This is a genomic window from Haloechinothrix sp. LS1_15, from assembly GCF_033042135.1.
GTDB lineage: Bacteria > Actinomycetota > Actinomycetes > Mycobacteriales > Pseudonocardiaceae > Haloechinothrix.
Genome location: NZ_WBXM01000003.1, coordinates 401211 through 452500, shown reverse-complemented (window position 1 = coordinate 452500; position 51290 = coordinate 401211). Strand labels below are relative to the sequence as shown.

The following is a 51290-nucleotide window of genomic DNA, read 5'->3' as shown; positions in this document are numbered from 1 at the left end:
TGCTGCGTGCAAGCTTGCGTGCCGATCGCTCGATGTAGCGCATGTGCTTGGCCAACGAGCCGAACTCGCCGTACGAGGCAGGGACGTGGCCCTTACCGGCGACCAGCTGTGGCAACCACCGCGCGTAGAAGCCGCTCGCCTTGGCCGCGGCCTTGGCCTTGCGCTGCAGATCCGACTCGGGATCGGCGAGATCCCCTGCCGCGCGCAGGTGGGCGTCGACGGCTTCCCTCGCGACGAGCAAGTGCATGATCTCGGTCGAACCTTCGAAGATCCGGTTGATGCGTAGATCACGGAACATCTGCTCCACCGGGACCGCGCGCTCGCCACGCGCGGCGAGGGAGTCGGCCGTCTCGTAGCCGCGCCCGCCACGGATCTGCATGAGCTCGTCGGCGATCAGGCAGGCCATCTCGCTGGCCCAGAGCTTGGCGAGCGCGGCCTCGATCCGGATGTCGTTGCGGTTCTCGTCACTCATCTGCCCGGACAGGTCGAGCACGCTCTCCAGCGCGTAGGACGTCGCGGCGATGAACGACAACTTGCTCGACACCGCCGCATGCCCACCGATCGGCTTGCCCCACTGCACCCGCTCGGCCGACCACTCGCGCGCGACCTTCAACGACCACTTGGCCGCGCCCGCGCACATCGCCGGTATCGACAGCCTGCCCGTGTTCAACGTGCCGAGCGCGATCTTCAGCCCATCACCCTCGCGACCCACGACGTTCTCCTTCGGCACGCGCACCTTGTGAAAGCGGGTCACCCCGTTCTCGATGCCCCGCAACCCCATGAAGGCGTTGCGGTTCTCGACCGTGATGCCGGGCGAATCGGCCTCCACGACGAAGGCGGTGACACCGCCACGCCGTCCCTCGCCCTTGGGCACCCGCGCCATCACCACCAGCAACTCGGCGACGACACCGTTGGTCGTCCACAGCTTCACCCCGTCGAGCTCGTAGGCCTCGCCGTCGTCGGTGGGCTCGGCGGTCGCCGCCAGACGAGCGGGATCGGACCCCACGTCGGGCTCGGTAAGCAGGAACGCCGACACCGCGCCCTTAGCGCACCGGGGTAAGAAGCGTTGCTTCTGCTCCTCGGTACCGGCCAACTTCAGCGGTTCCGGAACACCGATGGACTGGTGCGCCGACAGCAGCACCCCCAACGTGGAGTGCACCGACCCCACCAACATCAGCGCCTTGTTGTACGCGACCTGGGACAGCCCGAGCCCGCCGTACTCCTCGGGGATCTTGATACCGAAGCAGCCGAGCTCGGCCAGCCCCTTGACGTAGTCGTCCGGGATCCGTGACTCGCGCTCGATCAACGCCCCATCCAGTGTCTCGCAGTAGGCACGCAGCCGCTGGAGGAACTGGTCGCTCTTCTCGGTCGCCTGCTGCTCCGGCTGCGGGTAGGGGTGGATCAGATCCGTGCGGAACCGCCCGAGAAAGAGCTCCTTGGCGAACGACGGTTTCGTCCACTCGCCCTCGCGTGCTTGCTCGGCGACCTCACGTGCTTCCCGTTCGGTAACGCTTGCCTGCTGGGCCACGGGAACCTCCTCGTCGATGCCGGTATCAGGCCGGTGCCGGGCCGCGCTTCCCGGTGGGACCGGCTCGGGTACAGCTCTCCGGCTGCGCGTGCGATCACACGCAACTGTGACGTAGGTTACCCATCGGTAAGGCTCCTGCAAAGGCCCATGGCCAGGATGTGCCGAATCGATGTAAACCGGTACGGGGAACTCCCGGGTACAGCCGAGACCGCATCGGCGGGGGCGCGGCCGGCTGCCAGCGGCTCACCTCAGGCGCACGCCCGCGAGGGTGCGCTTGCCGCGGCGCACCACCAGCCACCGCCCAGCGAGCGCGTCTGCCGCGCTCGGCTGCCAGGACTCGTCGGTGATCTTGACGTTGTTCACGTAGGCGCCACCCTCGGCGACGGTGCGCCGCGCGGCGCCCTTGCTGTCCACCAGTCCCGCGACCAGCAACAGGTCGACGATCGACGGCTGCGCGTCGAGAGTCACCTCCCCCGTCGGCACCTCTGCCATCACCGACTCGAGGGTGGCCTCGTCGAGGTCGGTGAAGTCCGCCTTGCCGAACAGCGCCTGGCTGGCTGCGGTCACCTTGCGCGTCTGCTCGGGGCCGTGGACCAACGTGGTCAGCTCCTCGGCGAGCCTGCGCTGCGCCGACCGCAGCTGCGGCTTGTCCGCGGTGAGCTGCTCGTAGGAGGCGATCTCGTCACGGGACAGCGACGTGAACAGCTTCAGATAGTCGATGACGTGCGAGTCGGCGACGTTGATGAAGTACTGGTACCAGGCGTACGGCGAGGTCAGCTCCGGATCGAGCCATACGTTGCCGCCGCCGGTCGACTTGCCGAACTTCTGCCCCTCGGCGTCGGTGACCAGCGGCGTGGTCAGCGCGTGCACGCCAGCGCCCTCGACCTTGCGCACGTACTCCACGCCACCGATGATGTTGCCCCACTGGTCCGAGCCCCCGACCTGGAGCGTGGTGCCGTAGCGCCGGTACAGCTGCAGGTAGTCGTAGGACTGGAGCAGGATGTAGCTGAACTCGGTGTACGACATCCCGTCGGAGTTCAGCCTCCGCCGCACCGTGTCGCGCGCGAGTAGCACGTTCATCGAGAAATGCTTGCCCACGTCGCGCAGGAAGTCCAGCGCGTTGATCTCGCTGAACCAGTTCAGGTTGTTCTCCAGGATCGCACCGGTCGGCGAGTCGTCGAACGTGACGAACCGCTCCAGCTGGGCTCCGATCTTCTCCAGCCGCTCGGCGACCACATCCGCGCTCACCAGCGATCGCTCCCCCACCTCACGGGGATCGCCGATCTGGCCGGTTGCCCCGCCTGCCAGCACCACCGGACGGTGCCCTGCCCGCTGCAACCGCGACAGCGTGAGCAGCTGCACGAGATGCCCGGCGTGCAGGCTCTCCGCGGTTGGATCGAAGCCGCAGTACATCGTGACCGGGCCGGCGTCCAGCTCGGTCCGCAGGGCGTCGAGATCGGTGGACTGCGCGATCAGACCGCGCCAGGACAGCTCGTCAATGATGTGCTCACTCACGCGACTCATCTTCCCAACCTGGTCACCACCGGCGCGCACGGGCCTGGCCACCCACCGGCGGCGCCTGACCTGATCAGCCTGCGCCGCGGGACCGACCGCCACCAGGGCGGTAAGCCGACACCGCGCGCGAGCCATCCACCCAGAACCGCCACGGCACGTCCGCCGCCACGCTCACGCCGACGCGGCCACCGCTGCGGACCTGATCGGCGGGGATCGTGTCGCCTGCGTAGAGCCGTACCGCAGTGCGCGGCGCGGTGAGGTCGGTGTTGTTGTGCTCGACAGTCAGTCCCAGTGCCGAGGCCAGCCGCGCGGGGCCGCGGCCGAGCTCGTCATCACTACGGGCCGCCCGCCTTCGGCTGCGCGCCAGGCGCTCGCCTGCCACGATCTCGCCCGCACGCAGCAGCACCGCCCCGGCCACGCCGTCGTCGAGGCACACCACGTTCAGGCAATGGTGCATGCCGTAGATCAGGTACACGTACAGGTACCCGGCAGGCCCCCACATCACGGCGTTGCGCGCGGTTCGCCCGCGGAACGCGTGCGAGGCGGGATCGTCGCCGCCCCGGTAGGCCTCGACCTCGACGACACGGGCGGCCACCGTGCCGCCGGGCGTGTCCGCCTCGATCACGCTGCCTAGCAGGACCGGGCAGGCGTCCACCGGGTCGACGGCCAGCTCGTCGCGTGCGAGCCGGGGCGAGTCACGCTGCGCGGGCGAGGTGTGCATGGCTTGACCCTCTCGTGCGGGATACGCGCGGTCACGCTAGCGGGCCGGAACCCGGCGAGCTCAGCCGGACGCCCATGTACGGGCGTCGGCCGCCCGCTGCCGCAGCCGCTCGCGCTGCTCGCGGACCCGTTCCGGCGCGGTACCGCCACGCGCGTCCCGCGAGGCGATCGAGCCGGGCACGGTGAGCACCTCCCGCACCGCCGGGGTGAGCACCGGGTCGATCGCGGCCAGCTCGGCGTCGGTGAGCGCCTCGAGGCCGACACCCCGTTCCTCCGCGGCCCGTACGCACTCACCCGAGACCTCGTGCGCACGCCGGAACGGGACGCCCTGGCGCACGAGCCACTCGGCGATGTCGGTGGCCAGCGTGAAACCCGCGGGCGCCAGTTCGGCCGTCCGGTCGGTGTGGAACGTCACCGTGTCGATCATCCCGGCCATCGCGGGCACCAGCAGTTCCATCTGCTCCACCGAGTCGAACAGCGGCTCCTTGTCCTCCTGCAGATCCCGGTTGTACGCCAGCGTCTGCGCCTTCAACGTGGCAAGCAGGCCGGTCAGGTTTCCGATCAACCTGCCTGCCTTGCCACGCGCCAGCTCGGCCACGTCCGGGTTCTTCTTCTGCGGCATGATCGAGCTGCCTGTCGCCCACGCGTCGTCGAGCGTGACGTACCCGAACTCGGCGGTGTTCCAGATGACGATCTCCTCGGCGATCCGCGAGAGGTTCACCCCGAACATCGCAACCGCGAACGCGAACTCGGCCGCGAAATCACGGCTGGAGACCCCGTCGATGGAGTTGTCGACCGCCCGGTCGAAACCCAGCTCGGCGGCCACCGCGTCCGGGTCGAGATCGAGAGAGGAACCGGCCAACGCCCCCGAGCCGTACGGCGACTCGGCGGTCCTGCGGTCCCAGTCGCGCAACCGGTCCACGTCCCGCAGCAGCGCGTGCGCGTGGGCAAGCAGGTGGTGGGCAAGCAACACCGGCTGCGCGTGCTGCAGGTGGGTACGGCCGGGAAGCACCGCGTCCGGGTATCGATCCGCCTGCCCGGCCAACGCGTCCACAACATCGAGCGCGCCTGCCGCGATCCGCCGCGCGGCGTCCCGCAGCCACATCCGCATCTGCGTCGCCACCTGGTCGTTGCGGGACCGGCCCGCGCGCAACTTGCCGCCGAGCTCGGTTCCCGCCCGCTCCAGCAGGCCCCGCTCCAGCGCGGTGTGCACGTCCTCGTCGGCCATGGTCGGCGTGAACGTTGCTGCTGCCACATCGGCCTCCAGCGTGTCCAGCGCCGCCAGCAACTGGGTCAACTCGGCATCGTCGAGCAGGCCCGCCTTGCGCAGCACCCGCGCGTGCGCCCGCGAACCCGCGATGTCGTACGGCGCCAGCCGCCAGTCGAAATGCGTCGACGCGCTCAGTGCCGCCATCGCCTCGGCGGGGCCGCTGGCGAACCGGCCACCCCACAGCTGCGTGCGCTCCCCTGTCACGTCGTCTCCTGGTCCCTCCGGGCGGCGATCTTGCTGGGCAGGCCCCACAGCTGCACGAAGCCCTTGGCCTGCGACTGGTCGAAGCTGTCTCCCTCGTCGTAGGTGGCGAGGTTGAAGTCGTACAGCGACCGAGCACTCCGGCGACCGTTCACCGTCGCGGAGCCGCCGTGCAGGACCAGCCGGATGTCGCCGCTGACGTGCTCCTGCGAGTTCGCGACGAATTCGTCCAGCGCCGACCGCAGCGGCGAGAACCACAGCCCGTCGTAGACCAGCTCGCCCCACCGCTGCTCCACCTGGCGCTTGAAACGGGCCAGGTCCCGCTCCACGGTGACCGCCTCCAGCTCCTGGTGGGCGGTGATCAGCGCGATCGCGCCCGGCGCCTCGTAGACCTCCCGGCTCTTGATGCCGACCAGGCGGTCCTCCACCATGTCGATCCGGCCGATGCCGTGCGCGCCTGCCCGCACGTTGAGCTGCTCGATGGCCTGCAGCACCGACACCCGCACGCCGTCGATCGCCACCGGCACGCCCCTGTCGAAGGTGATCACGACCTCATCGGGCTGGCCCGCGTTCAGCGCGGGATCGGAAGTGTAGGAGTACACGTCCTTGGTCGGGGCGTTCCACAGGTCCTCGAGGAAGCCAGTCTCCACCGCGCGCCCGAACACGTTCTGATCCACCGAGAACGGCGAGGACTTGGTGACGTCGATGGGCAGGTCGCGCTGCTCGGCATAGCCGATCGCCTTCTCCCGCGTCCACGCGAAGTCGCGCACCGGCGCGATCACGTCCAGCTCCGGCGCCAGCGCCCCGATACCGACCTCGAAGCGCACCTGGTCGTTACCCTTTCCGGTGCAGCCGTGCGCCACCGTGGTGGCACCGTGCTGGCGTGCGGCGTCGACCAGGTGCTTGGCGATCAGCGGCCGGGACAGGGCCGACACCAGCGGGTACCGGTCCATGTAGAGCGCGTTCGCCTGTACCGCTGGCAGGCAGTACTGCTCGGCGAACTCGTCCCGCACGTCCGCGACCACCGCTTCGGCGGCGCCGCAGTCGAGCGCGCGCTTGCGGATCGTCTCCAGGTCCTCGCCACCCTGACCGACGTCGGCCGCCACGGCGATCACCTCGGCGCCGGTCTCCTCGGCGATCCAGCCGATCGCCACCGAGGTGTCCAGCCCGCCCGAGTAGGCGAGCACCACCCGCTTGGTCATGTGTCGTCCTCCACTGAGTTCGTTCGATTGCCTGATTCGCTGTGTGCTTCCGTGCTCGACGCCGTCCTCGCGAGTGCCGTGAACCGTTCGGCCAGGTCGGCGCCGCGCAGCGGCTCGCGGGCGATCACCATCACCGTGTCGTCCCCGGCGATCGTGCCGACGACCTCGTACAAGGCTGCCCGATCGATCGCGCTGGCCAGGAACTGGGCCGCCCCGGGTGGGGTGCGCAGCACCACCAGGTTCGCCGAACCTTCCGCGGCGACCAGCAGTTCATTGAGCAGCCGGGACAGCCGCCCGGTACCACCCTGCACGCCCTTGACCGGGCTGCCGTCCTCGGGGATGACATACACCGGGGCGCCGCCGTCCGGCGCCCGCAGCTTCACCGCGCCGAGCTCGTCGAGGTCTCGCGACAACGTGGCTTGCGTGACCTCGATGCCCTCCCCGGCGAGGATCCTGGCCAGCTCGGACTGGCTACGGATCCCCATGCTGGACACCAACTCCGCGATGCGGGCCTGCCGTGCCACGCGGGTCGTCGCGTGACCGCCTACCGCGTTGCGGCGCTGCTCGGTGTCGCTGGATTCACGGCTCATCTCACGCCGCCCCTCGCACCTCCATCAGCCAGGCCAGCAGCGCCTTCTGCGCGTGCAGACGGTTCTCGGCCTCGTCCCAGACGGCGCTGGCAGGCCCGTCGATCACCTCATCGGTGATCTCCCAGCCGCGGTGCGCTGGCAGGTCGTGCAGCACGACGGTGTCCGTCCCTGTCCGTTCCAGCAGCTCGGTGTTCACCTGGAACGGGCGGAACGGGCTGACGCGATCCTTCCCGTCGGTCTCCTGTCCCATCGACGTCCACGAGTCGGTGGTCACGACGTCCGCGCCGTCCACCGCGGCGACGGGGTCGGTGAACACCCCGATCGAGCCGCCGGTCTCCGCGGCGCGGGCACGGACCAGGTCGAGCACCCAGTCGACGGGGTGGAACCCCTCAGGTGCTGCGATCCGCACGTGCATACCCGCCGTGACGCCACCCAGCAGCAGCGAGTGCGCCATATTGTTGGCCCCGTCACCCAGGTATGTCAGGGTCAGCCCGGCCAGCTTCCCCTTCCGTTCCCTGACCGTCTGCAGGTCCGCCAGCACCTGGCAGGGATGGAACTCGTCGGTGAGCGCGTTGACCACCGGCACGCGCGAGGCCCTCGCGAACGCGTCCATCCGCGCCTGCGCGAAGGTACGCCACACTACCGCGTCGGTGTACCGTCCAAGCACTCGAGCGGTGTCCTCGAGCGTTTCCTCCCTGCCGAGCTGCATCGACCGGCCGTCAACCACGATCGGATGGCCACCGAGCTGCACGATGCCGGTCTCGAAGGAGAATCGGGTCCTGGTCGAGTTCTTCTCGAAGATCACCGCCACGGTGCGGGGACCGGCCAACGCGTCGCTGCCGAGCGGATCGGCCTTGAACCGGTCCGCGAGGTCGAGGATCGCCTCCTGCTCGTCGGGCAGCAGGTCGTCGTCACGAAGGAAGTGTCTGACCATCACGTTTCCTTGGAGGTCGCAGCGGCATCGGACAGGATCGGAGGTAGGTCGGCGACGAAACGACGGGCGTCGGCGGCCTCCAGCACCAGCGGCGGCGCCAGCCGGACGGCATCGGAGCTGACCGCGTTGGCGAGGTATCCCGCCCGTCGCGCGGCGTCGGTCACCGCCGACGGCGCCACGTCGCGCACCAGCAGCGCCAACAGCAGGCCCACACCCCGCACGCCGGCCAGCTGCGGGTGAGCCAGCGCCTCCACCCCGGAAACGATCTCCTTACCCACCGCGACGGCGTGGCCTGCCAGGTTCTCCGCTGCGATGGTGCGCAGCACCGCGAGGCCTGCCGCGCAGCTGACCGGGTTGCCGCCGAAGGTGACCCCGTGCTGCCCTGGGCGCAGCAGGTCGCCTGCTCCGCCGACGCCGATGACCGCGCCGAGCGGCAACCCGCCACCGAGCCCTTTGGCCACGGTCACGATGTCCGGGACGATCCCGTCCCGTTGGAACGCGAACCACTTCCCGGTCCGGCCGATGCCTGTCTGCACCTCGTCGAGCACAAGCAGCGCGCCCCGCTCGGTGGTGATCTCCCGCGCGGCACGCAGGTACCCCTCGGGAGCCGGGACGATCCCGGCCTCCCCGAGCACGGGCTCGACGAACACCGCCGCGGTCTCGCCGTCGACCGCGTCCCGCAGCGCCGCGGTGTCCCCGAACGGTACGTGACTCACCTCCGGGAGCAGCGGCTCGAACGGCTCCTTCTTGGCAGGCTGGCCGGTCAGCGTCAGCGCCCCCATGGTCCTGCCGTGGAAGCCACCCTCGCAGGCCACGACCTTCCGGCGGCCGGTCAGCCTGCTGATCTTCAGGGCCGCCTCGTTGGCCTCGGAACCGGAGTTGGTGAACAGCACCTTGCCGTTGCCTGTCACGCCCGCGATGTCGAGCAGCATCTCGGCCAGCTCGAGCGCCACCGGGTTGGCGTAGAGGTTGGAGCTGTGGCCGAGCGTGGCGATCTGGCGTGTCACCGCGTCCACCACGGCAGGGTGGGCATGGCCGAGGGCGTTGACGGCGATACCGGCCAGCAGGTCCAGGTAACTGTTGCCGTCGGCGTCGACCACCCGCGCCCCGTCGCCGCGCACCAGCTCCACGGGCGGCGTGCCGTAGTTGTTCATCAGCACCGACTCCCACCGGAGCCGGGCCTGCTCGTTCGAGTTCACCGCTCCCCTTCCGTTCCGTCCCGCTCGGCCTCCTGCGGCGCTGGCAGCACCATCGTGCCGACCCCGCTGGTGGTGAACACCTCGAGCAGTACGGAATGCGCCAACCTGCCGTCGATCACGTGCGCACGTGGCACTCCGCCACGGATCGCACGTGCGCATGCCTCCATTTTCGGGATCATTCCGCTGTCCAGATCGGGCAGCATCTCTTCAAGCCGGTCCACCGTGACCTGATCGACCAGCGACGAGCGGTCCGGCCAGTCCGCGTATAGTCCTTCCACATCGGTCAACACGACCAGCTTCTCAGCACCGAGCGCGGCCGCCAGTGCACCCGCCGCGGTGTCGGCGTTGACGTTGTGCACCACGCCATCCGCGTCGGGTGCGACCGTGGAAACCACCGGTATCCGACCAGCGTTGACGATGTCGAGTACCGCTTCCGGGTTCACACTCGACACTTCTCCGACTAGTCCGATATCGACGGTCTCACCATCCACGGTGGCTTCCTTACGAGAGGCGGTGAAAAGCTTGGCATCCTCACCGGACATGCCAACGGCGTAGGGACCGAAAGCGTTGATCAGGCCGACCAGCTCCCTGCTGACCTGACCGGTGAGCACCATGCGCACCACATCCATGGTTTCCGGCGTGGTCACGCGCAACCCGCCGCGGAACTCGCCTTCGATACCCAGCCGAGAGAGCATGGCGCTGATCTGCGGCCCACCACCGTGCACCACGACAGGGCGCAGGCCAGCCAGCCGCAGGAACACCATGTCCTGAGCGAATGCCGCCTTCAGCGTGTCGTCCACCATGGCGTTACCGCCATACTTCAACACCACGCAGGACCCGTGGAAGCGCTGCAACCAGGGCAGTGCCTCGATCAGCACCTCTGCCTTCTCGGCAGCGGTCGCCAACCGTTCGTCCGCTGCTACCTGCTGCTCCGACGTGCTCATGACGAGTAAGCGCTGTTCTCTTCGACGTAGTCGTGCGACAGGTCAGTGGTGTAGATCCGAGTCGTTCCTGAACCGATACCGAGATCAATGACGATCTCCACGCGGGTACCGGTGAGGTCGGCGGCGGCGCGGTCGCCGACCGGCTCGCCCCCGGCGAGCAGCGACACGCCGTTCAGCGTCACCGCCAGCCGGTCGGGGTCGACCTCGGCCTGGCTGCGCCCGACCGCCATCGCGACCCTGCCCCAGTTCGGGTCCGAGCCGAACAGCGCTGTCTTGACCAGGTTGTCCTCCGCGACCGTACGACCGACCTGGACCGCGTCGGCCTCGCTGCGTGCGCCGCGCACCACGATGTCCACCAGCTTGGTGGCACCTTCCGCGTCGGCCTGCAACTGCCGCACCAGGCTCAGCGACACCTCGGACAGCGCGGCGGTGAACTCCCCGGCCTCCGGCACCACGTCGCTGGCGCCGGAGGACAGCAGCAACACGGTGTCGTTGGTCGAGGTGCCGCCGTCGACGTCGAGCCGCTCGAAGGTGGCACCGCTCGCCGTGCGCAGCGCGCTGTCCAGCACGTCACCGTCCAGTTTGGCGTCGGTGGTGATCACCGACAGCATCGTCGCCATGTTGGGGGCGAGCATGCCCGCTCCCTTGGCGAACCCCCCGATCGTCCAGCCTGCCGAGTGCCGCAACGCGGCCTGCTTGGGCTTGCCGTCGGTGGTCCGTACCGCGTCGGCGGCCTCGTAGGCTGCGTGCTGCCCGGCCGAGAGTTCCCCGGCACAGCGGACGATACCGCCGAGCACGGCGTCCATCGGCAGCCGCTCGCCGATCAGTCCGGTGGAGCACACCGCCACCTCGATCGCACCGGTATCCAGTACCTCGGCCACCTTCTCGGCGGTTGCGTGGGTGTCCTGGAAACCGAGTGGGCCGGTGGCGGCGTTGGCGCACCCCGAGTTGAGCACCACCGCGCGGAGCCTCCGTTCCCGCAACACCTGCCGGGACCACAACACGGGCGCCGCTTTGACGGCGTTGCGGGTGAACACCCCAGCGGCGGCCAGGCTCGGCCCGTCGTTGACGACGAGCGCGAGATCCCGCCCGTCCTCCTTGATCCCGGCCGCGATGCCGGCGGCCCGAAACCCTGCCGGGGCGGTCACGCCAGCGGTGACATCGACCCCGTCGACAGGAACCGGGGTCAGCCCGGTACCGGGTGCGTCCACTGAGCTCATGGGGCCACTCCCGTCACTGGTAGCCCGGACGTCTCGTCGAGCCCGAGCGCGAGGTTCATGGATTGCACCGCACCACCCGCTGTGCCCTTGGTCAGGTTGTCGATCGCGGAAACCGCCACGAGCGTCCCGGCGTCGAGATCCACTGTGACCTGGAGCAGCACATGGTTCGAGCCCAGCGTCGATGCCGTGGCCGGCCACGTTCCCTCCGGGAGCAGGTGCACGTAGGGCTCGTCGCGGTAGGCCTTCTCGAACACCGCTCGCGCGCTCACGGCGTCGACGCCCTCCCGCACCGCAGCTGTGGCGGTGGTCAGGATGCCGCGCGGCATCGGCGCGAGCACGGGGGTGAACGACACGCGCACGCTCGTGCCCGCCGCGGCGCCGAAGTTCTGGATCAGCTCCGGGGTATGCCGGTGGGCGCCGCCGACACCGTAGGCGCTCACCGAGCCCATCACCTCCGCTGCCAGCAGGTGAGGCTTGAGGCTCTTGCCCGCGCCCGAAGTGCCGGTGACCGACACCAGTGTGGCCTCGGGTTCGACCAGACCCGCACCGAGTGCGGGAGCCAGCGCCAGCGAGCCGCCCGTGGGGTAACAGCCGGGAACGGCGATGCGTCCCGCGCCGCGGAGCTGCTCGCGCTGCCGTGAGCCGCCAGCCAGCGGCAGCTCGGGAAGGCCGTACGGCCAGGCACCGCCGTGCTCACCGCCGTACCACCGCTGCCAGGCCTCGGGGTCGGTCAGCCGGTGGTCGGCGCCGAGGTCGATGACGACGGTGCCGTCATCGAGCTGTGCGGCAAGCTCCGCCGAATGCCCGTGCGGCAACGCCAGGAACACCACGTCGTGGCCTGCGAGCACCCCGGACTCGGTCTCCTGGAGGCGTCGTTCGGCGAGCGGGATCAGCTGCGGGTGGTGCTCACCGAGCAACGTGCCCGCGTTGCCCCCCGCCGTCAGCGCGCCGATCTCCACCGCAGGGTGTGCCAGCAGCAGCCGCAGGAGCTCGCCTCCCGCGTACCCGCTCGCACCGGCCACAGCCACCTGTACCGTCATACGAATAAGTATGCATCACCATGCAACTTCACTCAAACTGGGGGTGGGGCCGGACGCCACACGTTCAGCTCCACGGTGAGCGAGGGCGTCGCGCGTCGGTGGCGCGAAAACGCCTCGACAGGCCTGTCATGCTCACTACGTGAGCCGGAACGAGACCGCCTATGCCATCCAGCCAGTCGAGCCGAGCAGTCCCGAGGCGATGGGCCTGCTGCGCGAGTACGTCGGTGAGATCATGGCTCGTGAACTGCACCGCGTCCCGTCCGAGCAGGAACTCGCCGAATCGGTCGCCGAGCAGCCCGGCCGCGACCTGGCGCCGCCCCGTGGCGCGTTGCTGGTGGCATATGCCTCGGATACTCCGGCAGGCTGCATCGGCGTCCGCCTCCTGGATGCCGAGACCTGCGAGATCAAGCGCATGTTCGTGCGCCAATCGCACCGGCGGCGCGGTCTCGGGCAGGCCTTGCTCGATGCCGCCGAGCGGCACGCGCGCACGCTCGGCGCCCAGCGCGTCGTGCTGGATACCCGCAGCGATCTCACCGAAGCCCGCACGCTGTACACCGCACACGGTTACACCGAGATCGCCGACTACAACGGCTCGACCCAAGCCGACCGCTGGTACGGCAAGCCGCTGCGCTGATCCCCGGGCGGTGTGGGGCTGAACGTGACGTTCAGCGCCGTAGACGGCACGAAAGCCACGTTCAGCTCTCCCTCCCCCTCGACGGGACCGGCGCACTCAGGCCGGGTCGACGATCACGTCCGGGCGAGGACGCTGGGCGGTCTGCTCGTACGCCGCGCGCAGTTCGGCGACGACGGCGGCGGGGTGGCTGCGCAGGCGCGCGGGCAACGTGTGCAGCACGACGATGCCTGCGGCAGTCATCGAGGAGTGTCGCTCCACCGTGCGCGCGTACCCGGCCGGGCTCAGGTGCCATTGGTACGAATCGATCTCCCACGCCAACCCGACGTCGTCGAACCATGCGTCCGGCACGACGATGCGGCCGCAGGTAGTGAGCCGGAGCCGGACGTTCCATCGCGGTGGGGGCAGCTGCGCCCGTACCGCCAGCCGCATGGCGTCGGCCTCCGGAACCGACCGGGCACCACGGCTGATGCTCCGCAGCGCCGACCGTGGTCGTGCCGAGCCACGAATGGAGCCTGCCTCCAGCTCGACAGACAGACGTTCCGGTGTGGTCAGCCCGACCTGTACCGCCTCGGCCAGCAGCGCCGTCACCGCGGAGGTATCGCGCAGCCGCCGCGCGGCATCCAGCACCGCCCTGGTGACCTCGGCCGTAGGAAACCCCTGACGATCGAGACTGCGCGGCATCCTCGTGGTCCGCTCGACCAGTACGAACCCGCAGGAGTTCGGCTGGCTGCGCTCCGGAACCAGCAGGTGCACCTGCTGCTCGGCATCAACCTGCCGCAAGCCGTGCAGGTACGACGCCGTCGCGCCGCTGACCACAGCTCCCGCCCCGGCGTAGCGCAACGCGCCGTGGATACGCTGCATCCACGTCGGTGTGCCGTTGCACAACATCACCACACCGGGAAGCAACAGGCGCCACGGCCCTCCCGTACAGGTGCGCCGCCAGATCATCTTCTGGGTCACGCCGAGGGCGTGTAACTCCCGCCGCGTGAGAATCCGGTGCTGCGCGGCGACCGAGACTGCATCCCAATCGACTGGCTTTCGTCGAGGCACACCCGCAGCATCGCGCCGACCACCCCTGGGCGGCTAGCCCGGTACTCCGCCGGTGTGGACACCTAGCGCCCTTGTGGACGACCCCGGCCGGAGCCGAACGTGGCATTCGTTCCTTCTAGGGCACAGAACGTCACGTTCAGCCCCACTGCTCACCCGCGCAGCGTGGCACCGAGCCGAGTGGCTGCTTCGGCGACGGCTGCGTCGCGGGCGGAAGTGGCTTCCTCCACCGTCAATGTGCGGTCCGGGGCGCGGAACCGGAGCTTGTACGCGAGCGAGCGGTTGCCCTCGCCGACCTGCTGTCCGGTGTAGACATCGAACAGGCGTATGTCCTCTAGCAGCTCGCCGCCACCGGCGCGCAGCGACTCCGCCAGGTCGGCGGCGGGCACTGCGGCGTCGACAACCAGCGCCACGTCCAGCAGCACCGGCGGGTACGGCGAGATCACCGGGGCGGGCCTACGGTGGCGGATCGGGATCGCGTCCAGGTCCAGCTCCATCGCCACGGCGCGCTTCGGCAGTCCCAGCCTCTCGACCACGGTGGGGTGCAGCTCGCCCGCGTGGCCGACGGTGATGCCCTCGACCAGCAGCGCCGCGCACCGCCCCGGATGCCAAGGCATCGTCGCCGCGGCACGCACGTCGAGCTCAGCCCCGGCCGCCGCCGCGACAGTACGCGCCGCCTCAACCGCGTCACTCCAGCCTGCGGCCTCGCCTGCGCCCCACCACCCGGCACGACGACGCTGACCGGTGAGCACGGCGGCGATGTGGACCGGCTGGTCCGGCACCGCGGCCTCCAGCTCGGCCACCTCCTCGTCGCTCGGCCGCCGGTCCACGGCCGGATCCGGGGCGGCGTCGACCCGCTTCGTCGGTGCCACGACGCGTCCGAGGTGGAACAGTGACAGGTCGCGGAAGCCACGTGAGACGTTCCGTTTCGCCGCATCCAGCAGCCCGGGCAGCAGCGTGGTCGCCAACTGGTCCTTATCGGACTCCAGAGGATTCAGCACCGACACGGTGTTCCTGCGCGGGTCGTCCTCGGCGAGCCCGAAGTCGTCCCAGACGGTACGCGCGACGAACGGGAACGGCACCACCTCGACGTACCCCGCCTCGGCGAGCGCCCGCGCGACACTCCGACGCCGCCGCTGCGCTTCGCTCAACCCGCTTCCCGCCGGGGCAGGCGGCAACGTGGAAGGGATGCTGTCGTAGCCTTCCAGCCGCAGCACCTCCTCGACCAAGTCCGCGGGCCGGGTGAGGTCCCCGCGCCACGACGGCGGCTCAGCGGTCACCATGGCCGTACCGTCGTCCCCGGTACTGATACTGACCTTGCACCCGATCTGCGTCAGTCTGCGCGCCGTCACCCCGCGCGCGTAGCGTACCCCCGCGGTGCGATCCGGCAGGTCAATCGGCATCGACACCGGCGGCATGGCGGGTACATCACCTTCGTCGGTCCGTCCAGCCTCGACGGTGCCGCCGCCGTATCGTCTTAACAGCTCGGCCGCGAGCTCCACGGCGACAGGCGGGACCGCGGGATCGGTGAACCGCTCGAACCGCTTCGCCGCTTCCGAGTACAGCTTGTGCCTGCGGGCTGTCCGGCTGATCGACGCCGGATCCCAGTGGGCCGCCTCCAGCAGCACATCCGTGCTACCGGCACCGATCTCGGTGCTCGCACCACCCATAGTGCCCGCCAGCGAGATCACCCCGCTGTCGTCTGCGATCACGACGTCGTCCGGGTCCAGCTCGCGGTTCTCCCCGTCCAGGGTGACCAGCGACTCCCCATCCTTGGCGCGGCGCACCACAAGACCACCGCTCACCTGCTCCGTGTCGAAGGCGTGCAGCGGCTGACCGAGCTCGAGCATCACGTAGTTGGTGACATCCACCGCCAGCGAGATCGACCGGATGCCCGCAAGCAGCAGCCTGCGACGCAACCACCACGGCGACGGCGCGTTCGGGTCCAGACCGGACACACGACGAATCGTGAAGCGGCTACATCCGTTGGGATCCTCGATCCGCACCGGCCAGGCGTGGCCGTCGGCGGGTTCCAGCTCGCGCTGCGCAGGGTCACCGAACGGCGCGTCGAACGCGCAGGACAGCTCCCGCGCCAACCCGCGAACCGACATCGCGTGCCCCTTGTCGGGCGTGGGCTCGACCTCGAACACCGCATCCTCGAGCCCAAGCACGGAGCGGGCGTCGTCGCCGGGGAGCGCGCTTCCCGGATCGAGCACGAGGATACCGCTGTGGTCCTCGCCGAGCCCGAGCTCACGCACCGAGCACATCATGCCCTCGCTGCGGTGTCCGTAGGTCTCGCGTTCCGAGATGGCGAAGCCACCCGGCAATACCGCCCCAGGCAACGCGACCACCACGAGATCACCCTCGGCGAAGTTAGTGGCCCCCGCCACGATACCGCGGGTGTACTGCTGGTCGGCGAAGTTGCGCTCGGTGACCTCGAAACCCAGCCCGGTGGTGGTCTCCGCAGCGGTTTCCCCCACGTCGACGCGGCAGTACCGGATCGGCTTGTTGAAACCGGTCAACTCGGTGACTTCGATCACCATGCCGACCACGAGCGGGCCGGTCACTGCGTCGAGGGAGTGCACCTCCTCGACCTCGATCCCGACCCCGATCAACGCGTCGGCCAGCTGCTGCTGGGTCACACCCTCGCCCAGCGCGAGATGCTCGGTCAGCCAGCTCGCAGGAAGTCGCACTCACGCCTCCGTTCCGAAGGGGAGGGTGAACCGCACGTCACCCTCGACCATGTCACGCATATCCGGGAGGCCGTTGCGGAACTGCAGCGTCCGTTCCAGCCCCATCCCGAACGCGAACCCGGAGTACACCTCGGGATCGATCCCGCACGCGCGCAGCACGTTGGGATCGACCATGCCGCAGCCACCCCACTCGACCCAACCCGCGCCGCCCTTGCGCTCGGCGAACCACACGTCGACCTCGGCCGACGGTTCGGTGAACGGGAAGAAGTCGGGGCGCAGCCGGGTGACCGCGTTCTCGCCGAACATCGCCCGCGCGAATGCGTCCAACGTCCCCTTCAGGTGCGCCATAGTGATGCCCTCGTCCACCGCGAGACCTTCGATCTGGTGGAACACCGGGGTGTGGGTGGCGTCCAGCTCGTCGGTGCGGTAGGTCCTGCCGGGGCACACCACATACACCGGCGGTGCGCGGTGCAGCATGGTCCGCACCTGCACCGGCGAGGTGTGGGTCCGCATCACCAGCCGGGAGCCTTCGGGTGCCACGTAGAACGTGTCCTGCATCAGGCGGGCCGGGTGGTCCTTACCGAAGTTGAGCGCGTCGAAGTTGAACCACTCCGCCTCCAACTCGGGACCTTCGGCGACCTCGTAGCCCATGCCGACGAACACGTCGCTGATGCGCTCGGCGAGGGTGATCACCGGGTGCCGCGCGCCGCGCGGCACCCGGTCCCATGGCAGCGTGACGTCCACCGCTTCCTCGCGCAGCACCCGCTGCTCCCGCTCAGCGGTCAACTCCGCGTGCCGCGTGTCGAAAGCGGCCTGGATCGCTTCCCGAGCCGCGTTCACCCGCTGACCCGCCTCGGCCCGCTCCTCCTTGGGAAGCGCGCCGATCCGCCTCCTTGCCTGCAGCACCGGAGACTGCTCCCCCAAGTGGTCAGGCTTGACCGCCGCCAGCTCGTCCAGGTCCGACGCTCCGGCGAAATCCGCGGCGGCGCTGTCCACGGCGGCGGTGAGGGTCTCCTCGGCGAGTACCGACCCCGGCTCGCCGCCCTGTGTCTCGTCTGATCCTGGCATCGCCCTGGCTCACCACTCCTTGACACTGCTGCGCAACTACCCCAGATAGTGCCGCATCGTCCGTGGGTCTGACCGACCGGCCCTCCCCGTCCGGCCGTGCCTTACCGAGACGGCGGCGCGGCCATCGCGCTCGCGTACAGGCAGACCGCGGCGGCACTCGCGAGGTTCAGGCTTTCCGCCCCGCCGTAGATCGGGACGCGTGCGGCGGTGTCGGCGGCGGCAAGGGCCGCGCTGTCGAGGCCGTGTGCTTCGTTGCCGAACACCCACGCCACCGGCTCGGCGAGCGTGCCGTCACGCTGCAACGTACGCAGGTCGGTCGAAGCGGCACCGTCGGCGGCGATGACCCGCAGCCCGACGCGGCGACACGCCTCAGCGGCCTCGCTCACCCCGGCGGCGCGCGCGACGGTGATGTGGAACACGCTACCCGTCGAAGCCCGGACACACTTGCCGTTGTGCACGTCCACTGTATCCCCCGTCAGCACCACGGCATCGGCACCGGCCGCGTCGGCAGTGCGGATCACCGTACCGGCGTTACCGGGATCGGACGTACCCGCCAGCACCGCGACCAGCCGGGCCGAGCCGGGCAATGCCCGGTACAGCGGGACCTCGACGGTGTCGCACACCGCCACCACGCCCTGCGGGGTGACGGTCTCCGAGAGCAGCTCACCGGCACGGTCGGTGATCCGGGAGACGGTGACCCCCTGCTCGGCCGCGCTGCGGAGCAGCTCCGGGTGACGTTCGGCGGCCGTGGCGGTGGCGAAAATCTCGCGTACTCGTTCCGCTGCCCGCAAAGCCTCCCGCACCGGCTGGACTCCTTCGGCGAGAAAGGCGCCTACCTCCCGCCTGCCTGCCCTGGTCATCAGCCGCCGGGCCGCAGCGACCCGAGGTGTCTTGTGCGTCAGCACCTCGGGTCGCCGATCGGTGGACACCGGCGGGCTCAGGCGGGTTTCTTGGCGTCCTGCGCGCCCGAGTGCTGCTTGGCGACCTCGACCAGCGCGCCGAACGCCGCGTCGTCCCGGACCGCGAGGTCGGCGAGGTTCTTCCGGTCCACCTCGACGTCCGCGGCCTTCAGCCCCTGGATCAGCCGGTTGTAGGTGATGCCGTGCTGCCTGGCCGCGGCGTTGATCCGGGTGATCCACAACTTCCGGAAGTCACCCTTACGCGCCCTGCGGTCACGGTAGGCGTAGTTGAACGAGTGGAGCGTCTGCTCCTTCGCCTTGCGATACAGTCGCGAACGCTGACCGCGGTAACCCTTGGCCCGCTCGAGTGTTGCGCGACGCTTCTTCTGGGCGTTCACTGCCCGCTTGACGCGTGCCACGAATCCATCCTGTCGGTCGGGGGGCGGTTTCCGCCCCGGCGGTTCGGTTCCGGTCGTTGCTGTCGATGCGGCTTCAGCGGCGCAGCAGCCGCCGGATGGCCCGGGTGTCCCTGCGGGAGACGTCGGTGGTGCCCTCCAGGCGCCGCGACAGCTTGCTCGACTTCTTCTCCATCAGGTGGCGGCGCCCCGCCATCTGACGGCGAAGCCTCCCGCTGCCGGTGACCTTGATCCGCTTCTTGGTGCCACTGTGGGTCTTCTGCTTCGGCATCTCTTCCTCATTTCCCTCATCCGGCACCGCTCGCGCGCGGCTAGCCGCTACGAACACGCGCGGGTCCAGCACGCGCACCAGGCGGTGCCAGCTGTGGTTGTCGCGAGCATGCCATGCTCGCACCCGTACCGGCGGCAGCATGTGCCCACCGCCCGCTGACCGCTCGTCAGCTGCCTCTCGGCCTACGACTTGGCGTCGTTCTTGTTGGCCTTGCTCTTGGCCTTGGCATTCTTGTGCGGCGCAAGCACCATGATCATGTTGCGACCGTCCTGCTTCGGCTGTGATTCCACGAACCCGATGTCGGCCACGTCGTCGGCAAGCCGCTCCAGGAGCCGGAAGCCGAGCTCCGGCCGTGACTGCTCCCGACCACGGAACATGATCGTGACCTTGACCTTGTTGCCCTGATTGAGGAAGCGGGACACATGTCCCTTCTTCGTCTCGTAATCGTGCGGGTCGATCTTGGGCCGGAGCTTCTGCTCCTTGATCACGGTCATCTGCTGGTTGCGGCGCGACTCACGGGCCTTCTGCGCACTCTCGTACTTGTACTTGCCGTAGTCCATGAGCTTGGCCACCGGTGGCCGCGCCTGGGGAGCGACCTCGACGAGGTCGAGGTCCGCCTCCTCGGCGAGCCGAAGCGCGTCCTCGATACGGACGATGCCGACCTGCTCGCCGTTGGGTCCGACAAGGCGGACTTCGGGAACGCGAATGCGCTCGTTGATACGCGCGTCAGAGCTGATGAGGCCTCCTTGGTCCGAATATTCTCTGCTGTGCCAGCACGGGTGTGCCTGCCTATGCTTCTCCCAGGGCCCCAACTACTAAAGGCCCCACTACCGCCCGGCGGCAGGTGGGGCCCATGAACCGATCACCATCCAGGCCAACGCCCGGATGGCTTCACGAGTTCCCGAGGAACTCGTGTGACCGGACCCGGCCGCCGCGATCGGCGACTCGGGTGGGAGCGGGGCTCCACTTGCTCACCCCCGATGCTTCGGGAGTTGGTCGCGCATGGAAGGGTATCAGATGTGGTAGGCAGCGATCCCGAACAGTCCCGGAAACAATCGCCGACTTCCCCCGAATGGCAGAATCCGCCGGATCGTGATCTGGCAGACATACCGAGCGTCGAGGTCATCAGTCGCGCCGCGCTGATGCTGCTTTCCGCCTCGGCCGAACGGCTCGGCCTCGCCGATCCCGACCCGGATAACAGCCCGCGTCGTGACCTCGACGAGGCCAGGCGGCTGATCACTGCGCTGGCCGGTCTGGTGACCTCGTCGGCGGAGTACCTCGGCGCGCACGCGGGCCCCTTGCGCGATGGGCTCCAGTCGATGCAGCGCGCCTTCCGCGAGGCATCGGCCATCCCCGATCCACCCGGACAGGGACCCGGCGAGAAGCTCACCGGCCCGGTCGTCACGCGCCCGGCTTCCGAGGAGCGGTGAGGTAGTGGAGTAGCCCACGCCTGCCCCGCCACATCATGGCCGCGTGATTGGCCCGGTACAGCGGCCCGAGCCAAGGCTCAACGCGGCGCAGCTGCGGCTTGCGGAGCTCGACCTCCTGGTAGACCACCACCTGTGATCGGTGGCCGTTGCCGGTCACCAGGCAACCGCAGTACCCCTCGAGGTCCCCGGTGAGATCGACGCGCAGACGCCCCGCGCGGTTGTCCTCCTCGGCGCGGCGCAACCACAGATCGAGCGAGTACGGCAGCACCGAACGGCAGGTGACCTGCGCGGTGTCCTCGTCGAGCTGCCGCACGGTGCGCACGTCGCGCCACCATCGCGGGTAGGAGGCGAGGTCGGCCAGCGCACCGAACACCTCCCGCGCGGGCGCAGCGAGTGACCAGGTGTTGCGGAACCGGTAGCGACGAAACACGTGCCAGGATAACGAGCCCCGCGCGGCGCGCCTATGTCGGCGATCAGTCGCGGTGCTCGAGGATCGGGCGCAGGAACCGGCCGGTGTAGCTGGCGTCGATCGCCGCGACCTCCTCCGGCGTGCCCTCCGCGACGACGGTTCCGCCTCCCGAGCCGCCCTCGGGGCCCATGTCGATGATCCAGTCGGACGTCTTGATGACATCCATGTTGTGCTCGATCACGATCACCGTGTTGCCCTTGTCCACCAGTCCGTTGATCACGCCGAGCAGCTTGCGGATGTCCTCGAAGTGCAACCCCGTCGTGGGCTCGTCGAGCACGTACATGGTTTTACCGGTGGACCGTTTCTGCAGCTCGGCGGCCAGCTTGACCCGTTGCGCCTCGCCACCGGACAGCGTGGGGGCCGGCTGGCCGAGCCGGACGTAGCCCAGCCCCACGTCGACCAGCGTCTTCAGGTGCCGGTGTACCGCCTTGATGGGCTCGAAGAACTCCGCGGCCTCCTCGATCGGCATGTCCAGCACCTCGGCCACGGTCTTGCCCTTGTAGTGCACCTCTAGTGTCTCGCGGTTGTACCGAGCACCCTTGCAGACCTCGCAGGGCACGTACACGTCCGGCAGGAAGTTCATCTCGATCTTGATCGTGCCGTCGCCCGCGCACGCCTCACAGCGCCCGCCCTTGACGTTGAACGAGAACCGGCCCGGCTGGTAGCCACGAACCTTGGCCTCGGTCGTAGCGGCGAACAGCTTCCTGACGTGATCCCATACCCCGGTGTAGGTGGCCGGGTTGGAGCGCGGTGTCCGCCCGATCGGCGACTGGTCGACCTGCACCATCTTGTCGACATGGGTCAGCCCACGCACCCGGGTGTGCCTGCCTGGCACCTGCCGTGCACCGTTCAGCTTGTTCTGCAACACCCGCGCCAGGATGTCGTTGACCAGCGTCGACTTCCCGGAGCCCGACACACCGGTCACCGTGATCAGGCAGCCCAGCGGGAACGATACGTCGAGGGAACGCAGGTTATTCTCCCTGGCGCCGACGACCGTGACCTGCCGCTTGCGATCCCGCGGCCGCCGGGAAGCCGGAAGCGGGATCTCCTTGCGGCCCGCGAGGTAGTCGCCGGTCAGCGAGTCCATGTTGGTCAGCAGATCCTCGTAAGGTCCACTATGGACGATCTTGCCACCGTGCTCACCCGCGCCTGGCCCGATATCGACCACCCAGTCACTCGACCGGATGGTGTCCTCGTCGTGCTCGACGACGATCAGCGTGTTACCGAGGCTGCGCAATCGGGTCAGCGTCCCGATGAGCCGGTGGTTGTCGCGCTGGTGCAACCCGATGGACGGCTCGTCGAGCACGTACAGCACGCCGACGAGTCCGGAACCGATCTGGGTCGCCAACCGGATCCGCTGCGCCTCGCCACCGGAGAGTGTGCCTGCCGGCCGGTCCAGCGACAGGTAATCCAGCCCCACATCCAGCAGGAACCGCAGCCGGGCGCGGATCTCCTTCAACACCGCGGCGGCGATCATCGCCTGCCGCTCGTCGAGCACCAGATCGTCGAGGAACTCGGCGGCCTCCGACACCGACAGCGCGCACACCTCGGCAATGGAGCGGGCTCCCTGGCTACTGTTGCGCAGGGTGACCGCCAGGATCTCCGGCTTGAGTCTGGCCCCTTGGCAAGCGGGGCAGGGCACCTCGCGCATGTAGCCCTCGTAACGCTCCCGCATGAAATCGGACTCTGTCTGCTCGCGGCGGCGTTCGAGGAACGAGATGACTCCCTCGAAGGTGGCGTAGTACGAGCGCCTGCGCCCGTACCGATTGCGGTAACTGACGTGCACCTGCTCGTCCACGCCGTGCAAGATCGCCTTCTGCACCTTGCCTGGCAGCGAGCGCCACGGGGTGTCGGTGCGGAAACCCATCGTCTCGGCCAGCGAGGTCAGCAGCCGCTGGAAGTACTCGGCGCTGTGCCCGCTCGCCCACGGCGCGATCGCCCCCTCGGCCACGGAGAGCTGATCGTCGGGCACCACCAGCTCGGGATCGACTTCTTTACGGGTGCCGATCCCGGTGCAATCGGGGCAGGCGCCGTACGGCGAGTTGAACGAGAACGAACGCGGTTCCAGGTCCTCGACCGCAAGCGGATGACCGTTGGGGCAGGCCAGGTGCTCGGAGAAGCCCCGGACCCGATGCGGGTCGTGCTCCGGCAGGTCCACGAACTCCAGCTCGACGAGCCCGCCTGCCAATCCCAGCGCCGTTTCGATCGAGTCGGTCAGCCGCTGCTTGGCACTCGCCTTCACGACAAGGCGGTCGATCACCACGCCGATATCGTGCTTCTCCTGCTTCTTCAGCTTCGGCGGGTTGGTCAGCGGGTGCACCGCACCATCGACGTGCACCCGCGAGAAGCCTTGCTGCTGGAGGTTTGCGAACAGATCGACGTACTCGCCCTTGCGGCCGCGTACCACCGGAGCGAGCACCTGGAAGCGAGTACCTTGCTCCATGTCGAGGACCTGATCGACGATCTGCTGCGGGGTCTGCTTGCTGATCGGCTCACCGCACTGCGGGCAGTGCGGCTCGCCCGCCCTGGCGAACAGCAGCCGCAGGTAGTCGTAGATCTCGGTGATGGTGCCGACGGTCGACCGGGGGTTGCGCGAGGTGGACTTCTGATCGATCGACACCGCGGGCGACAGGCCCTCGATGAAGTCGACATCCGGCTTGTCCATCTGGCCGAGAAACTGCCTGGCGTAGGCCGACAACGACTCGACGTAGCGGCGCTGCCCCTCGGCGAAGACGGTGTCGAACGCCAGGCTCGACTTACCGGAGCCGGACAGCCCGGTGAACACGATCAGGCTGTCCCTTGGCAGGTCGACATCGACGCTGTCGAGGTTGTGTTCGCGGGCACCACGAACCACAAGATGGTCGGACACTCCAGGTCCCTTCACTCGCTGATTGCCGGCCGGATCCATCGACACGAAGCGGCCTCCTCCATGTTAGGAGCCCACCCCGACACCGCGACGTCCCCACGGCGTTCCCACCTCCCGCCACGTCCCGTTCCGGGGGGACTAGGCTGACTGTTGTGAGGATCACCGACGAGTACACCGGACACACCGAGCCCGGCGGAGACGCCGCGCGCAGGACCCTGGATGCGCTGACCGTCTGCAAGCTCTCCGTCGGTCCGATGGACAACAACACCTACCTACTGACCTGCAAGAGTACCGGTGAGGCGCTGCTGATCGACGCTGCCAACGACCCCGATCGCATCTCCGATCTGATCGGCTATGACGGCGCGCGAGCGAACCTCCGCACGATCGTCACCACCCACCGGCACGGTGATCACTGGCAGGCTCTCGGCGCGATCGCGGGTGCCTACGGCTGTGAGACGGCCGCCCACCCGCTCGACGCGCCCGAGCTCCCGGTGCCCCCCGACGTCCTGCTGGAGCACGGCGACACCATCTCCGTCGGCGAGTGCCGGCTCGAGGTGATCCACCTGCGCGGGCACACCCCGGGGTCGATCGCGCTGCTCTACCGGGACCCCGCCGGGCATCCCCACCTGTTCACCGGCGACAGCCTCTTCCCTGGCGGCGTCGGCAAGACCACCTCGGCCGAGGACTTCACCTCGCTGATCAACGACGTCGAGGAGCGGGTGTTCGCGCAGCTTCCCGACGACACATGGTTCTATCCCGGCCACGGCGACGACTCCACCCTCGGCGCCGAGCGCGGCAAGCTCGGCGAGTGGCGCGAGCGGGGCTGGTAAGCACCTGGTCTCACACCGGCAACCGCGAGCGGTGATCAACACTCACCGCGTTCCAGGTCATAGGCGATCAGGGCGGTCGCGAGCACCCGCAGCTCGTCGGGATCGCCCGGGTCGAGCCCCACGAACTCCGCCACGCGTTGCAGCCGATAGTCCAACGTGTTCGGGTGCACGTGGAGGGCGCGCGCAGCACGCCTGCGGTTGAGCTTGGCGTCGAACAACGTGCGGAGCGTGCCGAGCAGTTCGGGTCGCTCGCACAGCGGATCCAACCTCCGAGCGAGCCGGTCACGGGCAACACCGGGACGAGCCACCTGCACCTCGAGCAGGACGTCGTCCAGCTTGTAGACGCCCGGTTCCCGCCCGAGCCGCCCCACCACGTCCAGCACTTCTCTTGCCTCGTCCACTGCCGAAGGCACGGCCTGGCGCGTGCCCGCGAGGCTGGCCGCCGCGGTGACCGTTGTGCCGGTGATCTCGCTGACCTCGGTGACGAAAGCTCGCATCGCCGAGGTGCGCTCCGCCCCCTCATCACCCATCGCCGGGATCAACGCCGTACCGTCCCGTTCGCCGAGCACGCTGAGCACGGTGGCACGGAACCGCTCTTCGAGCGCGGCCCGCACTCGCCTGCGCCGGAGCAGCTGGGCGGCCGCGTCGCCGACGGTCCCGCTCGCACCCTCCGCGCGCCAGCTCAGGATTGCGTACGAATCGGCAGCGGTGACACCGGCGCGCTGCTCCAGATCCGTCACCGGCTCCCCGGCGAGCAGGGCCGCGGTCAGCTCGCGACGCGCCTCGCCGGCTTCCCCGTGTGCCCTGTGTTGCTCGTCGAGATAGGCCTGCGCCACAGCCACGAACAGTCGCCGGTTCTGGCGAGCGAGCGGATCCACGAGCGCCACCAGCCAAGGCGCATGCTCGCTGCCACAGTACGAGACGATCCTGCGCCAGGTTTCCCTTGCCCCAATAAGGTAACCGTCAAGTATGTCTGCAAAGGATGGTCGGACCGATACCCTGGCCATCATCGTTCGCATCGGTTCGGCAAGGAGATCGGAGTCCACCTCGCGACCGTCCACGAGGGACCCAAGGACCATGGACACGCTGTCCGCGACCGAGCGCCTCACCTCGTCATGCAGTACACCCTCCGGAAGCGAGCGGAGCCGAGGGACCTCCCGCACGATGCAGGCCACGACGTCACCACTGAGCTCACCCACCTCTTCCCGCACCCTCGCGAGCACGGTACGCAGGCCGGCTTCAGGATCCATGACCTTGCATTGTGACGCTTCACAGCCGCCCGCGCAGCAACTTTGGGGAGATGACGGAGAGACGCCGGTGCCCTCATGGCCTGATCCTTGTGCGCACAGTCAGTCACGCCGCGTGCCGCCGCTCGACGGAGGCACGTGGCAACCGAGTTCGCGCAGAGGAGATGTCATGCGCCGTCCCGATCGCAGCACGTTCCGTAGCAAACATCGAGGTTTCAGCCTCAGGGCCGCGGCACTGTGCCTGGCACTGGTGCTGGTGCCCTCGGTTCCCGCCGCCGCGGCGGCGGGAACCGAGGGCACGGAGGTGGAAGTGCAGGACCAGCACCGCAACCCTGTCATCTTCGTGCACGGTTACCAGGGATCGAGCTGGAACTGGTCGAGCATGATGGCCGACTTCCGCGGCGACGGCTACCCGGACGAGTACCTCTACGCCTGGGACTACGACACGACACAGTCGAACGAGACCACAGCGCACGAGTTCGCCGAGGTCGTCGACGAGCACCTGGACCGTACCGGCGCCGACCAGGTGGACGTGGTCACCCATTCCATGGGCGGGTTGAGCACGCGCTGGTACATGAAGTTCCTCGACGGTGACGAGACCGTATCGACCTGGGTCTCGCTGGCTGGCCCGAACAACGGCACCTACGTCGCGTCGTGGTGTTCGCTGGCGCACCAGTCGTGCCGGGACATGCAGCCCGGATCCGACTTCCTGTCCGAGCTCAACGCGGGTGACCCCACGCCGGGCTCTGCCGACTACGGCACCTGGTGGTCGCGGTGCGACGGCATCATCGTGCCCGCACGGAGCACGGTGCTCGACGGGGCGGAGAACCATCGCGCCTGGTGCACGGGACATCTGAGCTTCCTCACCGATGACTCGGTGTCCGAGGAGGTGCGCGAGTTCGTGCGTTGAGATCCCACGGGTCGACACACGCCCGCCACGGCCACCGACACGCCGCCGCACCACCGCCGGGGCAACCCGGCGGTGGTGCGGCGCGTGGCAGGACAAGAACCTGTGAGCCGGAGGTGACGATGACGACCCCGCGGACGCTGAGCATGCTGCTGACCCTGATGTTGATCATGGCGACCGGAGCCTGCGCGACCGGCGGCCCGGACGACGACACCAACCCGACAGGTGGGGGTGGACAGCTCGTCTCCGATGCCGACCGCCTCAGCCCGGCCGAGGACGCACCGGTGGAAGCAGCGGTCGCCGGGCTGCGTTCGTTCACCGGCGACTACACCGAGGCACTGGCGTCGCGGCAGGACACCGAGGCGCAACCGAACACGGTGTACTCACCGATCAGCCTCGGTTACGCGTTCGCCATGCTGCGGGCAGGAGCGACCGGCGACACGGCCGCGCAGCTCGACGACGTCTTCGGGTTCCCAGAGGGCGTGCACGAGGCCTACAACGCGCTCAGCGCCGAGATCCTGAACACCGGCGAACCACCACCACGGGAGCAGGTTGGGGCGACACGGGACCCCGACGAACCGCCGGAGGACCCGATCGTCAGCATCGCCAACGGCCTGTTCGTGCAGCAGGGCTTCGAGGTCGGCGAACCGTTCCTGCGCGCGCTGGCCCAGCACTACGGGGCGGGCGCCCGGGCCGTCGATTTCCCCTCGGGCGAGGCCGTGGACATCATCAACCGCTGGGTGTCCGAGCACACCGAGGAGCGCATCGAGCAGCTCTTCGAGGAACTCGACCCCGAGACCGTCACCGTGCTCGCCAACGCGATCTACCTGAAGGCCGACTGGCAAGCGCCGTTCGAGGAGCACCGCACCGAGCACGAGCCGTTCCAGCTGCCGGACGGGGACACCACGGAGGTTCCCATGATGCACCGTGAGGCCGCGGAACTGGGGTATGCGACCGGCGACGGCTGGCATGCCGCGCGGTTGCCGTACGTGGGACGCGAGCTGGTGATGTGGGTGGTGGTGCCCACGGACCGCGCCGTGACGGCCCCGCCGATCACCGGGGAGCTGCTCAGCGAGCTCGCCGAGGCCGGGACCACCATGGTCGAGCTGGCGATGCCGCGATGGGATTTCGCCTCCGACGTCGAGGTGCTCCCGCTACTCGCGGAGCTCGGGGTCACCGACCTGGCTGGCCTGGACGGCATCGGCGAGGCTGTCGAGGTGAGCGACGCAATCCACCGCGCCACCATCACGGTGGACGAGAACGGCACCGAAGCCGCCGCGGTCACCGGCATCGCCGGGGCCGTATCCGCCCCGCCGCCGTCCGAGGTGAGCGTGCGGGCCGACCGGCCGTTCTCCTTCGCGCTGACCCACGAGCCGACCGGGGCGCCGCTGTTCGTCGGATCAGTCACCGACCCGACCGAGGAGGATTGACGTGGCTGCCGAGGGCAACCGGCGCTATTGCCACCGGCCGCGCCCATACCGCAGGATGCTCGCTATGGATCATGGACAGTTCGCCGAACTCGCCGCCGCCGCGCACCGCGCCACCGACTCGCTTCACGCGATGCTGTACTTCGCCCCGGAAGCCGAGGAGGAGCTGACCGCCGCGGGGCTCCGACCAGGGCGCATGAGCTACTTCGCCAGCCGGGCGGCAGCCATGGGTCCGGTGGGCCCTGGGGTGGTGACGGCGACGTTCTACAACTTCAACCCGGAACTCGTCGCCAGGCACATCCCGCGCGCGTGGTCGCTCGCCTCCCCGGACAGCATCCTTGAAGCCCGCTTCCGGGCGGCAGGCACCGCACTGCAGCGGCTGCTCGGCGACGCGGCATCCGGTGCCGAGGTCGCCGAAGCCGCCGAGCTGGCGCGCGAAGCCACCCGCGGCTGCGTTCCGGAGGGGCGCCCGCTGTATGCCGCGCACGCGGAGCTGGACTGGCCGGAAGAGCCGCTGCTGGTGCTGTGGCACGCCATCACACTGCTACGCGAGTTCCGCGGCGACGGCCACATCGCGGCGCTGGTCTCCGCGGGGGTGGACGGGCTCACCGCCCTGGTGACCCACACCGCCACCGGACGCGGCTTCACTGAGTCCGGCGCGCAGGCCAGCCGTGGCTGGACGGTCGAGCAGTGGACGGCGGCCGTGCGCTCGTTACAGGACCGCGGCTTGCTCGACGCGGACGGCGCGCTCACCTCCGAAGGGCAGGCACTGCGGGAACGGGTGGAAGCGGCCACCAACGAAGCCGCGACCGGGCCGTGGCGCCACCTCGGGGTGGAACGGACACAACGCCTGCGGGAGATCGGCAAAGACCTCAGCAAGCGGGTCGTGGCTGCGGGCGCGTTCCCCGCCGAGCTGTTCGGCAGGTAGGCACCCGGCTTCGCTGTCCCGGTCAGCCCCGAGCCCGACGGAACCCGCGCCCCGCACGTACCAGCGCCCTGACCAGCATGGTGCAGCCGAGCTCGGCACCGAGCGGGTCGACCTCGAGCAGCGGCGTACGGCAGGCCTGCTGCGCGATCCGGTTCGAACCTGCTCGCACATCCCCCCCATCGTGATCAATCGCACCGGCGCCAGCGTAATGCAACGACCGCGTAGCACGAGCTGCACGTGCTACTTTAGAAAGGTGACTGTTGCGCTCGAAGCTGTTCTGGCGAAGGCCGGGCTCCGGGTGGACGCAGACGAGTTCCTGCGGCTCGTGGAGGACACGGCACGCAGGGTGTCGGTGCCGCACCCCGAGCCTGCGGAGCACTTCTCGGCCGAGCAGCAGGAAGCACTCGCCGAGGTGGGCCTCGACCTGTCACCCTACGCTGACGACGAGCCGTGCCCGCGCGCGAAGTCCGTGGTGGCGCACGCGGTCTTCACCAAGTCCGCCTATTCGGTGAGCGAAGCCGCGCGACTGCTCGACCTCACCCAATCCGAGGTCAGGGACCGGCTACGCCAGCGGAAGCTGTTCGGCTGGAAGGACAGCGAGTGGCACCTTCCCGCCTGGCAGTTCACCGAAGGCGGCCCTTTGCCCGGCCTGCGTAGCGTGATCCCCGCCATCCCGCCTGACCAGCCACCGATGGTGGTCGCGGCGTTCATGAACACCCAGCAACCGGACCTCGAGATCAACGGGCAGCGGGTGACACCGCGTGAGTGGTTACTCGCCCACGGTGACCCGAAGTCGGTAGCGAACCTGGTCACCTCGATCGGCACGGCCGCGTAGCCCCGCCGGTCCTGCATGTCTCGTCTTCCACTGCCACCTTCGCCCGCAGCGCTGGCCACCGGCTTGCGTATGGACGAGGACATCGTCGCGGTACACCCGGCGACCCGACTGGTCCGGATCTTCAACGCCGAGGGCAGGCATCGGCAGACCTGGGATTCGTTCCGTTACACCGGGCCGCTCCCCCATGGCCGTTTCGACCCCCAGCAACCGGACGAGGAGGGCGGCCCAACCACCGACCCGGAGAACGGGGTGCTGTACTTCGGGCTGTCCGCGCGGACCGGCATTGCCGAGGTCTACCAGGCCACGTCCACGGTCGACCGGGTAACGCGGGCGCCGCATGTGGCGGTGATCCGTCCGGTGCGTACGCTGCGGCTGCTGGATCTGACCGGTCTGTGGCCCACCCGGATGGGGGCCTCCCAGGAGATCGCCAGCGGTCCGAAGAAGATCACCCAGGTCTGGGCACGCGCGATCCGCGCCGCCTACCCGGACCTCGACGGGCTCTGGTACCCGTCGTCGATGGATTCCGGCAACCCGGCGATCTGCCTGTGGGACCCGTCCGCGCGGTCGGCCCTTCCCTCCGACCCCGACCTGCTGCTGCCGCTGAGCCATCCCGGCCTGGACATGCCGATCGCGCGGGTGTGCAACGAGCTGAACTACGTCATGTACGGGTGAGCTCGTCGGCGGTGTCACGCTGGACACCCGACCGCCTGCTGGCGGCGAGGCTCGCCAGCGTGGTCACCGCCAGGATCAGCACGATGACGCCGAGCGATACCCAGGTGTTGATGTCCAGCCACGCCGGTACCAGCTCGTACTCGTGGAAGGCGTGCAGGAACAGCTTGCCGCCGATGAACAGCAAGATGATCGACAGGCCGTGGGCCAGGTAGGCCAGGCGCTCCACCAGGCCGCCGACGAGGAAGTACAGCTGCCGCAGGCCCATCAACGCGAAGGCGTTGGCGGTGAACACCAGGTACGCTTCCTGGGTGATGCCGAAGATGGCAGGGATCGAATCGGCGGCGAACAGCACGTCGGCGCAGCCGATGGCGAGGATGACGATGAACATCGGGGTGATCCACCGTCTGCCGTCACGCTTGACGACCAGTTTGTTACCGACGTAGTCGTCGGTCACCGGCAGGACCTGGCGGATTTTGCGCACCACCCACGGCTCGTGGTACTCGGTGCGCTCCTTTCCACGCAGCATGCTGAACGCGGTCCAGACGAGGATCGCGCCGAAGACGAAGAAGATCCAGGAGAAGGTCGCGATCAGCGCGGCACCGAGCGCGATGAACACGCCCCGCAGGATCAGCGCGAGCGCGACACCCACCAGGAGCACCATGTGCCGGTGGACAGCGGGAACCCGGAACGCCGTCATGATCAGCATGAAGACGAACAGGTTGTCGACGCTCAGTGACTTCTCGGTGACATAGCCCGCGAAGAACTCCGCGCCGTACTGGTGGCCCGACACGACCCACACACCGACGCCGAAGACGACGGCAGCCACCACGTAGAACGTGGACCACCACGCGGCTTCCCGGAGGCTGGGAGTATGCGGGCGTCGCACTGACACGACGAGATCGGTCAGGATGACCGCGCTCACCACCCCCACGGTGAGCAGCCAACCCCACAGCGGAACGTTCATTACTCGACTCCTCTGGCACAGCAGTACGGGACCACCGTCACCAGAGGTCTCTTCCGTCCGCGGTGGGTGCGGACCGGCGATGCCGGGACCGACGGCGCGCCGGTGTCAGCGGAACCGGAGCGGCCGACGTTGTCCGTATTGACGACACCGCCGCAGGGGAATACTCCCCTCCACGCAACGCCCGTTCATCGTGACACACGGTTCACCCGGGGCGCCAGCGATCGTCGGGCGGATCACGATCCGCACACGAAGCCCGTTCACCGACGAGGGTGCGTGGCTGGACCGGAGCGGGGTCACATACGGTCATAATCGTGCTCCGATCCACGAGATCTCGCCAGGTGCTACCGCGCGTGATCGCGGCCACGCTGGCCGGGGTGGTCGCAGTGACCGCGATCGTGGCGCTGTGGCCGCGGGAGACCGACGGCCCCGACGTACGCACCCAGGACGCCACGGTCGACGTTCCCCGCTCACCGGACGCTGTGGAGAGTATCCCGCTGGATGTGACGCTCTACGTGCCCGAATCCACCCCCGCGCCCGCGGTACTGCTCCCCCACGGCTTCGGTGGCACCAAGGACAGCGTCGCGGGCCAGGCCCGGGAACTCGCCGAGCACGGGTTCGTCGTGCTCACCTACACGGCCCGCGGGTTCGGCGAGAGCGGGGGAATGATCTGGCTGAACGACCCCGATCGGGAGGTAGCCGACGCGCAACACCTGCTCGACTTCCTCGAGAAGCAGCCCACCGTGCAGACCGATTCGGCTGGCGACCCGGTCGTGGGCGTGACGGGGTCCTCCTACGGCGGCGCGCTGGCCCTGCAGCTGGCTGGCACCGACGACCGCGTGGACGCGATCGCCCCGGTAATGACCTACAACGATCTCGAACACGCGCTGTTGCCGAACGAGCTACAGGACCGTGCGGCACCCGAGGAGACTCCCGGGGAGACCTCAGTGCCCGACACCCCAGCGGGTGGCGAGCTCGCCGGGGAGGGCGTTTTCAAACAGGGCTGGGCGGGCACCCTCTTCTCCGGAGGTATGGGTGGCACCGGCACCGCGGGTCCGCTTCCCGACGCGCCCGAGCCCGGCGATACCCGCGACGACCTGCGCGAGCGCCCCGGCACCGCCGACCCCTCCGGCACCGCCGGACCGGGCACGTCCGGCAGCGAGGTACCCGACCAGGCAAGGCCCAGCCTTCCTCAGATGAACGGCACGGTGGATCCGTGTGGCCGGTTCGCCGCGCCCGTATGCCGCGCCTACACCGAGGTCGCGACGACGTCGACCGCGGGCGAGCAGACCAGGGAGCTGCTCCGCAGAGTCTCGCCAGCCGCACTTACCGGCGCCATCACCGCACCGACCCTACTCGTCCAGGGCACAAGGGACACGCTGTTCGGACTGAACCAGGCGGATGCGAATGCCAGGCAGATCACCCAAGCGGGCGGTGAGGTCTCGATGATCTGGTACGCGGGTGGTCACGACGGCGGCGCACCCGGCCCACAACTGCGCGAGACGATCGCCGACTGGCTCGCGTACCGGCTCACCGGTAGCGGCGACGATCCGGTGCCCGCATTCCGCTACGACGTGCAGGGCACCTTCGAAGCCACCCGCGCCCCGTCTGTTCGGGTCGTCGAGGCGGAGAGCTACCCCGGACTGCACGGCGACAGCACACCACGCGAGGCGGTACCGCTGTCCGGGCCGCAGCAGCGGATCCTCTACCCGCCGGGGGGTATGCCCGCCGCGATCAGCGGCTTGCCGGGGCTCAATCAACTGATCCCGGGCGGTCTCGGCGCGCTCGACCTACCGGAGCAGACGGCACAGTTCACCACCCACGCCCTCGACGACCAGCTGATGATCACCGGCTCGTCCACGGTCACCCTTCAGGTGGCCGCCGCCGCGGCGGCCGGCACCGGCGACGCGGTAGGCGGGAACGAGCAGGACGCGGTGCTGTTCGCGAAGCTCTATGACGTCGCTCCGGACGGCACACGGCGGCTCCCTGGCGATGCGGTCGCGCCGGTCCGGGTACCGGAACTACCCGCCGACGGCAGCCCCGTGGAGATCACGGTGAACCTGCCCGGCACCGTACGACCGGTGGAAGCGGGCCACCGGCTGCAGCTGGTGGTCACCACCACGGATCTCGGCTACGCGAGCGAGGAGCAAGCCGCGGCCTACGAGATCTCGCTGGCAGGGGATCCGGCATTGCGGGTGCCCTCGGTGCCGGGCACCGAAGCCGACACCGGCCTGCCCGTCCCGCAACTGCTGGGCATCGGCGGCCTGCTGCTCGCGGCCCTGGTCATCTCCCTGGTGGCGGCGCTGCGGCGTGGCGGGATCGAGGATCCCGACCCCGCACTCGCCGACGTCCCGCTACGGATCGACAACCTGACCAAGACCTACGGGGGAAGCCTGACCGCGGTATCCGACCTGTCGTTCCGTGTGGAGCGAGGCCAGGTACTCGGCCTGCTCGGCCCGAACGGGGCAGGCAAGACCACCACGTTGCGTATGCTGATGGGGCTGGTGAGCCCGACCTCAGGGGAGATGCGGATCTTCGGGCACCGCGTGTACCCGGGCGCGCCAGTCCTGTCCCGCGTGGGGGCGTTCGTGGAAGGTCCCGGTTTCCTGCCCCACGCTTCCGGCAGGAAGAACCTGGAGCTGTACTGGGCGGCCACCGGGCGGCCACGGCATTCGGCGCACCTCACCGAGGCCATGGAGATCGCCGGGCTGGGCGATGCCATCGACCGGAAGGTGCGTACCTACAGCCAGGGCATGCGACAACGCCTGGCCATCGCCCAGGCGATGCTGGGCCTACCCGAGTTGCTGGTGCTGGACGAACCGACCAACGGCCTCGACCCACCGCAGATCCACCAGATGCGAGAGGTGATGCGACGGTACGCAGCGACCGGCCGCACCGTACTGGTATCCAGCCACCTGCTCGCCGAGGTCGAGCAGACCGCCACCCACGTAGTGGTGATGCACCACGGCACCGCGGTCGCCGACGGAGCGGTTGGCGAGATCGTGGCCGCCGGCGGTGAGGCCAGCTTCGTGGTGGACGACACCGATGCCGCAGCAGCGGCGCTGCACACCGTCGAGGGTATGTCCGATGTAGAGGTCGCCGATGGCAAGGTGCACGTGAACCTGGGCGGAATCCCGCGATCCGTCGCCGTGGCGGCGCTGGTGCATGCCGGGGTGTCGGTGGAGCAAGCCGGGCCGCGGCGGCGGTTGGAGGACGCGTTCCTGCAACTGGTGGCTGAGGAGGGTGACGCGCGTTGAGGATCCGCAAGCACTCCGGGGGCTCCGACAACGGCGGGGGCGAGCACGATGTGCACACCGACCCCGCCGCGCTGGTCGAGCTCACCGACGCCGCCGAGCGCGAGCGGGCCGGATACGAACCCTCGGGCGCCGTCGTCGGCTACCGTCCCCGGCGCACGCTGCGCTTCGGAGTGGAGCTGCGGCGCCAGCTCAGCAGGCGCCGTACGCTGCTGATCCTGGGGCTGGCGGTAGTGCTGCCGTTCGTGCTCCTCGGCGCGTTCGAGCTCGGTGATGACAGCGAGGACGCCGAAGCGGGCGGGATCGTGGACCTGGCCACGGCCAGCGCCCCCAACTTCGTTATCTTCACCCTGTTCGTCTCGATCTCGTTCCTGCTCCCGATGGTCGTTGCGCTTTTCTTCGGGGACACGATCGCCAGCGAGGCTTCGTGGTCGAGTTTGAAGTACCTGCTGGCAGCGCCCACTCCCCGGCACCGGCTGCTCCGCCAGAAGGCTCTGGTGGCGGGCGCGCTGTCGACGTTGACGCTGGTGCTGCTACCGGCCACGGCGCTCGGTGTGGGGCTGATCTGGTACGGCGCCGGGGACGCGCTGCGGCCGACCGGAGATGCCGTCCCGTTCGACGCCAGCCTGATCGCGCTACTGCTCGCGGTGTGCTACATCGTCATCCAGCTCACCTGGGTGGCCGGGCTGGCGTTGCTGCTGAGCGCGTCGACCGACGCGCCGCTCGGCGCGGTCGGTGGCGCGGTATTGGCGGCAATCCTGTCGCAGATCCTCGACCAGATCACCGCCCTCGGCGACCTCCGTGCCGTGTTGCCCACCCACTACGCGACGGCGTGGTTGGATCTGATCGCCACCGACGTGGACTGGACCGACGTGGCCACCGGCGCGTTCGTGTCGCTGTGTTACGCGACGGTGCTCGGGCTGCTGGCCGCCAGGCATTTCGTCCGCAAGGACATCACCAGCTGACCACCCGCGGCCTGCTCGACACGACGGGTCCATTTGCATACCGGGCCTACTGCCCTACCGCACGCCAGCCTCGTCCATACCCCTGAGTTCCTTCTTTAACTCCGCGATCTCATCACGCAGCCGCGCTGCCAGCTCGAACTGGAGGTCACGAGCCGCCTGGGTCATCTGCTCGGTCATCTGCGCGATCAGATCGGCCAGCTCGGCCCGCGGCATCGAGGAGATGTCCTTGTCCGCCAGCAGCCCGGAGCTGCCTGCGCTGGCTCGCTGTTCGGGCTGCTTGCCCCGCGAGGTGTTGCGTCCGGAGCCGCCGACGGCAAGCTCCTGCTCAGAGTCGTCCGCCTCGGAGTACACCCGATCGAGGATGTCGGCGATCTGCTTGCGCAGCGGCTGCGGATCGATGCCGTGCTCGGTGTTGTAGGCGATCTGCTTGGCGCGGCGCCGATTCGTCTCGTCGATCGCGCGCTGCATCGACTCGGTCATCGTGTCGGCGTACATGTGCACCTGACCGGACACGTTGCGGGCGGCCCGCCCGATGGTCTGGATGAGGCTCCGCTCGCTGCGCAGGAACCCTTCCTTGTCCGCGTCCAGAATGGCCACCAGCGACACCTCCGGCAGGTCGAGCCCTTCGCGCAGTAGGTTGATACCGACGAGCACGTCGTAATCACCGGAGCGCAGTTGCCGCAGCAGCTCTACGCGGCGCAGGGTGTCCACCTCCGAGTGCAGGTACCGCACCCGGATGCCGAGCTCCAGCAGGTAATCGGTGAGGTCCTCGGCCATCTTCTTGGTCAGTGTGGTGACCAGCGCCCGCTCGTCCCGCGCGGCGCGCTCGCGGACCTCGTGCACCAGGTCGTCGATCTGACCATCGGTCGGTTTGACGACCACCTCGGGATCGACGAGGCCGGTGGGGCGGATGACCTGCTCGACGAACTCTCCGCCGGTTTGCCCCATTTCGTAGGGACCGGGAGTGGCCGACAGGTAGACCGTCTGCCCGATCCGGTCGGCGAACTCCTCCCACGTCAACGGCCGGTTGTCCAGCGCGCTCGGCAGCCGGAACCCGTGCTCGACCAGTGTCCGCTTGCGCGAGGCGTCGCCCTCGTACATCCCGCCGATCTGCGGCACCGTGACGTGTGACTCGTCGATGACCAGGAGGAAGTCCTCGGGGAAGTAATCGAGCAATGTGGCCGGGGCCGAGCCCGGTTCGCGACCGTCGATGTGCCGCGAGTAGTTCTCGATGCCGGAGCAGAAACCGACCTGGCGCATCATCTCGATGTCGTACTGGGTGCGCATACGCAGCCGCTGTGCCTCGAGCAGCTTGTTCCTGCCCTCCAGGTCCGCCAGCCGCTGCTCGAGCTCGGTCTCGATCGCGTTGATGGCCTTCTCCATGCGTTCCGGCCCGGCGACGTAGTGCGTCGCGGGGAAGATCCGCACCTCGTCGAGCTCCTCAACCACGTCGCCGGTCAACGGGTGCAGGTAGTAGAGCCGGTCGATCTCGTCGCCGAAGAACTCCACCCGAACCGCCAGTTCCTCGTAAGCGGGGATGATCTCCACGGTGTCACCGCGCACCCGGAAGGTGCCGCGCGCGAACGCCACATCGTTGCGCGTGTACTGGATGTCGACCAGAGCCCGCAGGAACTCGTCGCGATCCACCTCCTGGCCGACGGCCAGCCTGCTGGAGCGATCCAGATACGACTGCGGCGTGCCGAGACCGTAGATGCAGGACACGCTGGAGACCACGATGACGTCCTTGCGTGAGAGCAGGTTCATCGTAGCCGAGTGCCGCAGCCGCTCCACGTCGTCGTTGATCGAGGAGTCCTTCTCGATGTAGGTGTCGGTCTGCGGGACGTAGGCTTCCGGCTGGTAGTAGTCGTAGTAGCTGACGAAGTACTCGACCGCGTTGTGCGGGAAGAAACCACGCAGCTCGTTCGCCAGCTGCGCCGCCAGCGTCTTGTTGGGCGCCATCACCAGCGTCGGGCGCTGCACCCGCTCGATGAGCCAGGCCGTGGTCGCCGACTTACCCGTTCCCGTGGCGCCGAGCAGCACCACGTCGCGCTCTCCGGCTGCCAGCCTGCGCTCCAGATCGTTGATGGCTTCCGGCTGGTCACCGGAGGGGTCGTAGTCGCTGACGACCTCGAACCGCTTCTCGGCACGCGGGATCTCCGAGACGGGCCGGAACTCGGAGTGCGCCACCACGGGGTGTTCGGATGCGAATGCCACACGCCCAGGGTAGGAGCATCCCCCGACAACGCGCCGCCCGCATCGTTCCTGCGGCAGGATGGGGGCTATGACCGGTCAGCCGCACGCCCCCAAGACCGAGACCTTCGACCTCGAGACCATGACCAACACTGACCCGAAGGGCTACCGACGGCGAGTCGAGCGATACCGGCACGAGCTCTTCGGCCTCTACCTCGCACGACCGACCCCCGGCCGCGAGCAGTTCCGTTACCTCGAATCGTGGCTGCTGCCCGATCTCGGGCTACGCGTGACCGACTTCTGGTACAACCCCGGTTACGAGCACGACTGGGATCTCTACCTCGATATCGTGTCCATCGAGCCCGGCCAGCTCCGGTGGCAGGCCCGCGACCTCTACGTCGACCTGGAGCTGCGAACCGGCAAAGAGGTCGCGGTCCGCGACGTGGATGAGCTGCTCGACGCCCACCACGCCGGGCTGGTCAGCCGTACCGAGGCCACCGGCGCGCTGGAGACCGCGTTCACCACCGTGACCGCGCTCGCCGAGCAAGGTCATGACCTCGATGGCTGGCTAGCCTCCCTCGGCATCACCCTCAGCTGGCAACGCCGCTAGCCCCCGTGTCCGGCATCCCAGCACCCGCGTTGGCCATCCCAGCACCCCGCGTCGGTCGTCCCGGCACCCTGAGTCCGGTATCCAGACACCTCGAGTGGGGCGCCTTTCCTGCCAAGCCGACCATCACGAGGTACCCGATGTCCCAATACAGGGTGCCGGACCGCCCAACACAGCGTGCGTGAGTGCCAGACACGGCTTAGGGGGACCAGCCGGTGGCGCGGGCCCACTCCTCGGCCCGTGCCATCGCTTCGGCGATCCAGGGTTGCTTGTTCTCGGCGTAGCGCTCGGCCGTGCCGTCGGCCCGGTGGGAGTGGGCGAGCTTACGTTTGAGCTCGGCGTAGGCGTCTCGCTCGGCCGGGTGCTCGGACAGCCAGACGGGAAACAGCAGGGCGGCCCGCCAGTGCGGGGTTCCCTGCTCGCGCACGTGCAGGTTAATGCGCCGTGCAGGATCCGCGCCCGTGTGCAGCCGCTTGTCGCCTCGCGGGCCGACCTGCCCTGGGTCGAGCGGGTCGTCCGACCACTGACCTGCCATCCGCGGAAAGCCCGCCTCCGCCAGGGCGTCGGCGATACGATCAGCCTCGGTGAGGTCGGCGACTGTGAGCTGGATGTCCAGCACATCCTTCGCGGGCAGCCCGGGGACCGAGGTCGAGCCGATGTGATCGACCCGAAGCGCTGTCTCGCCCGCGGCCTGCTCGATGCGAGCAATCGCGCGTGCGGCCTGCGCCCGCCAGGTCGGATCCGGCTCGACCACCGAGGGGGAACGCGAGCCCTGCGGCCTGCGCAGCCGCAGGTTCGCTTCGAACGGCACGAGCCGGTCCGCCCACAATGCGTCGACCTCGGCCAGTACCCCGTCGGGCGCGCCGCTGTTGTCCAGCCACACGTCAGCCGCCTCACGGCGGCTGCGCTCGTCGGCCTGGGCCGCGATGCGGGCGCGCGCGTCCTCCGCGGTCATGCCCCGCGCCTCGACCAGGCGATCCACGCGCACGTCCTCGGGCGCATCGACCACGATCACCAGGTGGTAGAGCGGTGCCAGGCCGTTCTCCACAAGCAGCGGGACGTCGTGCACTACGATGGCGTCCTGTGGCGCACCGCCGACCAGCTCGGCGGTGCGCTCGCCGACCCTGGGGTGCACGATGCCGTTCAACCGGACACGGGACTCCTCGTCGGCGAACGCCCGCTCGGCCAGCGCGGCACGATCCAGCGTTCCGTCGTCAGCGAGCACCTGCTCGCCGAACACCGCCACGATCTCCGCAAGTGCGGGACGGCCGGGCTGCACCACCTCCCGGGCGATCGCGTCGGCGTCGACCAGGACCGCCCCGTGCTCGACCAGGCGGTGGGCAACTGTCGACTTGCCGGCTCCGATGCCACCGGTCAGACCTACGCTCAGCATGCTGGCATTCAACCAGTACGGTGGTCACGGCAATCGCGGGGCATGAAGATCACACGCTGGCAACAATGAGCGTGACACGCCGTGTGCCTTCACGGCCAACGTCACTCCGATTGCGTATCTTTTCGAGCGGACTATCGCCCACATGGAGGACCGATGCAACGACGGCATACCGGGAGGCACCGGCTTGGTACGCCTGGGCTAGTCCATTGTGTCGAATACCGTCAGGTGGCTACGGCGCTCGAGGAGCATCGGCGCAACTGGCTGACCGCACTGCTGGTGCCGGCCAAGCACAGCATCGCGGGCCTGCGCCGCCGCGCACGCGCGACCGCGCACGAGCGCGCCCTGGCCCCTGCGGCGACATAGTGAGATGAGAGCCGGAGCGGATACGCAGCGCCCGTAGCAGCGCAGCACGGGGACCCGCACCCACGCACGGGGCGGGTCCCGTACTGCTGCACGCCATCGGCGACCGCGCCACACCGCGAAGCTGGCACCCCCACGAGGACATCCCCCGTACCCGTTCGTGCTACACCCCGGAACAAGCCTCGGCCCCGTTCCGCACGGTTCGCGGAACGGGGCCGAGATGAGCCAACCGGGACCGGGCCGGGCGTGCCCGGCCCGCTGCTCAACGGATCAGTTGCCGCCGGAGAGCTTCTCGCGCAGCGCCGCCAGTTGCGCATCGCTGGCGAGCGTGCCGCTGTTGGGGTCGGCAGCCGGGGTGGCCTGCGGCGCCGAAGGATCGCCGCTGTCCTGCTGGCTGGACGACGAGGAATCCGTGGCCTCGCCCACGTCGGGCGCGCCAGCCTCTACAGCCGCCGCGGCTGCGTCGGCGGCCCTCGCCTCGGCCACCTGCTTCATGTGCTTCTCGTAGCGCTCGTGGGCCTCGGCGTACTGCCGCTCCCACTCCTCACGCTGCCGCTCGTAGCCCTCTTCCCATTCCTGGGTTTCGGGGTTGAAGCCCTCGGGGTAGATGTAGTTGCCCTGCTCGTCGTACTCGGCGATCATGCCGTACTGCGTCGGGTCGAACTCCGCGTCCGGCGTGAAGCCCTCGTTCGCCTGCTTCAGCGACAGCGAGATCCGCCTCCGGTCCAGATCGATGTCGATGACCTTGACCATGACCTCGCTGTTGACGTCCACGACCTGCTCCGGCAGCTCGATGTGGCGCTCTGCGAGCTCGGAGATGTGGACCAGGCCCTCGATACCGTCTTCCACGCGGACGAACGCGCCGAACGGAACAAGCTTGGTGACCCGACCCGGCACGATCTGGCCGATGGCGTGCGTACGGGCGAAGTGACGCCACGGGTCTTCCTGGGTCGCCTTCAGCGACAGCGAGACCCGCTCGCGGTCCATGTCGACGTCGAGGACCTCGACGGTGACCTCCTGGCCGACCTCGACCACCTCGCTGGGGTGGTCAATGTGCTTCCAGGACAGCTCGGAGACGTGCACCAGGCCGTCGACGCCGCCGAGGTCGACGAAGGCGCCGAAGTTGACGATCGAGGAGACCACGCCCTTGCGGACCTGACCCTTGCCGAGGGCGTTGAGGAATTCGCTGCGCACCTCGGACTGGGTCTGCTCGAGGTAGGCGCGGCGCGAGAGAACGACATTGTTGCGGTTCTTGTCCAGCTCGATGATCTTCGCTTCGAGCTCGCGCCCCACGTACGGCTGCAGGTCGCGTACCCGGCGCATCTCGACGAGCGAGGCGGGCAGGAAGCCACGCAGACCGATGTCCAGGATCAGGCCGCCCTTGACCACCTCGATCACGGTGCCGGACACCGGGGAGTCGGTCTCCTTGAGCTGCTCGATGGTCCCCCAGGCGCGCTCGTACTGGGCGCGCTTCTTGGACAGGATCAGGCGCCCTTCCTTGTCCTCCTTCTGCAGAACAAGGGCTTCGACCTCGTCACCAACCGCGACAACCTCTGCCGGATCGACATCGTGTTTGATCGAAAGTTCACGCGAAGGGATGACGCCTTCTGTCTTGTAGCCGATGTCGAGCAGGACCTCGTCCCGATCGACCTTGACGATCGTGCCTTCGACGATATCGCCGTCGTTGAAGTACTTGATCGTCTTGTCGATGGCGGCGAGGAAGTCTTCCTCCGACCCGACGTCGTTCACGGCGACCTGCTTGGTCTGCGCGGGGACTGTCGGGGCGATGGTCGTGTCGGTGGACATGAGTGTAGGGTGCTCCGGTTATGGCTGGGGTCGTTGGTTCGTACTTCAGGTCTTACGGGCACAGCGGGTGCCACATGGGTGCCGCACGGTTGATGACGGGAGGCCGAGAGTGCTGTGGCCGCCGAGATCACCGCATCCGGTGCGCGGCCCGAGCCCCAGCCTACGAGTGCCGGGCGAAAGGCAGCGCGAACCCACGGGCGAACCCACTGCGCTTGAATCATCCTACGCGGCCGTTGTACCGGGGGACAAACAGGGGCTGTGTACATCCCGTGGTTCAGCCCGTGTTCGCCGTGGCCGGGCGCACACCGGCCGTGGCGGAGCGCGAACAGCAAGGACGATAAGCCTGCCAGCTGGGCCGGGAGCACGCGAACGAAGGAGGAACCGACACGTGGCGGATACCGAATCCCAGCACACACCCCATGGGGTTTGCCAGGACGCCCAGGAGGAGGCCGCCCGCTTCGCGCGTGCCGAGCAGACGCTCGGCACGGTCGGTGTGAGCCGCCACGCCGTCACCCCGGAGGAAGCCGTGGCCGCCAGCAGTGCCTGGTGGGACGCCGACGCCGAGGAGTACGTCGACACCCACGGTGCGTTTCTCGGTGATGCCGACTTCGTGTGGTGCCCGGAAGGCTGGAGGGAGAGCGACCTCGGGCTGCTCGGCCCGCTCGCGGGCAGCCGGGTGGTCGAGATCGGGTGCGGCGCGGCCGCCTGCGCGCGGTGGCTCGCCGCCCAGGGCGCCACGGCGATCGGGCTCGACCTGTCGGCGGGCATGCTCCGGCAGGCCGCGAAGGCCGGTGAGCGCAGCGGAACCCACATCCCGCTGGTCCGCGCCGACGCGCAGCGCCTGCCGCTGGCCACGGGCAGCGTCGACACCGCGTTCTCGGCCTTCGGAGCCCTGCCGTTCCTGCCGTCGGTGGGGACGGTGTTCGCGGAGGTACACCGGATCCTGGGACGCCAAGGCCGCTGGGTGTTCGCGGTGACCCACCCGATGCGGTGGGTGTTCCCCGACGACCCCGGCCCGCTGGGCCTGACCGCCACCCAGTCGTACTTCGACCGCTCGCCCTACGTGGAGGTAAATGCCGACGGCGCGCCGACCTACGTGGAGTATCACCGCACGCTCGGCGACTACGTCAGGGCGCTGCACGAGGTGGGGTTCATCCTCGAGGACCTGGTCGAACCGGAATGGCCGGACACCAACACCCGCACATGGGGCCAGTGGAGCCCGCTGCGCGGCATGCTGTTCCCCGGAACGGCCATCTTCTGCTGCGGGAAGCGGCCGTGAACGGCCGGTCGCCCGGCCCGCTTGCCGGGCTGCGTGCTGCCCAGGCGCGACGCTTCGAGCGGCTCGACCCGCTACTGCCACGCACGGCCGCGGTACCGGAAGGCGAGCTGGTCACCGCGGTCGGGCCGGGCGACGAACGGGCATGCGGCACGCTGTACCGGGCGGTGCACGGGCCGGACAGTCTCGAGAGCCTGTGGGAGAGCCGGGTCGTGTGGGAGTTCAGCCCCGTTCTCGGTGACTCCGGCAGCTCGGGTATGCGCGCGGCACTGGCCGCACTCGGGCGCAGGCTCGCGCACGAGCGTGACCGGAAACCCGCCCCTGACCCCGGCAGCGGCACGGGTACGGGCACTGGCGCGTCGACGGTGGCGGTGGACTGGCCCAGCAGGGACGTCTCGGTCTCTCCCGCGCTGCACGCGCACGGTTTCACCCCGAGCACCGTGCTCGCGGTGCGCCCGCAGGACGCACCTTCCGAGGCCGTGCCCGGGCGGGCACTCCCCCCGGATGGAATGTCGGTGCGCCGTGCCACCGGCGACGACGTGGCGCAGCTGGTGCACCTCGAGCTGGCCGAGCTCCGCTACGCGCGCAGCGTGGCCGGAGATTACGTGCCTGCAGGCGCCGAGCGGCTGCTGCGGGCGGCGCTGGCGCACGCGCTCGCCTCGACCGACCCCATCCTGGTCGCCGAGGCAGGCGACCGGCTACTGGGGCACGCGCGATGCTGCTGGAGCTCACCGGCAGGCAACACCGCCATCGCGCACCGCCTGCGGGAGGGGCGCTGGGGGCATATCGCCGTGCTGTCGGTCGCCCCGGACGTGCGCGGGCGCGGCGTCGGACGCGCGCTCGTCACCGCCGCGCACACCGAGCTGCTGACCGGCGCGGTGCGCGGCAGCTACCTCCACTACGACCCGGCGAACCCGTTGTCCTCGGTGTTCTGGCCCCGCCACGGTTACCGGCCGGTGTGGACACGGTGGATCGCTTCCCCGGAGACCGTGATCGACCGTGCCGGTTGAGACCGGCTGAGCCCCGTTAAGGCCGGCTGCTGCCGGTCGAGCCGGATATGGCCGGCTGCTGCCCGCCGGTGCGGCTGTGTTCACCGACACGCCCCGCACCGCCGTGATCACCTCCACACCGATTGGCCGAATACAGAATGTAGCCATAACGTGCCAGGAGGGGGCACACGGCGCACGGGAAGTGAGGCATGCACGTACACGCTGACCGCATCCGGATCGACGGCCCGCACGGGACGCTTCTCCCGCCGACGTCCTTCGGTGTCGGCTCCGGGGAGCTCGCTGTGGTCCAGGGGCCGCCCGGGCCGGGCCTGACCGGTTTCGGCCTCGCCCTGGCGGGCCGGATGCGACTTACCGCGGGCGCGGTGACGCTGCGCGACGGCGAGCCACCCGCCGATGGTGAGCAGGCAGGCGCGGCGGAGCTGCGCGAGCGGGTGGCGATCGTCGACGCGCCAGGGGTGAGCGAGCCGGAAGGATCGCTGCCGCTGCGTGCCGTGGTTGGCGAGGAACTCGCGCTGGCCCGCCTGCCTGCCTCGCGGGACGACGCGGCAACGTGGCTCGCCGACAACGGGCTGGCCGACGACGCTGACACCCGCTTCGAGGACCTGCGCGCCGAGGCACGCACATTCGTACTCACCACCCTGGCTGCCGCCCGACCACGGGTCGGCATGTTGGTTCTGGACACTCCCGACCGTCACACCTGGGACATCGCCCCGTGGTTCGAGCTCGCCACACGTCACGCCGAGCTCGGTTTCGCCGTAGTGGTACTCGCCGCCACCGCGCACCCGACGACGCTGCCGGTACCGGCTGCCCGCTTCGGACAGCGCGAACAGCCACCGCCACTGACCCCGGCCGGGCCCGCCGTGCACACCGAACACACCGACCAGCACGACACCGACCACGGGGAGGATGAGCGTTCATGCGCGCCATGAGCTCGATACGGATCGCGGGCGGCGAGCTGCGCAGGCTGAGCAGCGGCACGCTGCCCAAGCTCGCGATCCTGGCCATGGTGCTGGTGCCGCTGCTGTACGCCTCGCTGTACCTGTTCGCGAACGAGGACCCGTACGACCGGCTCAGCGACTTGCCCGCGGCCGTGGTCACCGAAGACGCCGGGGCCACCGATCCCGATGGCCAGCACCGGGTGCTCGGCGAGGAGGTCGTCGACGAGATCCTCGCCTCTGAGACGTTCGACTGGCACGAAGTGTCGGCGCAGCAGGCCGAACAGGGGGTGCGGGACGACACCTACGCCTTCGCCATCACGATCCCGCACGACTTCTCCGCCGCGTTGCTGGCCACCGCCGATTTCGACCCCCGCCAGGCGACGATCACGCTGACCACCAACGACGCCAACAACTACATCGCCAGCACCATCGCCGACGAGGTCGCCGAGCAGATCCGTGAGGCCATCACCGAGCAGGTCGGCGAACAGGCCGCCGACCGGTTCCTACTGGGCTTTTCCACCATCCACGGCGCGGTGTCCGACGCTGCCGACGGCGCCACCGAACTGGCTGGCGGTGCCGAAGAGCTGACGACCGGGCAGGAGCAGCTCTCCGACGGCGCGAACGAGCTCGCCGAGGGCAGCGAGGAACTCGCGGCGGGCCTGCGCACGTTGCAGTCCGAGACCGAGGAGCTGCCGGGTGCCACTGCCGAGCTCGCCGACGGTGCCGAGCAGGTCGCCGACGGCAACCGGCAGATCGCCCAGCTAGGAGACGAGCTCGCCGCGCTGTCGGACGAGCTGGCGGCCGGGCTCGACGAGGCGGGTGAGGAGCTCGCGGAGAGGCTGCGCGAGGAAGGCATGGCCGAGGAGGAGATCGACCGGATCCTGGCGGTGCTCGGTGAGGTCCGCGAGCCGGTCGACGAGGCGCACGGCGCGGTGCGGGAGGCCTCCGGTCACCTCGATGAGCTCGCGGACGGTTCGCGGGAGGTCGCCGACGGGGCCAGGCAGCTGGCGCGGTCGAGCCCGCAGCTGCACAGCGGTATCGCGGAAGCGTCCACTGGCGCGGGCGAACTGGCAAGCGGCGCGGCGGAGCTGGCAGCGGGCCAACGGGAGGCGAACTCGGGCACGCGGGAGCTCGCGGACGGTGCGGGCGAGTTGAGTACCGCGCTGCGCGACGGGCTCGGCCAGATCCCCGATCCCGATGAGGACGAGCGGCATGCCACCGCGAGCACGATCGCCAACCCGGTGGGTATCGACTCCCACAGCATGGCGGCCGCGGGTAGCTACGGCGCCGGGCTCGCCCCGTACTTCATGGCACTGGCCGCGTGGGTGGGTGCGTTCGTGATGTTCCTACTGCTGCGCCCGCTGTCGGTGCGTGCCCTCGCGGGCGGTGCCGCACCGGCCCGGGTGGCGCTCGGGGGGTGGCTGCCCTCGGCGGTGCTCGGGGTGGCGCAGATGGTCGTACTGCTGGCGGTGGTGAGCCTGCTGGTGGGTATCGACGTCGCCCACCCGGTGGGGGCGATGGCCTTCCTGATACTGACGACAGTGGCGTTCACAGCGGTGGTACACGCGCTGAACGCCTACTTCGGCTCGGTGGGCAAGTTCCTCGCCCTGGTGGTGCTGGTGCTCCAGCTGGTGACCGCCGGTGGCACGTTCCCGTGGCAGACGATTCCCGATGTGCTGCAACCACTGCATCACATCCTGCCGATGACCTACGTCGTCGAAGGTCTGCGGGAGCTGCTCTACACGGGTGCGACGGCGGATGTGGCCACCAACGTCGCGGTGTTGCTGGCCTACACCGTGGGCGGTTTGCTGCTGTCCTATGCCGCCGCCCGCAAACGGCGGGTGTGGACGGTGTCCAAGCTCAAACCCGAGCTGGCGCTGTGACGGCCTGCTGATCCTGCTGGGCTCGCTGAGCCCAGCAGGATCAGTGGGCGGCTTCGTTCCAGGAACGGCCGAAGCCGACCGACACCTCGAGCGGGACGGACAGCTGGTACGCCGAGCCCATCTGCTCGCGCACCAGCGCCTCCACCGTGTCGTGCTCGCCGTCGGCCACCTCGAGCACCAACTCGTCGTGTACCTGCAGCAGCACCCGGCTCCGTAGCTGCTGGGCGGCGAGCTCGCGGTGCACACCGAGCATCGCCACCTTGATGATGTCGGCGGCGCTGCCCTGGATGGGGGCGTTGAGCGCCATCCGCTCGGCCATCTCACGGCGCTGCCGGTTGTCGCTGCCCAGATCGGGCAGGTACCGGCGCCTGCCGAAGATCGTCTCGGTGTAGCCGACCTTGCCCGCCTCGGCCACCACGGCATGCAGGTAGTCCCGCACCCCGGCGAACCGCGCGAAGTAGGTGTCCATCTGTTGCTTGGCTTCGTCTGCCGAGATCTGCAGCTGCTGCGCCAGCCCGTAGGCCGACAGCCCGTAGGCCAGCCCGTAGGACATCGCCTTCACGCGGTACCTCAGCTCCGGCGTGACGTCGGTGGGATCCATGCCGAATGCCTGGGATGCCACGTAGGTGTGCAGGTCCTCACCGGAGTTGAAGGCCTCGATCAGCCCTTCGTCCTCGGACAGGTGCGCCATGATGCGCATCTCGATCTGGCTGTAGTCGGCCGTCATCAGCTCGGCGTAGCCGGCCCCGACCACGAACGCGTCGCGGATGCGGCGTCCTTCCTCGGTGCGCACCGGGATGTTCTGCAGGTTGGGGTCCACCGAGGACAGGCGACCGGTGGCGGCGACGGTCTGCTGCAGCGACGTGTGGATCCTGCCGTCGTCGGCGACGGCCTTGAGCAGCCCTTCCACCGTGGTCTTGAGCTTGGTCGCGTCCCGGTGTTCCAGCAGGTGCCGCAGGAAGGGGTGCTCAGTCTTGGCGTACAGCGTCTGCAACGCTTCGGCGTCGGTGGTGTAGCCGGTCTTGGTGCGTTTGGTCTTGGGCATCCCCAGCTCGTCGAACAGCACCACCTGGAGTTGTTTGGGAGAGCCGAGGTTGATCTGCTTGCCGATGACCGCGTAGGCCTCCTCGGCCGCCTGTTTCACCCGGTCCGCGTAGTGCGCTTCCAGCTCGCTGAGGCGCTCGGTGTCGACCGCGATGCCCGCGCGTTCGACCTCGACGAGCACCTGCAGCAGCGGGATCTCCATGGCGCTGAGCAGCTCGCCCGCACCGATCTTGTCCACCTCGTCGGCCAGCGCCGCGGCCAGCTCGGCGGTGGCGCCCGCGCGCAGCAGCTCGGTGTGGGCGGACTCGCCGTCCTCGCCGCTGCCGTCGCCGGTATCGAGCAGGGACAGCTGTCCCTGGCCGCTGTCGCCGTCCGCGCGCAGCTCCCTGCCCAGGTACCGCAACACCAGATCGTCCAGGGTGAAGCTGCGCTGCCCCGGCCGCACGAGGTACGCCGCCAGCGCGGTGTCCATCGCCAGCCCCGCCATGCTCCAGCCACGGGCGTACAGCGCGTGCAGCATGGACTTGCATTCGTGCCCCACCTTGCGGGGCCCGGAATCGGCCAGCCAGGAGGCCAGCGCGGATTCGTCGGCCTCGTCGAGCTCGGTGGTGTCCAGGTAGCAGCCCTCACCATCCGCGGTCACCAGGGCAAGCGACCGCAGGTCCGCGGAGGTCACCGCCCCCTCCACGCGGGCGGCCACCCCAGTGGTGGTGCCCTGCCCGGCGTGCTCGGCCAGCCAGGCACCGAGCGTGCCCGGCTCGATCCGGCCGCCCCGTACGCTGATTCCTTCCTCCGCTTCGGGTTCGGTGGTGGACAGGGTGGCGAACAGCCGGTCGCGCAGCACCCGGAACTCCAGGTCGTCGAACAGCCGGTGCACCGCGTCGCGGTCCCAGGACCGAAGCTGGAGGTCGTCGGGGCCGACTTCGAGCGACAGGTCGCGGACCAGCTCGGTCAGTCGCCGGTTGCGCAGCACGTTGTCGAGATGCGAGCGCAACGCTTCGCCCGCCTTGCCCTTGACCTCGTCGACCCGGTCGACCAGCTCGCCGAGGCTGCCGAACTGCTTGATCCACTTCACCGCTGTCTTCTCCCCCACCCCGGGGATGCCGGGCAGGTTGTCCGACGGGTCGCCCCGCAGCGCGGCGAAATCGGGGTACTGGCTCGGCGAGAGCCCGTACTTCTGCTGAACCGCGTCCGGGTCGAAGCGGTCGAGCTCGGAGACGCCCTTGCGCGGGTACAGCACCGTGACCCCGTCGTCGACCAACTGCAGGGCGTCCCTGTCGCCGGTGCAGATCAGCACGTCGAAGGCTTCCTGCCTGGCCTGCGTGGTCAGCGTCGCGATGATGTCGTCGGCCTCGTAGTTCTCCTTGCGCAGGATCGGGATGTTGAGCGCCTCGAGCATCTCGGTGATCAGCGAGACCTGCCCCTTGAAGTCCTCAGGGGTCTCCGACCGGGTCGCCTTGTACTCGGCGTAGGCCTCGGAGCGGAACGTCTGCCGCGACACGTCGAAGGCCACCGCGAGATGGGTGGGCTGCTCGTCGCGCAGCAGGTTGATCAGCATGGAGGTGAAGCCGAAGACGGCATTGGTCACCTGGCCGGTCGTGGTCTGGAACCGGTCGGCCGGTACGGCGTAGAAGGCACGGTAAGCCATCGAGTGACCGTCGATGAGCAGTAACCGCGGCGCGGGTTGCCGTTCGGCCTGCCGCTCCGCTCGTACTGTGTCGTTCGTTACCTGATCCCGCCGCTCCGGGGTGTTCTGCTGTGGGGTCACACCCGGGAGTCTAGGCTCCTGCCCTGACACACGAACGTGCGTGTCACCACGCCTCGACCGACGCGGCGACAAGGAGCAACTCCGTGGACGAACCACCCGCATCGCGTGACTCGCTGCCGACCATGGCCGACGTTCCCGGTGCCGATCCGGAAGCGGCCGACCAGCAGCTCGCCGACCGGATGGGCATCACCATCACCCAATGGGATGCCGAGCGTGTCGTGGCGACCATGCCGGTGGCTGGCAACCTGCAGCCGTACGGGCTGCTGCACGGCGGCGCGAACGCCGTGCTGGCCGAGACCCTCGGCTCGATCTGCGCCGGGCTCAACGCCGGTCACGGCCGGGTGGCGGTCGGTCTGGACCTGCACTGCACCCACCACCGCGCGGTGCGGGACGGCAGCGTCACCGCAACGGCGGTGCCGATCCATACCGGGCGTAGCACGGTGACCGCGGAAATCGTGATCATCGACGACCGGGGACGCCGCACCTGTACGGCCAGGCTCACGTGCCTCATCAGGGATAACGCACCAGGAAGCGGCTGAGCTGCGGGTCGGCCGACGCCACATTGCGAAAAGATCGCGATTGCGCGCCATCGCTCGATCAGCCGTCTACGGAGCGTTAGGATCCGCACGAATCAGACGGATATGGGGCCCACCGGCGACCAACCGGCCGCCTGTACGGAAACGCCCCGTCCGTGCAGGTACGAACAACAGGAGGCTAACCGTGCGAGTCTCGACAGGCTGTCGTATCGCGGCGCTGACCGCCGCCACCGCGCTGGTGGCGTCGGCATGCGCCCCCGATGACGACGAGGAAGCCTTACAGATCGGCCAGGTCGT

General features: G+C 69.1%; 45 protein-coding genes (2 of these 45 cut by a window edge). 18 read left to right on the top strand and 27 right to left on the bottom strand.

Annotated elements, in window-relative coordinates:
• From F8178_RS07300 to argC, 11 genes are all read right to left on the bottom strand, one after another.
• Positions 1–1528, bottom strand: partial view of an acyl-CoA dehydrogenase family protein gene (locus F8178_RS07300; protein ID WP_317493891.1) — the 5' portion only. Its footprint begins 407 nt before the window's first position; 1528 of the gene's 1935 nt are visible here — the first part of the coding sequence; its start codon is at positions 1526–1528; its stop codon lies off the left edge, out of view.
• Positions 1529–1771: 243 nt separating this feature from the next.
• Entirely contained in the window at positions 1772–3043 is a 1272-nt protein-coding gene (tyrS, locus tag F8178_RS07295; RefSeq protein WP_317493890.1) for a tyrosine--tRNA ligase, read from the bottom strand.
• Positions 3044–3116: 73 nt separating this feature from the next.
• Complete coding sequence (locus tag F8178_RS07290) at positions 3117–3764, bottom strand: DNA-3-methyladenine glycosylase (protein ID WP_317493889.1); 648 nt, start codon at positions 3762–3764, stop codon at positions 3117–3119.
• Between the two features lie 60 nt (positions 3765–3824).
• A complete protein-coding gene (argH, locus tag F8178_RS07285; RefSeq protein WP_317493888.1) occupies positions 3825–5237 on the bottom strand; it encodes an argininosuccinate lyase in 1413 nt (470 codons plus the stop codon).
• A complete protein-coding gene (locus F8178_RS07280) occupies positions 5234–6436 on the bottom strand; it encodes an argininosuccinate synthase (protein WP_317493887.1) in 1203 nt (400 codons plus the stop codon). Before F8178_RS07280 ends, argH begins: the two co-directional genes overlap by 4 nt.
• Positions 6433–7026, bottom strand: coding sequence for an arginine repressor (locus F8178_RS07275; RefSeq protein WP_317493886.1), 594 nt, complete (start codon positions 7024–7026; stop codon positions 6433–6435). Before F8178_RS07275 ends, F8178_RS07280 begins: the two co-directional genes overlap by 4 nt.
• Position 7027: 1 nt before the next feature.
• A complete protein-coding gene (gene argF / locus F8178_RS07270) occupies positions 7028–7960 on the bottom strand; it encodes an ornithine carbamoyltransferase (RefSeq protein ID WP_317493885.1) in 933 nt (310 codons plus the stop codon).
• Positions 7960–9159, bottom strand: a complete 1200-nt coding sequence (locus F8178_RS07265; RefSeq protein ID WP_317493884.1) for an acetylornithine transaminase — start codon at positions 9157–9159, stop codon at positions 7960–7962. Before F8178_RS07265 ends, argF begins: the two co-directional genes overlap by 1 nt.
• Positions 9156–10103, bottom strand: a complete 948-nt coding sequence (argB, locus tag F8178_RS07260) for an acetylglutamate kinase (protein WP_317493883.1) — start codon at positions 10101–10103, stop codon at positions 9156–9158. Before argB ends, F8178_RS07265 begins: the two co-directional genes overlap by 4 nt.
• Entirely contained in the window at positions 10100–11323 is a 1224-nt protein-coding gene (argJ, locus tag F8178_RS07255; protein WP_317493882.1) for a bifunctional glutamate N-acetyltransferase/amino-acid acetyltransferase ArgJ, read from the bottom strand. The genes argB and argJ overlap by 4 nt, the downstream gene beginning before the upstream one ends.
• Positions 11320–12363: an N-acetyl-gamma-glutamyl-phosphate reductase gene (argC, locus tag F8178_RS07250; protein WP_317493881.1), complete on the bottom strand. Its 1044-nt coding sequence runs from the start codon at positions 12361–12363 to the stop codon at positions 11320–11322. The genes argJ and argC overlap by 4 nt, the downstream gene beginning before the upstream one ends.
• Positions 12364–12502: 139 nt before the next feature.
• Between argC and F8178_RS07245 the strand changes: the two genes are divergently transcribed.
• Positions 12503–12997, top strand: coding sequence for a GNAT family N-acetyltransferase (locus F8178_RS07245; RefSeq protein WP_317493880.1), 495 nt, complete (start codon positions 12503–12505; stop codon positions 12995–12997).
• A gap of 96 nt (positions 12998–13093) precedes the next feature.
• Here the strand turns inward: F8178_RS07245 and F8178_RS07240 are convergent, their stop codons facing one another.
• The 7 genes from F8178_RS07240 to infC all read right to left on the bottom strand — a co-directional run bounded on the left by F8178_RS07240 (position 13094) and on the right by infC (position 20203).
• Positions 13094–13957, bottom strand: coding sequence for a type IV toxin-antitoxin system AbiEi family antitoxin (locus tag F8178_RS07240; protein ID WP_317493879.1), 864 nt, complete (start codon positions 13955–13957; stop codon positions 13094–13096).
• Between the two features lie 239 nt (positions 13958–14196).
• On the bottom strand, positions 14197–16737 hold the full coding sequence (gene pheT / locus F8178_RS07235) for a phenylalanine--tRNA ligase subunit beta (RefSeq protein ID WP_317493878.1): 2541 nt from the start codon (positions 16735–16737) through the stop codon (positions 14197–14199).
• Positions 16738–17805, bottom strand: coding sequence for a phenylalanine--tRNA ligase subunit alpha (gene pheS / locus F8178_RS07230; protein ID WP_317493877.1), 1068 nt, complete (start codon positions 17803–17805; stop codon positions 16738–16740).
• 101 nt (positions 17806–17906) lie between these two features.
• Complete coding sequence (locus F8178_RS07225) at positions 17907–18734, bottom strand: RNA methyltransferase (RefSeq protein ID WP_317493876.1); 828 nt, start codon at positions 18732–18734, stop codon at positions 17907–17909.
• An 8-nt stretch (positions 18735–18742) separates the two neighbouring features.
• Positions 18743–19123, bottom strand: coding sequence for a 50S ribosomal protein L20 (gene rplT, locus F8178_RS07220; protein ID WP_317493875.1), 381 nt, complete (start codon positions 19121–19123; stop codon positions 18743–18745).
• A 73-nt stretch (positions 19124–19196) separates the two neighbouring features.
• Positions 19197–19391: a 50S ribosomal protein L35 gene (rpmI, locus tag F8178_RS07215; protein ID WP_317493874.1), complete on the bottom strand. Its 195-nt coding sequence runs from the start codon at positions 19389–19391 to the stop codon at positions 19197–19199.
• 182 nt (positions 19392–19573) lie between these two features.
• Entirely contained in the window at positions 19574–20203 is a 630-nt protein-coding gene (gene infC, locus F8178_RS07210) for a translation initiation factor IF-3 (protein WP_317493873.1), read from the bottom strand.
• A gap of 285 nt (positions 20204–20488) precedes the next feature.
• Between infC and F8178_RS07205 the strand changes: the two genes are divergently transcribed.
• A complete protein-coding gene (locus tag F8178_RS07205; RefSeq protein WP_396345084.1) occupies positions 20489–20821 on the top strand; it encodes a DUF1844 domain-containing protein in 333 nt (110 codons plus the stop codon).
• Here the strand turns inward: F8178_RS07205 and F8178_RS07200 are convergent.
• Both F8178_RS07200 and uvrA read right to left on the bottom strand, forming a co-directional pair.
• Complete coding sequence (locus F8178_RS07200; protein WP_317493871.1) at positions 20793–21251, bottom strand: SRPBCC family protein; 459 nt, start codon at positions 21249–21251, stop codon at positions 20793–20795. The two genes, F8178_RS07205 and F8178_RS07200, sit on opposite strands and share 29 nt — an antisense overlap.
• 43 nt (positions 21252–21294) lie before the next feature.
• Positions 21295–24159 carry an excinuclease ABC subunit UvrA gene (gene uvrA / locus F8178_RS07195; RefSeq protein ID WP_317493870.1) on the bottom strand — a complete coding sequence of 955 codons (2865 nt, stop codon included), beginning with the start codon at positions 24157–24159 and terminating at the stop codon, positions 21295–21297.
• 149 nt (positions 24160–24308) lie between these two features.
• Between uvrA and F8178_RS07190 the strand changes: the two genes are divergently transcribed.
• Entirely contained in the window at positions 24309–24986 is a 678-nt protein-coding gene (locus F8178_RS07190; protein WP_317493869.1) for an MBL fold metallo-hydrolase, read from the top strand.
• Between the two features lie 35 nt (positions 24987–25021).
• Here the strand turns inward: F8178_RS07190 and F8178_RS07185 are convergent, their stop codons facing one another.
• Positions 25022–26236, bottom strand: coding sequence for a helix-turn-helix domain-containing protein (locus F8178_RS07185; protein ID WP_317493868.1), 1215 nt, complete (start codon positions 26234–26236; stop codon positions 25022–25024).
• Positions 26237–26402: 166 nt separating this feature from the next.
• Here F8178_RS07185 and F8178_RS07180 point away from each other — a divergent pair, with 166 nt between their 5' ends.
• From F8178_RS07180 to F8178_RS07170, 3 genes are all read left to right on the top strand, one after another.
• A complete protein-coding gene (locus tag F8178_RS07180; protein ID WP_317493867.1) occupies positions 26403–27143 on the top strand; it encodes an alpha/beta fold hydrolase in 741 nt (246 codons plus the stop codon).
• A 119-nt stretch (positions 27144–27262) separates the two neighbouring features.
• The gene (locus F8178_RS07175; RefSeq protein WP_317493866.1) at positions 27263–28570 is read left to right on the top strand and encodes a serpin family protein; all 1308 of its coding nucleotides are present in this window, start codon (positions 27263–27265) and stop codon (positions 28568–28570) included.
• A gap of 64 nt (positions 28571–28634) precedes the next feature.
• A complete protein-coding gene (locus F8178_RS07170; protein WP_317493865.1) occupies positions 28635–29495 on the top strand; it encodes an SCO6745 family protein in 861 nt (286 codons plus the stop codon).
• Between the two features lie 22 nt (positions 29496–29517).
• On the opposite strand, the gene F8178_RS07165 is transcribed toward F8178_RS07170, so the two are convergent.
• A complete protein-coding gene (locus tag F8178_RS07165) occupies positions 29518–29664 on the bottom strand; it encodes a hypothetical protein (RefSeq protein ID WP_317493864.1) in 147 nt (48 codons plus the stop codon).
• Positions 29665–29748: 84 nt separating this feature from the next.
• Between F8178_RS07165 and F8178_RS07160 the strand changes: the two genes are divergently transcribed.
• Both F8178_RS07160 and F8178_RS07155 read left to right on the top strand, forming a co-directional pair.
• Entirely contained in the window at positions 29749–30330 is a 582-nt protein-coding gene (locus F8178_RS07160) for a DNA-binding protein (protein ID WP_317493863.1), read from the top strand.
• A 15-nt stretch (positions 30331–30345) separates the two neighbouring features.
• Positions 30346–31002, top strand: coding sequence for an RES family NAD+ phosphorylase (locus tag F8178_RS07155; protein ID WP_317493862.1), 657 nt, complete (start codon positions 30346–30348; stop codon positions 31000–31002).
• On the opposite strand, the gene F8178_RS07150 is transcribed toward F8178_RS07155, so the two are convergent.
• A complete protein-coding gene (locus tag F8178_RS07150) occupies positions 30989–31966 on the bottom strand; it encodes a TerC family protein (protein WP_317493861.1) in 978 nt (325 codons plus the stop codon). The genes F8178_RS07155 and F8178_RS07150 overlap by 14 nt on opposite strands.
• A 311-nt stretch (positions 31967–32277) precedes the next feature.
• Between F8178_RS07150 and F8178_RS07145 the strand changes: the two genes are divergently transcribed.
• Together F8178_RS07145 and F8178_RS07140 are read left to right on the top strand one after the other, a co-directional pair.
• Complete coding sequence (locus tag F8178_RS07145; protein ID WP_396345066.1) at positions 32278–35220, top strand: alpha/beta fold hydrolase; 2943 nt, start codon at positions 32278–32280, stop codon at positions 35218–35220.
• 2 nt (positions 35221–35222) lie between these two features.
• The gene (locus F8178_RS07140) at positions 35223–36182 is read left to right on the top strand and encodes an ABC transporter permease subunit (RefSeq protein WP_317493917.1); all 960 of its coding nucleotides are present in this window, start codon (positions 35223–35225) and stop codon (positions 36180–36182) included.
• 54 nt (positions 36183–36236) lie between these two features.
• Here F8178_RS07140 and uvrB read toward each other — a convergent pair whose 3' ends face one another.
• Positions 36237–38396 carry an excinuclease ABC subunit UvrB gene (uvrB, locus tag F8178_RS07135; RefSeq protein WP_317493860.1) on the bottom strand — a complete coding sequence of 720 codons (2160 nt, stop codon included), beginning with the start codon at positions 38394–38396 and terminating at the stop codon, positions 36237–36239.
• A 58-nt stretch (positions 38397–38454) separates the two neighbouring features.
• Between uvrB and F8178_RS07130 the strand changes: the two genes are divergently transcribed.
• Complete coding sequence (locus F8178_RS07130; protein WP_396345064.1) at positions 38455–38982, top strand: DUF402 domain-containing protein; 528 nt, start codon at positions 38455–38457, stop codon at positions 38980–38982.
• Positions 38983–39178: 196 nt separating this feature from the next.
• Here F8178_RS07130 and coaE read toward each other — a convergent pair whose 3' ends face one another.
• Positions 39179–40372 (bottom strand): dephospho-CoA kinase, encoded by a 1194-nt coding sequence (gene coaE / locus F8178_RS07125; RefSeq protein ID WP_317493858.1) that lies wholly within the window; start codon positions 40370–40372, stop codon positions 39179–39181.
• Between the two features lie 153 nt (positions 40373–40525).
• Between coaE and F8178_RS07120 the strand changes: the two genes are divergently transcribed.
• On the top strand, positions 40526–40735 hold the full coding sequence (locus F8178_RS07120; RefSeq protein WP_317493857.1) for a hypothetical protein: 210 nt from the start codon (positions 40526–40528) through the stop codon (positions 40733–40735).
• 267 nt (positions 40736–41002) lie between these two features.
• Here the strand turns inward: F8178_RS07120 and rpsA are convergent, their stop codons facing one another.
• Positions 41003–42538 carry a 30S ribosomal protein S1 gene (rpsA, locus tag F8178_RS07115; protein WP_317493856.1) on the bottom strand — a complete coding sequence of 512 codons (1536 nt, stop codon included), beginning with the start codon at positions 42536–42538 and terminating at the stop codon, positions 41003–41005.
• A gap of 388 nt (positions 42539–42926) precedes the next feature.
• Between rpsA and F8178_RS07110 the strand changes: the two genes are divergently transcribed.
• From F8178_RS07110 to F8178_RS07095, 4 genes are all read left to right on the top strand, one after another.
• Positions 42927–43817 (top strand): class I SAM-dependent methyltransferase, encoded by an 891-nt coding sequence (locus F8178_RS07110; protein ID WP_317493855.1) that lies wholly within the window; start codon positions 42927–42929, stop codon positions 43815–43817.
• A complete protein-coding gene (locus F8178_RS07105) occupies positions 43814–44824 on the top strand; it encodes a GNAT family N-acetyltransferase (protein ID WP_317493854.1) in 1011 nt (336 codons plus the stop codon). The genes F8178_RS07110 and F8178_RS07105 overlap by 4 nt, the downstream gene beginning before the upstream one ends.
• A 188-nt stretch (positions 44825–45012) precedes the next feature.
• Positions 45013–45753 carry an ABC transporter ATP-binding protein gene (locus F8178_RS07100; protein WP_317493853.1) on the top strand — a complete coding sequence of 247 codons (741 nt, stop codon included), beginning with the start codon at positions 45013–45015 and terminating at the stop codon, positions 45751–45753.
• Complete coding sequence (locus tag F8178_RS07095) at positions 45750–47645, top strand: YhgE/Pip domain-containing protein (RefSeq protein ID WP_317493916.1); 1896 nt, start codon at positions 45750–45752, stop codon at positions 47643–47645. Before F8178_RS07100 ends, F8178_RS07095 begins: the two co-directional genes overlap by 4 nt.
• A 40-nt stretch (positions 47646–47685) precedes the next feature.
• Here F8178_RS07095 and polA read toward each other — a convergent pair whose 3' ends face one another.
• Positions 47686–50457 (bottom strand): DNA polymerase I, encoded by a 2772-nt coding sequence (gene polA / locus F8178_RS07090; protein ID WP_396345061.1) that lies wholly within the window; start codon positions 50455–50457, stop codon positions 47686–47688.
• A gap of 122 nt (positions 50458–50579) precedes the next feature.
• Here polA and F8178_RS07085 point away from each other — a divergent pair, with 122 nt between their 5' ends.
• Entirely contained in the window at positions 50580–50996 is a 417-nt protein-coding gene (locus F8178_RS07085; RefSeq protein WP_317493914.1) for a hotdog fold thioesterase, read from the top strand.
• Positions 50997–51177: 181 nt separating this feature from the next.
• On the top strand, positions 51178–51290 hold the beginning of the coding sequence (locus tag F8178_RS07080) for an ABC transporter substrate-binding protein (RefSeq protein ID WP_317493852.1). 1120 nt of this gene lie beyond the right edge of the window; only the first 113 of its 1233 coding nucleotides appear in the window; its start codon is at positions 51178–51180; its stop codon lies off the right edge, out of view.

Coding starts and splice junctions, on each gene's coding strand:
- F8178_RS07290 (WP_317493889.1), bottom strand. CDS start 3,764: ATGCACACCTCGCCCGCGCAGCGTGACTCGCCCCGGCTCGCACGCGAC.
- F8178_RS07280 (WP_317493887.1), bottom strand. CDS start 6,436: ATGACCAAGCGGGTGGTGCTCGCCTACTCGGGCGGGCTGGACACCTCG.
- F8178_RS07275 (WP_317493886.1), bottom strand. CDS start 7,026: ATGAGCCGTGAATCCAGCGACACCGAGCAGCGCCGCAACGCGGTAGGC.
- argF (WP_317493885.1), bottom strand. CDS start 7,960: ATGGTCAGACACTTCCTTCGTGACGACGACCTGCTGCCCGACGAGCAG.
- argB (WP_317493883.1), bottom strand. CDS start 10,103: ATGAGCACGTCGGAGCAGCAGGTAGCAGCGGACGAACGGTTGGCGACC.
- argJ (WP_317493882.1), bottom strand. CDS start 11,323: ATGAGCTCAGTGGACGCACCCGGTACCGGGCTGACCCCGGTTCCTGTC.
- argC (WP_317493881.1), bottom strand. CDS start 12,363: ATGACGGTACAGGTGGCTGTGGCCGGTGCGAGCGGGTACGCGGGAGGC.
- pheS (WP_317493877.1), bottom strand. CDS start 17,805: ATGCCAGGATCAGACGAGACACAGGGCGGCGAGCCGGGGTCGGTACTC.
- rpmI (WP_317493874.1), bottom strand. CDS start 19,391: ATGCCGAAGCAGAAGACCCACAGTGGCACCAAGAAGCGGATCAAGGTC.
- F8178_RS07185 (WP_317493868.1), bottom strand. CDS start 26,236: ATGGATCCTGAAGCCGGCCTGCGTACCGTGCTCGCGAGGGTGCGGGAA.
- F8178_RS07180 (WP_317493867.1), top strand. CDS start 26,403: ATGCGCCGTCCCGATCGCAGCACGTTCCGTAGCAAACATCGAGGTTTC.
- F8178_RS07175 (WP_317493866.1), top strand. CDS start 27,263: ATGACGACCCCGCGGACGCTGAGCATGCTGCTGACCCTGATGTTGATC.
- F8178_RS07170 (WP_317493865.1), top strand. CDS start 28,635: ATGGATCATGGACAGTTCGCCGAACTCGCCGCCGCCGCGCACCGCGCC.
- F8178_RS07155 (WP_317493862.1), top strand. CDS start 30,346: ATGTCTCGTCTTCCACTGCCACCTTCGCCCGCAGCGCTGGCCACCGGC.
- F8178_RS07150 (WP_317493861.1), bottom strand. CDS start 31,966: ATGAACGTTCCGCTGTGGGGTTGGCTGCTCACCGTGGGGGTGGTGAGC.
- F8178_RS07130 (WP_396345064.1), top strand. CDS start 38,455: ATGGGGGCTATGACCGGTCAGCCGCACGCCCCCAAGACCGAGACCTTC.
- coaE (WP_317493858.1), bottom strand. CDS start 40,372: ATGCTGAGCGTAGGTCTGACCGGTGGCATCGGAGCCGGCAAGTCGACA.
- F8178_RS07120 (WP_317493857.1), top strand. CDS start 40,526: ATGCAACGACGGCATACCGGGAGGCACCGGCTTGGTACGCCTGGGCTA.
- rpsA (WP_317493856.1), bottom strand. CDS start 42,538: ATGTCCACCGACACGACCATCGCCCCGACAGTCCCCGCGCAGACCAAG.
- F8178_RS07100 (WP_317493853.1), top strand. CDS start 45,013: ATGCACGTACACGCTGACCGCATCCGGATCGACGGCCCGCACGGGACG.
- F8178_RS07095 (WP_317493916.1), top strand. CDS start 45,750: ATGAGCTCGATACGGATCGCGGGCGGCGAGCTGCGCAGGCTGAGCAGC.
- F8178_RS07085 (WP_317493914.1), top strand. CDS start 50,580: ATGGCCGACGTTCCCGGTGCCGATCCGGAAGCGGCCGACCAGCAGCTC.